The following is a 56937-nucleotide window of genomic DNA, read 5'->3' on the forward strand; positions in this document are numbered from 1 at the left end:
GTCGGCGACAAGCGCTCTCCAATCGTTGATACATGGTGGCAGACGGAGACCGGCGGCATACTGATTACACCGCTGCCTGGCGCAACGGCGCTGAAGCCGGGTTCGGCAACGCGGCCGTTCTTCGGTATACAACCGCAACTGGTCGACAATGAGGGCAATGTGCTTGAAGGTCCCGCTGACGGTAATCTGTGCATCATCGACTCATGGCCAGGCCAGATGCGCACGGTCTATGGCGATCACAAGCGTTTCATCGAGACCTATTTTGCCACCTACAAGGGCAAGTACTTTACCGGTGATGGCTGCCGTCGCGACAAGGACGGCTATTACTGGATCACCGGCCGCGTCGATGACGTGCTCAATGTTTCGGGTCATCGCATGGGTACGGCGGAAGTTGAATCCGCTCTTGTCTCGCACGATACGGTCTCGGAAGCCGCCGTCGTCGGTTACCCGCACGATCTGAAGGGCCAAGGCATTTATTGCTATGTCACACTGATGGCCGGCCTTGAGGGGACTGACGCGCTGCGCAAGGATCTCGTTGCGCATGTGCGCAAGGAAATCGGCCCGTTCGCCTCGCCCGACAAGATACAGTTCTCGCCCGGCCTGCCCAAAACGCGCTCGGGCAAGATCATGCGCCGCATCCTGCGCAAGATAGCCGAGGACGACTTCGGCGCGCTCGGCGATACATCGACGCTTGCCGATCCAGCTGTCGTCGACGATCTGATCGCCAACAGGCAAAACAAGAAAGGCTGATCTTTCCTTCTTTCATAAGCACTACCTGGAAATTCAGCCTGACGAGTTAGCTGGTGTGGTTTTTCGAGAACCGGAGCGGAGTGGACCTTTTTGTCCATGAGCACCGGAACGCAGAAAAACTGCATCAGATGGCCATCAGGGTGGATTTATCGATACAAATCCGCCCGTGTCTGCGGCACGGCAGATAGCCCCCGTTTGCGCTTGGATGCCAGTGTCTGGTTGATCTGCACGGTTCCCCGCTCGAAAGCCAGCGCACAACCGGTCAGATAGAGCAGCCAAAGCCGTGCCTTGGGCGCGCCGACTTCGGCGATCGCTTCGTCAAACCGGGCGTGCAGCCGATCCGCCCACATCCGGCAGGTCTTGCCGTAATGTTCGCGGAGATTCTCGACATCATGCACCTCAAAACCGTGGCCCTCGAGGTTCTCCACTGTCATGCCGAGGTGATCAAGCTCACCGCCCGGGAAAATATACTTCACCAGCGCCAGGTGCTCGGCGCTCTTGCGCCCGAAGGTCTTCTTGTTGCGTTTCATGCGCCGCGTGATCGCATGATGCAGGTAAAGCCCGCCCGGCCGCAGCAGGCGGCGCACGCTAGAATAATAGGTATCGTAGTGCGCTATGCCGACAGCTTCGAACATGCCGATTGACGATATCTTGTCGAACTGACCTTCGAGGTGTTCGTAGGATTTGACGTGGATGGTTATCTTGTCTTCAAGGCCTTCAGCCTTGATCCGCTCTCGCGCGAGCGCAGTCTGCGCGTCGGACAGCGAAACGCCCGTCCCCGTCACGCCATAATGCTTCGCCGCATAGATCAACATCGCGCCCCAGCCGCAACCGATGTCGAGCAGCCGGTCGCCGGGTTGCAACCGCAGCTTGCGGCAGATCAGCTCCAGTTTGTCCGCCTGCGCTTGGTCGATCGTATTGGCCCAATCAGTGAAATAGGCGCAGGTATAGACCATGCGCTCATCGAGAAAGAGCTGATAGAAAGCGTTCGACACATCGTAGTGATGGGTGATGGCTTCCTTGTTGGAGCCGCTGACAAAGGGATTTTTTCCGCCGAGACCGGACCTGCCGGCCTTGCCGCCAGCCAGCAGCAATGAAGGCACATCTTTCAGCAATTGCCATTTCGGCAGGCTGTTCAGCTTCTGCTTGAATTTTCCCTTGGGGCCACGCTCGACCAGATCGAACAGTGTGCCGTTCTTTACATCGATCTGGCCAGAAACCCATAATTCGACGATCGAGCCGATATTGGGTTTCAAGGCAAGCTGGCGCACAACCATGGGATCATTGATAGCAAGGATTGGGCCATCGGTTTGGCCAATTCTGGTGCCATCCCATAATTCGACGGCAAATTGCGGCTCGAGTACATCGATTACCGTGCGGATAACCCGCGCCGCTCTATCTTCAGCTGCCATCCTGTACCCCTAAACGCCTGCTCGACTATCGGCCATCGGCGCTCTGTGAAAAACTCGGCTTGGCTTATGGCGGCAATAGCGGTTTTGCAAGCCGTCTGAAAGGCCCGTCAAATTTTTTCTTGAAACGCGGGCAAAGACACCCCATTCTTGTTTTGTGTTCAACGAATGTAAAGGAGGTGATCCGATGTCTCGTGATTTCGAAAACTGCCACAAGGCGTCTGATGCTTTCCATCGGGGATCGTCTCTCCGTTGAATAAGCGCCTTGGCTGAGTCCAGGGAAGAAGGCCAAACGACAGCTTTGTGCCAGACGGAATTGCGGGGCCACCCTTCGGGGTGGCCCTTTCCGTTTATGCCGCGCGCTTGCCTCTGATTTGAAATCCAATCGCCTTCATGACGGCCACGATCGTTTCGAGGGTGGGATTCCCGTTTTCACTTAAAGAACGATAAAGCTGCTCTCGAGCCAAACCCGTTTCTCGAGCGATCTTGGTCATACCCTTTGCTCTTGCCACTACACCCAATGCCCTCGCAATATATGCTGCGTCCCCGGTTTCGAAGGCATCGGTGAGAAATACTTCTATAGCCTCATCGGTCGTCAAATCCTCGGCAGGATCATAAGGGATCAACTTTTCAACCATTCCATTCCTCCCATTCCGCAGCCAAAAGTTTTGCTGTGCGGATATCCTTTGCCCGCGTGCTTTTGTCACCACCGCAGAGAAGGATAACGATCACGTCTCCTCGCCTCTGAAAATATACGCGATAGCCGGGCCCGGGTTGCACATCACCTGCGTGCCCGAAAGCAAGGCGATCTAACCGCGAAGCGATCAAAGCTCGCGCTCGCTGGTCTTTGAGTTCCGTTCGCCATTTTCGAAATGTCTCTGTTTGCCCAAGCTCGATCATAAATGTATTTTATAAATCACATTTCGTCAATTGAATTCCGAATGGTATATGACGTTCAAAACATGTGACATCAACCCCAGATTGTATAGGGCAGCTCTTTGCTCTTCGCCAAATTGATGATACCAAGATTTTGCCTGAAAACGGTGCATTCTGCCTAATCCCAAGGCAAAATCCCTCTGAAAGTTTAAACAATGTCGGCTGCTATAGTCCAAAACGCGTCAAAGCGTGCATGGCGTGATGAAATCGTTGCGATGCTCTCGCTGAGCTGGCCAATGATTCTCACCAATCTTGCGCAGACGGCCATGACAGCGACCGATGTCATGATGATGGGCTGGGTCGGAGCAAATACGCTGGCGGCCGGTGCGCTCGGCACCAATCTCTATTATGTTCCAATGATTTTCGGCCTCGGCCTGATGACGGCAACCTCGCCGATGATGGCGCGCGAACTCGGACGCAACAAATTCACCGTGCGCGAAATACGCCGCACGGTGCGTCAGGGCCTGTGGATCGCAGTCACCATTTCGGTCCCGATCTGGCTCATATTGTGGAATACCAAAGCGATCCTCATCGCCATGGGGCAGGATCATGCGCTCGCCGCTGAGGCTGGCCATTATGTACGCGCGCTGCAATGGGCGGTATTGCCCTTTTACTGCTATATCGTGGTGCGTTCTTTCATAGCTGCGCTGGAACGCCCCGGCTGGGCGCTTGTCATCGCTCTTTTTGGCGTCGCCTTCAATGCACTGGCGAACTGGCTGCTGATCTTCGGTCATTTCGGCTTTCCGAGGCTCGGCATCGTCGGGTCCGGCATCGCGACATCGCTATCTTCAGCCTTGATGTTTGCCGGCTTCGTCATTGTCATTTCTTTCGACAAGCAGTTCCGGCGCTACCGCCTGTTCGGACGTTTCTGGCGTGCGGACTGGCCACGCTATCGCGAACTATTGCGCCTTGGCCTGCCAATTGCTGCGATCCTCAGCTTCGAAGTAACGATTTTCAATGCCGCTGCCTTCCTGATGGGACTGATAGGGGCTGATTCGCTCGCCGCCCATGCGATCGCCATTCAGATTGCCTCGATTGCCTTTATGGTGCCGATGGGTTTTGGTCAGGCGGCAACGGTACGCGTTGGACGTGCCTACGGCGCGCAGGATCCTGACGGCATCAAGCGCGCCGGCTGGGTTGCGTTCACGGCAGGCACCGGCTTCATGGTTCTCACCGCGCTGCTGATGCTGTTGGCACCGCACGCCTTGATAAGTGCTTTCATCGACGTCAACGATCCAGCCAACGCCAAGGTGATTTCGCTCGCTGTTACATTTCTGGCCTTCGCCGCGCTGTTCCAGATATTCGACGGAGGTCAGGCCGTCGCGAGCGGCATGCTGCGCGGCTTGCACGATACCACCATACCGATGATCTATGCAGCTATCGCCTATTGGGGTGTCGGCCTGCCGCTATCTGTAGGCCTCGGCTTCTGGCTCGGCATGGAAGGCGCAGGCGTATGGCTCGGCCTGTTGTGCGGCCTCGCAACGGCCGCCCTTCTACTGATCAGCCGCTGGCTACGGCGTGAAAAACTCGGCATCGAGGTCATTCGCTAAAGCAATTCCAGTAAAAGTGGGAACCGCTTTTCCGTCCGGAATTCCGTAAAACAAGAAGCTGGAACAACTCCGTGGTTCGAAGAAAACGGAATTGCTCTAAAAATCGATCGCGCGGCCCTTGATCTCCCAATCGCCGAAGCGGGCGGGATCCTTGCCGCCACGCCCACCGACTTCGCGGGGCTGATCGGCGTTTTCCTTATCGGCCCCGCGGCGTGCTTCCGCCTCTTTCAGCGCCCGCTGCGCTGCTGGCGGCAGTTGTTCGAATGTCGGACGCGGCCGGCTGTCATCATTGTCCGCGCGCGGCGTCATTATCGTATGGTCGTCGTTCATAACGCTGGTACCCGTCATTGAAGCTTGCTGTATAAAACACCATCATATAGCGGAAGACGACCAATAAAAGGAATGAACTTGATAGATTTGACCAATGCGGAAGGACTGATGCCATGAATGTGATGCGCACCGGAATGCTGCTTGCCTTTATGACCGCCCTGTTCATGGGCGTCGGTTTTCTCATTGGGGGAACCGGCGGCATGATGATCGCCCTTGTCATAGCCGCGGGCATGAATCTCTTCAGTTACTGGAATTCCGACAAGATGGTGCTGAACATGCACCACGCGGTCGAGGTCGATGAGGCGAACGCACCGGAATATTACGCCATCGTTCGCGATCTGGCCGCAAATGCCAATCTTCCCATGCCGAAGGTCTATCTGATCCAGAACGATCAGCCCAATGCCTTCGCGACGGGGCGCAATCCGCAAAATGCCGCCGTTGCTGCCAGCACCGGCCTGCTGCAGCGCCTTTCACCCCAGGAAGTCGCGGCCGTCATGGCGCATGAACTTGCCCATATTGAACACAGGGATACACTGACGATGACCGTCACGGCCACCCTTGCCGGTGCCATTTCCATGCTCGGCAACTTCGCGATGTTTTTCGGTGGTGGCAGCCGCGAAAACCATAATCCGCTCGGCTTCATCGGCGTGCTCATTGCCATGATCGTCGCGCCATTTGCCGCCATGATCGTGCAGATGGCAATCAGCCGCACCCGTGAATATGCCGCCGACCGGCGCGGTGCGCAGATCTGCGGCAATCCGCTGTGGCTGGCGTCTGCGCTCGACAAGATTGCCCGCGGCGCAAAGCAGATCGTCAACGAGGATGCCGAGCGCAACCCCGCCTCCGCTCCGCTTTTCATCATCAATCCGCTGAGCGGCCAAGGCGCCGACAATCTGTTCTCCACCCATCCGAGCACGGAAAACCGCATCGCCGCGCTGGAAGCGATGGCACAAGAGTTTGGCCAAGCACCCGCCGCCTCCCGGCCCACCCGCGCACCGCAGGCACCAATCGATGACGAACAGTTGGATGACCGGCCGTCCCCGTGGGGCCGCGATGGCGGCGGCCGTAAAGGCCCCTGGGCATGAGCGCGGAGCCCGGTACCAGACGACCAGCCAAACGGCCTCTAGGCAAAAAACCGGCAGATTACATCGATGCGGAAGACCGTCCCGGTCTCGCAGCGCGTCAAGTGGCGACGCGCCTGCTTGGTGCCGTCATCGAGAAGCACACCTCGCTCGACGGCCTGACCGACAACAGCAACGGCCACCCCCAATATATGGCGCTCGACGACCGCGATCGCTCGCTGGTCCGCGCCATCCTCGGCGCCGCATTGCGCAATCGCGGCACCATCGAAGCTGCCATCGGCCAGTTGATCGACCGGCCATTGCCAGAAAATGCCGTTGCCCTGCGCCATCTGCTGCACGTTGCCGCTGCGCAGATCCTTTATCTGGATCTGCCCGACCGTGCCGCCGTCGACCTTGCTGTCACCGCCGCCAATAATGATCCACGCAACCGCCGCTTCGCCTCGATGGTCAATGCCGTCCTTCGCCGGCTGTCGCGCGAAAAGGAAACTTTCAAGGGCGAGGTCCATTCGCACGCCAGCAATGTTCCGGCCTGGTTCGAGAACAGCCTCATTGCCGCTTATGGCAAGGACAAGACCAAGGCCATTCTCGACATTCAGAGCAAGGAACCACCGATCGACCTGACCGTGAAAGGCGATCCGCATATCTGGGCGGAAAAGCTTGGCGGCATCGCATTGCCGACGGGTTCCGTACGTCTCGCGACTGTCGAAGGCCCGTTGACGTCTCTTCCGGGGTTTGCGGAAGGCGAATGGTGGGTTCAGGACACGGCTGCAAGCCTGCCAGCGAAGCTTTTCGGAGACATCGAGGGCAAGCGCGTCGCCGACCTTTGCGCAGCGCCGGGCGGCAAAACTGCACAGCTTGCACTGGCGGGCGCCAATGTCACGGCGCTCGACCTTTCGGCCAACCGGCTGAAGCGCCTGCGCTCAAATCTCGAACGTCTCAAGCTTTCCGCCGAGACGGTCGAAGCCAATCTTTCCGCCTACAAGCCAGCAGAGCTGTTCGATGCGATCCTGCTCGATGCGCCGTGTTCTTCGACGGGCACGGTGCGGCGGCACCCGGACGTTCCGTGGACCAAGACGCCCGAAGACGTAGCGAAGCTGGCCCAGCTTCAGGCGAAACTCCTTGATCATGCCGTCACCATCGTCCGCCCCGGTGGTATTGTGGTCTTTTCCAATTGCTCGCTCGATCCACTCGAAGGCGAGAAAGTGGCCAATGATTTGCTTGCAAAGAACCCGGGCATAGAGCTCGTACCGGTAACCAGGGATGAAATTGGTGGCCTCGCTGAACTCATTACCGCGGAAGGCTTCGTTCGCTCCACGCCGGCCGACCTCGCCCATGAAAATCCCGCGCTTTCCGGCATGGACGGCTTCTTCGCAGCGCGTTTCAAACGGAAATACTAAAGTTTTAACGGTTTCTGCTCCATAGTCGGCGTTTGTCGAGGCGATTCGAAGCAATAATAATATGGTCGCGCTGAGCGAAACACCGCAATTGTGGGGACTGGCAACAGCGCAACTTTGGCGCCGTTTCCGCAGGCGTGTGCGAATGGGCCCCCTCTATCGCTGGCGGTTCACCGGTTTTACGCCGGAACGCGTTCTCATTGCCCCGCAAGATCTTCGCCCGGCAGATCCGCAACTGGCAGAAGAGTTCTACCATGGCCGTTTCGCCCTAGCCGGCAGGGTCGTCGAGACGGGCGGGCGCTCGCCATTCCTGATTGATCCACCCAATGCCGCGTGGCAGGCGGCCCTGCATAATTTTGGCTGGCTACGGCATCTGCGCGCCGCAGGCACGGATCTTGCCACCGCCAACGCGCGGGCGCTGCTCGGCGACTGGATCACCACTCACGGCCGGTCGATTTCAGGACCCGCCTGGCTGCCCGAAGTCACTGCTCAGCGCATTATAGCCTGGCTGCAGCATTCAAGCCTCATCCTCGCCGGCACGGATCTTCGCTCGTACCGCCAGTTCATGCGCTCACTCGCCATGCAGGTGCGTTATTTGCGAACCATGGCCGCCGTTATGGATGATGGTGAGGAAAAGCTGCGCGCGCGCATCGCCCTCGCGCTCGCTGTATTGGCCTTGCCCGTAACGTCCAGCACCAGCCGGTCGGCCCGGCGCAACCTTGAATTCGAACTCGTACGGCAAATCCTGCCGGACGGCGGCCACATCTCGCGCAACCCGCTGACGATCCTTGAACTGCTTGCCGACCTTCTGCCCTTGCGCCAGACCTATGCAAGTGGCCAGGAAGCACCGCCCAAGGCTTTGATCGAAGCCATCGAACGCATGCTGCCCGCGCTACGATTCTTTCGCCATCACGATGGCAGTCTTGCTCTGTTCAACGGCGTCGGCGCGACCATGCCGGAACGGGTAATCGCAGTGCTGCGCCATGACGATATTGGCGGCCTGCCGCTGACCCATGCGCCGCATTCGGGCTATGAACGACTATCCATGGACTCCACAACGATCATCGCCGATACAGGGCTCGCACCGCCTGTGACCGCCTCCCGGGATGCCCATGCCGGCTGCCTTTCCTTCGAGATGTCCTCCGGTCGCAATCGTTATATCGTCAATGCCGGCGTCGATCGCTACGGCCCGCCGGAATTTCGCCCCTTGGCGCGTTCTACCGCCGCCCATTCGACAGCCACAATCAACGACACGTCCTCCTGCCGGTTCAGCTCCACATCGGGACTGGCGACGATGATCGGTACGCCGATTATCGCTGGTCCGACGAAGGTCAACATCGAGCGGATCGAACGCGAAGGCGCAGTCGGATTCGTCGCCAATCACAATGGTTATGTCCGGCCCTTTGGCATCTATCACGAGCGCCAGATTGTCCTTTCGCACAATGGCAGCGTCATCGAGGGCATAGACAGCTTCTTTGCTTCCGGACGCAATCCACTCCGCGACACGGGTGCTGAGGATGTTGTCATCCGTTTCCATCTGCACCCATCCGTCAACGTCACAGTCGATGAGCATGGCCTGATCATCCTGCAAGCGGAGAATGATGACATCTGGATGTTTTCGGCGACTGTCCAGCCCTTCATCGAGGATTCGCTGTTCTTCGCCGGGTTTCGGGGGCCGGTCAAAACCCGCCAGATCACGCTTTCGGTCAATGCCGCGCATCGCCCGGAAGTCGAGTGGCAGTTCACCCGCACGACCCTCGGGGTTTATGGATAACATTCCGCCCGATCACCAATCTGTGTTTCGGCTTTCGGGGCGACATCGGGCCGTTTGGCTTATATAGAGTTGCAACCTTGCGCTCGCTCGGTGAGCGCGCATCTCAATCAACCTTTCATTCGCCAGGAGTCTTCACCATGGAGTATCGTCAACTTGGCCGCTCCGGCCTCAAAGTATCCTCGCTCAGCCTCGGCACGATGACCTTTGGCGGCAAAGGCAATTTCGCCAAGACCGGTGACACTGACCTGGAAGGCGCCAAGCGCCAGATTGGCATGGCTCTCGATGCCGGAATCAATCTTATCGACACAGCGGACATTTATTCGACCGGCGCTTCCGAGGAGATCGTCGGACAGGCGCTCAAGGGCAAGCGCGACAGCATCCTCGTCGCCACCAAGGCGAGGTTCCGGATGGGCGAGGAAATCAACGACGCCGGCCTGTCGCGCTACCATTTGATTCGCGCTGCGGAAGCAAGCCTGAAACGCCTTGGCACCGATCACATCGACCTCTACCAGTTGCATCAGTGGGACGGACTGACGCCGCTCGAAGAAACGCTGGAGGCGCTCGATACGCTCGTGCGCTCCGGCAAGGTGCGCTACGTCGGCGTTTCGAATTTCTCGGGATGGCACCTGATGAAGGCCATGGGCATTGCGGCACTGGAAAAGTTCATCGCCCCTGTCAGCCAGCAGATTCATTACAGCCTCGAGGCGCGGGAAGCTGAATATGAGCTGATCCCTGCGACGCTGGACCAAGGCCTTGGCGTGCTGGTCTGGAGTCCCCTGGCTGGCGGGCTGCTGTCCGGTAAATATCGCCGCAACAAGGCAACGCCCGAAGGTACGCGTCAGCTTGCCAATTGGGGGGAGCCGCCGATCAGGGATGAGGAGCGGCTTTACGACATCATCGAAGTTCTGGCCGGCATTGCCGAAGCGCGCAATATTTCTGCGGCGCAGATTGCGCTTTCCTGGCTGCTCGGGCGCAAGGGCGTGACGTCCATCATCGTCGGTGCCCGTACGGACGCCCAGCTCGCGGACAATCTCAAGGCTGCCGATGTGGTCTTGAGCGCCGAAGAGCGCGCAAGCCTGGATAAGGTCAGCCAGTTGCCGCTTATTTATCCCTACTGGCACCAGGCCCGGACCGCGTCCGACCGGCTTTCTGCCGCCGATCTTTCCCTTATCCAACCTCATCTGAAATAGCGAAAAGCCGGGGGTGGGAGGACCGCCGGCAGCGAGAACCTGATGGCCTATTCCCGAGATACCGTACTACCACAACCGGAAGCTGCCGAGATCGCAGCCGAAATGCCGGGGCTTTCCCCGGCATTGACCTTTTTGTTCGCGTTCGCCTGCGGGGCGATGGTCGGTAATATTTACTATGCGCAAGCGCTTATCGGTCTGATCAGCACCGATCTCGATATGCATGGCGGCATGGCCGGTTTTATCGTTACGGTGACGCAACTCGGCTATGGCGCGGGACTGCTGTTCCTAGTTTCGTTGGCCGATCTGGTCGAAAATCGTCGCCTGGTTCTTCTGACGCTCGCTGGCACCGCACTTGGTCTTGCCGGAGCAGCTCTGTCCGGTTCGGCGATGACCTTTCTCCTGTCCTCCTTCGCCATTGGTTTCTTCGCCTGTGGTGCGCAGGTACTCGTGCCTTTCGCTTCCCATCTGGTTCCCGCCGCCTCACGCGGCCGCACGATTGGCAATGTCATGGCCGGGCTCTTGACCGGCATCATGCTGGCGCGACCGCTGGCCAACCTGGTCGCTTCCGAGTTCGGATGGCGGGCGATCTTCTGGATTTCGGCAGCGGCAATGCTCGCCGTACTTGTACTCCTGCGTGCCGCGCTCCCACAACGCCAGCCGCATGGCAGCATGCGCTATGGCGCCATCCTCAAATCGATGTGGCATCTGCTTGTCACCACACCGGCTCTGCAGCGCCGCGCCTTCTATCAGGGCATCATCTTCGCCAGTTTCAATCTGTTCTGGACCGGCATACCGCTGCTTTTGACCGACATTTTTGGCTACAGCCAACGCCAGATCGCTCTGTTCGCCCTGGCGGGTGCAGCCGGCGCGCTGGCGGCTCCCGTTGCTGGCCGGCTTGCAGACCGTGGCTATACGAGACAGGGTACTGCCACCGCCATGATCACGCTTACAATCTGGTTCCTGATTGCCGGTTGGGCCGGAACCGCCATCTCGATCGCCGCGCTCGTCCTTGCAGCGATCTTCATCGACAGCGCCGTTCAAACCAACCAGATACTTAGCCAGCGCATCATCTTCTCACTCAATGATCAAGCGCGCGGCCGGCTCAATGCGATCTATATGACCATCGTTTTCCTGCTTGGTTCGGCCGGGTCGGCGCTTGCCGCCGCCACCTATTACTATGGCGGCTGGTGGGTTACCTCGTTGGCGGGGGCCGGGCTTGGTCTTCTCGTCCTGCTGGTTTTCGCAACAGAACCACGCTCCCCGTCGTGAATCGCCGCAGCGCGCTCAAAAAAGTAGGATTTCCTGCCTCCCTGTGCTAGGGCCCGTTGAGATTCAGGTCAGGGCGAGGCGAAAATGGTGGTTTCCGAGCACCGGAGCGCAGCGTACATTGTGGTACGTGAGCACCGGAGCGCAGAAAAACGCCATTTGCAGGCCGCCATGGCGTGAATCTTCCAGTCAAAGTTTGAGGACGTACACCCATGGCCGTCGCCGCCAAATCCTTTCCTGCTCCGAACCTTTATCCTGTCAAGCGGGCCCTTCTTTCCGTTTCGGACAAGGCCGGTCTTACCGCGCTCGCCCATGCGCTGCACCGCCACGGTGTTGAAATCCTCTCCACCGGCGGCACCTCGAAGACGATAGCCGCCGAGGGCATTCCGGTCCGCGACGTCGCCGACATTACCGGATTTCCGGAAATCATGGACGGCCGCGTCAAGACCTTGCATCCGAAAGTGCATGGCGGGCTGCTCGCCGTGCGGGACGATCCCGAACATACGGCGGCTATGAAGGCGCATGATATCGGCGCCATCGATCTCGTCGTCATCAACCTCTATCCATTTGAAGAAGTCCGTCATTCCGGCGCCGATTACGCTAATATCGTCGAGAATATCGACATTGGCGGTCCGGCCATGATCCGCGCGGCGGCCAAGAACCACGCCTATGTCGGGGTCGTTACCGAGACCGGCGACTACGACATGGTCATCGCCATGCTCGACAAGCATGAGGGCTCGCTGCCCTATTCGTTCCGCCAGAGCCTCGCCGCCAAGGCCTATGCCCGCACGGCTACCTATGACGCAGCTATTTCCGGCTGGTTCGCCGAAGCCCTGATGACCGAAACGCCATCGCGCCGCGCCATCGGCGGTTATCTGCATTCGGTCATGCGCTACGGGGAAAACCCGCACCAGTCGGCTGGCTTCTACCTCACTGGCGAGAAGCGGCCGGGCGTCGCCACCGCTACCCAACTGCAGGGCAAGCAGCTCTCCTACAACAACATCAACGACACGGACGCCGCCTTCGAACTCGTTGCCGAATTCGACCCGACGCGCACGTCCGCCGTCGCCATCATCAAGCACGCCAATCCTTGCGGCGTCGCCGAAGGTGCGACCTTGAAGGAAGCCTATCTGAAGGCCCTCGCCTGTGACCCGGTTTCGGCATTTGGCGGCATCGTCGCACTTAACAAGACGCTCGACGCCGAAGCCGCGACGGAAATCGTCAAGACCTTCACCGAAGTCATCATCGCGCCCGACGCGACACCGGAAGCGCAGGCAATAGTAGCCGCAAAGAAGAACCTGCGGCTGCTGGTCACCGGCGGCCTGCCCGATCCGCGCGCTGGTGGCATCAGCGCCAAGACGGTTGCCGGCGGAATCCTCGTCCAGTCGCGCGACAGTGGCGTTGTCGATGATCTCGAATTGGAGGTGGTCACAAAGCGCGCTCCAACCGAAGCGGAAATGTCCGATCTCAAGCTTGCCTTCCGCATCGCCAAGCACGTGAAATCCAATGCCATCGTCTACGTCAAGGATGGCGCAGCTGTTGGCATCGGCGCCGGGCAGATGAGCCGGGTCGATAGCGCCCGCATTGCGGCGCGCAAGGCCGAGGATGCCGCCGAAGCAGCAGGAAGTTCGACACCGTTGACCAAGGGCTCCGTCGTCGCCTCCGACGCATTCTTCCCCTTCGCCGATGGCCTGCTATCAGCTGTCGCCGCTGGCGCCACCGCCGTGATCCAGCCGGGCGGGTCGATGCGCGATGACGAAGTGATTGCCGCTGCCGATGAGCACGGCATCGCCATGGTGTTCACCGGCATGCGCCATTTCAGGCACTGATTTTTGCAGCCGGATAAGGCGTTCTCAAAAGAATCGCCAGTCCGGCCAGCAAGAAGAATATGATCATCGCCATGCCGAGGCGCGGCGATCCGCTGAACGCTGTCACAGTTGCGACCAGGAAGGGCGCGAGGAAACTCGTCGCCCGTCCGGACAGCGCGTAGATGCCGAAATAGCGCCCGGCCTCATCGGACGAAATGCTGCGCGCCATGTAGGAACGCGACGAAGCCTGCACCGGTCCAAAGGCAATACCGATGAGAAGTCCGAAGCCGATATAGGCTTTTTCTGCAGGTGTACCGAACAGGCCGCCGCTATCGGCACCCGGCAATTGGACAAGGCCAAACAGCGTATAGCCCGGGCCGGTCGAGACGATGCCGATCGTCGCGATGGTCAGCAACACCAGCGAGATCACCACCACGACCTTCGACCCCAGCATCGTGTCGAGCTTGCTGGCGGCAAGACAGCCAAAAATGGCGACTACGTTGAGTATGATGCCGAAAATCCCTATCTCCGCCGTGGCCCAGCCAAACATCGTCGCCGCGAAGGCGCCGCCCAGCGCAATCAGTGCATTCACGCCGTCCTGATAGATCATCCGGCCGACGAGAAAGCGGAAAAGCCCCGGCCGCTGCCGTACCTCGCTCAAGGTAGACTTGAGTTCCGCAAGTCCGACCCGCACTGCCGGACCGGCTGCCATGCCTCTCGTACCATCCGGCGTGAAAAGGAACATCGGCAGGATGAAGACGAGGTACCACAGCGCCGACAAGGGCGCCGTTGCGCGATCACCCTCGCCCGTCGCCGGATCGAGCCCGAAGATCGGCGCAAGGCCGAGCATGGTCTTGCCGGTCTGCGGCGACGCGGCCATGAATGCCACGACGAAGATCAAGACGATCATGCCGCCGAGATAGCCGAGGCCCCAGGCCACGTTGGATATCCGTCCGATATCCTTTGGCGCTACCAGTCGCGGCATCATCGAATCGTTGAAAACGATGGAAAACTCCGCCGCTACCGACGCCAGCGAAAAGAACACCAGCGGCATGATCAGGCCTGAGCCTGGTGCCGCAAACCACAGCATGATCAGCGAGAGTATCTTGATGACGGCGAAGAAACCGATCCACGGTTTGCGCCGTCCCGTCTGGTCGGCGATCGATCCGAGCACCGGCGAGAGCACTGCGATAACGAGCCCCGAAACGGCAATGCCATAACCCCACGCCGCCTGGCCGACGGCCGGATCGCTCGCCATGCGCGAAACGAAATACGGTCCGAAGATAAACGTCGTGACGACCGTGAAGAATGGCTGCGCCGCCCAGTCGAAGAGCATCCAGCCCCAGATGCCCCTTCTCGATGCAGCCATTACGCTATTCCTTGCCCATCAAGCCCAACTGCCTATGACAGATCGGAAAGCAATCCGGCGGCCACCGCGAGCCGGGAGACGGTCAAATCGCCCGTTTCCACAATATTCGCCATGCGTTGGCGCACCTCGTCGACGCGTGCACCCCGGCTCGCCAACCAGTCCTTAGCCGGCTCGGCCTGTTTGCCATATTTGCTCAGCGCCGCCACGGCGATACCGCGCCGAGCCTGTGAAATCAGGTCGGTGGCACGGGCAAGCGCCAGGCCGTCGTAGTAGTCGGCGATGGAAACGCCTCGCGCCGCATCCTCGATACGCCCGATACGGAATGCTTCGGATATGTCGAAATAGGCTCGTGCTGCGCTGGCAATATCGATATTGGCCTGCTGGGCCACGGCGGCGATGTCCGGAATGATCGGCGCTATCTCCAGCCGCGCCAACTGCGCTGCAAGTGCCGGAGGCGCACCGAGAGCAGCGTTGCTGGCGGCATCTTCGCGGATCAACCCGGTCATCGATGCGGGCAAAAGCTTGTCCAGGCGCGGCTGCAGCGCATCGCGGGCCGTTTTGATCTCCGCGATCGCAGCGCCAAGACCAACGGCGCCTGTGTGGTTACGCAGCACCCAGGCTGTCGTCCAGTTCAGCATCTGGGCCACATTGGCATAGAAACCGTTCTGGGTTTCGCCAGGTATCGCATTATCCAGCGCGTCGATTCCCGCGAACACCTCATCCAGCTCAAAGCCGTCCCGCACTATCACGTAGGCGCGAACGATCTCCGGGCCGGATTGGCCGGTAAGGTCCGCCAGCCGGCTCACGAAAGTCGGCCCGCCGCGATTGATGACATCATTGGCAAGCTGCGTCGCGATGATTTCCCGGCGCAGGCGATGCGTGCGGATTTCGTTGCCGAAGCCCTCCTTCATCTGGCGCGGGAAATAGTCCATCAATTCGCGTTCGAGATAGGGATCGTCCGGCAAATCGCTTGCCAGGAGCTGGTCCAGCAGGACAATCTTCGAATAGGCAAGGAGCACGCCGAGTTCGGCCCGCGTCAATGGAATGCCTTCGACCTGCCGCTCTGCCATCGCCTTGTCGTCGGGCAGCGTCTCCACCTTGCGGTTAAGGAGTTTTTTTGTCTCGAGATCGCTGATGAAGCGTGCCTGATAGGCAAGGTCGGCGAGACCGCGCCGCTGTGCCAGCGATAGCGCCAGTGTCTGCAAATAATTGTTGCGCAGCACCAGATCACCGACTTCCTCGGTCATCGATTCAAGCAGCGTGTTGCGCTTGTCACGTTGCAATTTGCCAGCGCGCATGGCCTGTGCCAGGGCGATCTTGATATTGACTTCGACGTCGGAAGTGTTGACGCCAGCCGAATTGTCGATCGCATCGGAATTGCAGCGCCCGCCGAGCAGGCCGAACTCTATGCGCGCCTTCTGTGTGACGCCAAGGTTGGCGCCTTCGCCGATGACTTTCGCGCGAACATCGCTGCCGGTGATGCGGATGGCGTCATTGGCGCGATCACCCGCTTCCGCGTCGCTCTCCAGCGACGAGCGGACATAGGTGCCGATGCCGCCGAACCACAGGAGATCGACCGGCGCTTTGAGGATCGCTGTCATGATCTCGAACGGCGTTGCCGTGGTCTTGGCAAGGCCGATGGCTCTTGCAGCTTCCTTCGACAGGGTGATCGACTTTTGCGAGCGCGAGAAAACGCCGCCGCCCGCCGAAATCTTGCTCTTGTCGAAATCCTGCCAGCTGGAGCGCGGGAGATTGAACAGTCGCTGGCGTTCCTTCAACGTCGCTTTCACATCCGGCTCCGGATCGATGAAAATATCGCGGTGGTCGAAGGCTGCTATCAGCTTCGTTTGCGGCGACAGCAACATCCCATTGCCGAAGACGTCGCCTGACATATCGCCGACACCAACAACAGTGAACGGCATTTTCTGGATGTCGGTGCCGATCTCGCGGAAATGGCGCTTCACCGCCTCCCATGCGCCCCGCGCGGTAATGCCCATTTTCTTGTGATCGTAGCCCGCGGAACCGCCCGAAGCGAAGGCATCGTCCAGCCAGAAATCATGTGCCTGGCTGATTGCATTGGCTGTGTCGGAAAACGTCGCTGTGCCCTTGTCGGCAGCGACAACGAAATAAGGATCGTCGCCATCGAGGCGGATCACGTTTTGCGGTGGAACAACCGTCTCGCCCTGCAGATTGTCGGTCACCGAAAGCAGCGTCGCGATGAAGGTGATATAGGCAGCTCGTCCCGCCTCGAAGATGGCGATACGATCATTGCCGGACGGGAGGCGTTTTGGGAAGAAACCGCCCTTGGCGCCCACCGGAACAATGACCGCGTTCTTCACCTGCTGCGCCTTCACCAGACCCAGCACTTCCGTGCGGTAGTCCTGCGCGCGGTCCGACCAGCGCAGGCCGCCACGTGCGACCGGACCAAAGCGCAGATGCACGCCCTCGACCTCCGGCCCATAGACGAAGATTTCGCGGTAGGGCCGCGGCTCCGGCAGCTCATCCAGCGATCGTGGATCGAGCTTGAAGGCCAGCGTGACGCGTTCGCTGCCGCCTTCTTCCGGCGCAAAGGCATTGGTGCGCAGGGTCGACTCGATGAGATTGAGGAAACGGCGCAGGATGCGGTCATCATCGAGGCTCGGAACGTCTTGCAGTGCTTCTTCGATATTGGAGCGTAGCCTCGACTGCTTGCGTTCCGATTGCGCGCCGGTTTTCGCGGGGTTGAGCCGCTGATCGAACAGATCGAATATCTGTCTGCCGATCGCCGGATAGCGATTGAGTGTCGCCGCGATGAAATCCTGCGAATAGGGAATGCCCGCCTGCTGAAGATAACGGCCGTAAGCGCGCAGGATGATGATTTGCCGCGCGGTCAACTGCCCGGTGAGGGCAAGCGCGTTGTAGCCGTCATTGTCCGACGCACCATTCCAGATCGAGCGGAAGACGTTCTCGAAAAGAGCGCCATCATCGGCGAGGTCGATCCCCGAATCCGAGGCGCTTGTTAGCTCCATGTCATGCACGAAAAGCGGGCTGCCGTCGGCGGCGGGCAGCTGGAAGGTCTGCTCGCTGATGACGCGAAAGCCCATATTCTCCAGCAAGGGAACACGCTGTGAGAGGGCAACCGCCGAGCCGTAGTGATATATCTTCAACGAAGCGGCCTTGGGCCCGTCGGTGCGATGCCGATAGAAATCGACATAGAGCGGATTGTTGCGGGAAAGACCGGCGATGCGGCTGGCATCGACCAGCGCCTCGTCGGGCGAAAAATTCTCGCGATAGGAATCCGGAAACGCCGCAGCAAGAGCGGTGAATTCCGCAGTTCCACGACGATCTCCGACCTCGGCAACAGCATCCTCCCAGGTGCGGACGATGGAGCGGACCGTTTCTTCCAGCGCCTCACGTTTGACTTTGGGAAATTGGTCCTCGGCATGGCCGATAATAAAATGCACGCGGGCAAGACCGCCCTCGGGAAATGCCGGGTAGTAAGCCGACACATGCCCCTCATACACCCTCGCAAGATGCGAGCCTATTTTCTCGCGCACGATAGAGTCATAGCGCTCGCGCGGCACGAAGACGATGATCGAAGCGAAACGGCCGAAGGGATCGATCCGCGGCAGGACACGCACGCGCGGCCGCTCGCCGAGCGCCAATATGATCTCGGCGTAGCGGGTCAGCGTCTTGACATCGATCTGGAAAAGATCATCACGCGGATAACCCTCGAGCACCTTGATAAGCTGCTTTCCGGAATGATCTTCAAGGTTGAATCCAAGCCGGCGGATCACAGCCTCGGTTTTCGAGCGCAGGTAGGGGATTTTAAGCACAGAACGCGTATAGGCGCCGGACGTGAACAACCCGACGAAACGCAATTCGCCCGAAATCCTGCCCTCCGGGTCGAACGTCTTCACGCCGATGTAATCCATATAGCCGCGGCGGTGCACCAGCGATTTAGTATTGGCCTTGGTGACGATCAGAGGCTCGGGGCCGGTGAGAAAAGCGATGATCTGCGGGGTTGTCGTCACACCCTGGTTGCCGCGCTTCAAGACACGCACATCTGGGTCGCTCAAGATGCCAAGACCGCGCTTGCCGGAGCGCTCCAGCTCACCTTGACTGTCATCGCCTTGATAGTCGTATTCACGCACGCCGAGAAAGGTAAAATTATTGTCACGCAACCATTCCAGAAACTCGACAGCTTCTTCTGCTGCAGCTTTTTTCATCGGCGTTTTGCCGGTCCTGTAGGCTTCGATCGCGTCGCCCAGCCGTGCGACCATGGCTCCGCGATCACTTACGGCTTCGCGCACTTGCTTGAGCACAAGCTCCAGCGCCGCGGTCATGATCTCACGCGATGGCTCATCGAGTGCGGGTACATGAATTTGCATGACGCTGACCCGCGCCACATCTTTGCCCGGCTTGTCTGGACCCGCAGTGCCGAGAACACTGTTCGTGTGTCTGTCGATATCCATGACCGGATGCAACACGAGATAGACCGACGTAACGCGCTCGCTGACTTCGCCAAGCACCGAGTCGAGCAGGAAGGGCATGTTGTCATTGACAAGTGTGATCACTGTCACCGGGCGGCGGTCACGGGAGACGATGTTGCCTTCGCTGACATCTATGACCGGCTGTCCAGACTTGAATTGCGCCAGCGCGTTTTCCGCAAGCTTCGCCGAGGCGGTCAGCGCACCCGCATCGTAGTCGGCAAGGTCTTCTTCCGGCGCCCGCGCAAACAGCAGGTCTTCAAACAATCCTGCTTGTGGCTTCTCTTTTGGGGCTTTCGGTGGTTTTGACTTCGTGGCGACCTTTACGTCCGCTTTATTTTTGGAAGCCATGAAATATTTCCCCCTGGATTATGTATTTGGCGCGATCATAGCCTTTCAAAAGGCTTTTTCGAGCCTAAACTGCACGGTCGCGGTGAAAATCATGTGACACGCAAGAATGTTACAATTCAACCAGATGATCATCCAATTCATTGATGTCGTCAGGGCCAGTCGGGAAATGTTCTTCCAGCAGCTGGCCCGCTTTTCCTATGGCTTTTAGAAAACCATCGGCCAATTCATCTCTGTCCGCATGTTCGGTCAGGATCGCGACAATTCCGTTCCATTCATCCTGGTGGACCTTTGCATTGATGCCCGCATCCGCAACCACCTCTGCGTATCGCTCCGCCAGCGAGACGAAAAGGAGGACACCGGTGCGTTGTGTTGTGAGATGAATATTTCGTGCCAGAAATTGCTGGATCGCGTTGAGATGCGCCCGCTTGTAGCGGATGCGCCGCGGCACAAGCCACATGGTAATGCCTGGCAGGAGCCAGAGGACCACTACTGCGGCAAGAAAAGCGGCGAGTATGGCGAGACCAAAGACCGGCAATGGCAAGGTGAACCAGTACCAGTGCGCCGCCACCGCAACCACGACGGCAGCGAAAAGTATGCCGCAAGCCGCGGTAAATCCGGCCACGTAGAAATAGCTGTCGCTCCGCCGCGCGAGCACCGCATAAATTTCGCCGCTTGTGCGGCTTTCAGCTGCACGTATCGCTTCGGCAATGCGTGCGTGATCGGTTTCATTCATGGACCCTGAACTCATGGCCTACCAACTCCCCGATGCGCCGCCGCCGCCGGACGAACCGCCGCCGCCTGAAAAGCCACCGCCACCGCCACCCGAAGACCAGCCACCCCCACCGGACGACCAACCGCCACCGCCCGAGGACCATCCGCCACCGCCGCCACCTCTCGAGCCAATGTCGAAGATCATGCCCAGCCACTCGTAGCGGCCAGGCGCAATCTTGCGCCCGAAGGATGTAACGACGGCGGGAAGTATGATCCCGCTGAAGAACATGAACAAAAAAATCATGACGAAGATGAGCATCACCCAATCGACGTCGGAGGTAGGCTCCTGAACATTGCGTTTGGCGCGCGCCTCGAGTTCAGCGGCATCACCGGAAAGGACAGCAAGAATGCCATCGACACCTTTCGAGATTCCACCCGAATAATCGCCCGAGCGAAATCCCGGTATGACGGCATTTTCGATGATGAGCTTGGACAGAAGGTCGGTCAGCGTGCCTTCAAGGCCATAACCGACCTCGATGCGCACCTTGCGATCGTTTGGTGCGACGACGAGAAGAACGCCATTGTTTTCCTGTTTTTGACCGAGCGCCCAGGAGCGGTAGAGCCGGTTGGAATAGGGCTCGATCTCCTCCCCATCGAGGCTCGGCACTGTGACTACCACCACCTGATCGGAGGATTTCGCTTCGAACGCTGCCAATTTCTGCGTTATCTGCTCGCGCGTTGCCGCGTCGATGACGTTCGCAGCATCGACGACGCGACCTGTCAAAGCAGGAAGTTCGGCGGCAAATCCGCTGACCGACAGCAGTGCCAGCAGCGCGATAGCCAATAGCAGGCGGTTGAACCCAACCGCAATTTGGCGCAATGCGCTCATGTCTGGAGCCTAGAATTTGACCTGAGGCGTTTGCTTGGCTGAGTCTTCGATTGTGAAGGTCTGGTAAGGTTCATTGCCCGTATACCAGATCCACTTCCAGATCATGGTCGGCATCGTCCGGAGCGAGGTGTTATAGACCCGCACCGACTCGATATAATCCCGGCGCGATACGGCGATGCGGTTTTCCGTGCCTTCGAGCTGCGATTGCAGTGCGAGGAAGTTCTGGTTGGATTTCAGATCCGGATAGTTTTCCACGACAGCCATCAGCCGCGACAATGCTCCGGTCAACTGGGCCTGGTTCTCCTGAAACACCTTCATCGCATTGGGATCGGTGAGGGTTTCCGGCGTTACCTGAATGGAGGTCGCCTTGGCCCGTGCCTCGACTACCGATGTCAGGACGTCCTTTTCCTGTGCGGCATAACCTTTGACGGTCTCGACGAGGTTGGGAATAAGATCGGCCCGTCGCTGATACTGGTTCAACACCTCGCTCCACGCGGCCTTGGCCTTTTCTTCATTGGTCGGAATCGTATTGAAGCCGCAGGCTGAAAGCAGCGGTACGAGAACAAACAGGGCAATGATGGAAAATGCGCGGTGCGGTGCCGGCAGGCAAGTCGAATGTTGCATTGGAATCCTCTCCCCGAGTACAGATTCACCGCTCCAGAACGAAGCACCACAAACCTAGCCATTTTTTTCTGCAAAAGGAACAGCCAAAGCGCTATGCTAAACCATTGAACGCAAACAAGGTGTCTTCATGCCTGAACACGATGGAAAGCATCATTCCGATACAGAATCCAGACGCATTATCGAACGGATTAATCGCGAATCCGCATCCCAAGGCACAACCATTGTCGAACGGACCAAGGACCACTTTTCAGCCGGCGACGCCGATTCGGCCGACCCCATAGAAGTCTGGGGCACACGCATCGGCAGGTTTCTGGGATTGCTTGTCTTGATCGCCATGATTATCTGGGTGATCAGTTCTATAGTCGGCAAGGGTTGAGTCGCGCTCGCTCGCCCGAACTCTCGCATGAGTATTTCCAATGACCGGTTCCATTGCCCCTTCATCCAATGCCGTCATCGTCATTTCCAGCCACGTCGTGCGTGGTTCGGTCGGCAATCGCGCCGCCGTATTCGCGCTTGAGACGCTCGGCCATCCGGTATGGGCGGTGCCAACCGTCATTTTGCCCTGGCATCCCGGTCATGGACCGGCCAAGCGCATCGTGCCGGAACCGCAGCAGTTCGACGACCTGATCGCCGATCTGGAGCGCGCTCCCTGGCTCGGCGAGGTCAGCGGCATCATGACCGGTTACCTCGGCAATGCCGCGCAGGCCGTCAGTGTCGCCCGCCTGGTGGAGACCGTAAAAACGCGCAACAAGGCCGTTCTCTATCTCTGCGATCCAGTTATCGGCGATGAAAAGGGGCTTTACGTTCCGGAGGCGACTGCAAACGCCATCCGCGACGAATTGATGCCGCTCGCAGATATTTCGACGCCTAACCGCTTCGAGCTTGCATGGCTGACCGGCGCGGAACTGCCGGACAACAAGGCGATCATGCAGGCAGCGTTGCATGCAGGGCCGGGTACAATGCTTGTGACCTCGGCGCACCCGATGATTGCTGGCGGCACCGGCAATCTGCTGGTGACGCACTCTCTGGCGCTGCTCGCCGAACACCGCCTCGTCGTCGGCCCGACCAACGGTCTCGGCGACCTTACTTCCGCGCTGTTCCTTGCACGCATGCTTGCGGGTCTTGATCTCGAACAGGTGCTGCAACGCACGACAGCCTCGGTTTTCGAGATAATGGCCCGTTCCGCCAAACGCGGCGCCGATGAATTGATGCTCGAAGCCGACGCGTCCAGCCTTTCGACACCTATGGCGATGACTCAGATGCGGCGGCTGGTTCATCCAAGTAAGGGCATCAGGGCATAGAACGTCAGAGCCCGAGCCAAAGTTCGTCAGGAAGTGGCGAAAGTGGTGGTTATCGGGCACCGAAGCGCAGCGTCATTTTGGGTACGTGAGTATCGGAGCGCAGAAAAACGCCATTCGCAGCCCGTCATGGCGAATTTTGGCTCGGGCTCTTAGACCAATTGATCTTATCGGGGTTCCGGATTAGAGGAAGAGAATGACCTTGCTTCCTGAGAAACTTCTCACCGGCTATCGCAACTTCATGGCGCATCGCTATGCCAACGAGACGATGCGCTACAAGCAGCTTGCGGATCAGGGGCAGACGCCCGAAACACTGGTCATCGCCTGCTGCGACTCCCGCTCCGCGCCCGAGATCATCTTCGACACGGCACCCGGCGAGATTTTCGTGCTGCGCAACGTGGCCAATCTCGTGCCGCCATATGCGCCGGACGGAGAATACCACTCCACCTCCGCGGCCCTCGAATTTGCGGTGCAGAGCCTGAAAGTCAAGAATATCGTCGTCCTCGGTCACGGCAGGTGCGGCGGCATCAAGGCAGCGCTCGACAATGACAGCCAGCCGCTCTCCCCCGGCGACTTCATCGGCAAGTGGATGAGCCTCGTCGGCCCCGCAGCCGAAGCGGTTTCCGCCAATGAGCTGATGACCCCGTTCGAGCGTCAGACTGCGCTGGAGCGCATATCTATCCGCTATTCACTGAAAAACCTGCGCAGCTTTCCTTGTGTCGATATACTTGAAAAGAAAGGTCGCCTCACCTTGCATGGCGCCTGGTTCGACATTTCGACCGGTGAATTGTGGATCATGAACCCTGAAACCGGTGACTTCCTTCGTCCCGACCCCGAAGAGGTCGGCGCAACCGCGCTGGAATAGGGGGAGACAAGAGAATGGCGCGATTGATATTCATGATCGCCGTCATTCTTCTAACAATGCTTCCTGCCATGGCGAACGACGCACACAACGTCATCATCGAGAGCTGGTATTCTGCGCTCGGTACCGCCGACCACGCGGTTTTCGACAGAATTCTGGCCGATGACGCAACGGTCATCCTTGAAGACATCGATACGATCCAGACCAAGGATGAATTTCTGGCCAGCCTTGATGAATGGAAGAGCGCCGTGCGTGGCGCCAGGGTGCGCCATCGTATCGGCGGCGTTGAAGGCGATACAACGACCGTTTTCGTCTGCTATCAATTCCCGGCGAACACCACCTATACGCGCGAGATCTTCAATTTTCGCAGCGGCAGGATCATAGAGAGCGCCCAGAGTTCACTAGGTGAGGCCTGCGAAGGTTTTTGAAGTGGAAAGGCCGGCGCGAGCGCCGGCCAGGAAACATCGTCAACGGCGAACCCGATTATTCACCGTCGATCTTCGCGCCCATATAGGCAATCGCCTGTTGGTAGACACTGGCAGCATTCCAGCCAGCGATGGCGCCGAAATTCGCCTGCCCCGGCTGGTAACCTGCGCCCCGCTGCCAGCCATGTCCGACCAGAAAATTCGCTGTCGATGCGAGGGCATCCGCCTTCGAGCGGACCATGTCGATACGGCCATTGCCGTCGCCATCAGCTCCATAACGCAAGACGTTCAAAGGCAGGAACTGCGTCTGACCGATTTCGCCATGCATGGCGCCGACTGCATTTGGAGCAAGCGTGCCATTGTCGATCAGCTTCAAAGCGGCATTGAGATTGGGGCGAAAATAGTCTGGCCGACGACAGTCATAGGCTAGCGTTGCCACGGCGGAAAGCGTGTGCTGATTGCCCATAAAGCTGCCGAAACCGGTTTCCATGCCCCAGATCGCAATCAAAGGACCAGCCGGGACGCCATAACGCTGTTCGAGGCGGGCGAACAGCGCCGCATTCTGCGCCTTCTGCGCCTTGCCCCGCGCAATGATCGTCTGACCACCGCGCACCTGCATGAACTTGTCGAACGAATATTTGAAGCTCTTCATGTTACGATCAGCGTTGATCGTCTTCGTGGAATATTTGACACTGTCCAGTGCATTGATGCCCCTGCTACCAACACCCTGCGCCTGCGCATCCTGCTTGTAGTCCTGGACCCATGCCTCGAATCCGGCGGAAGTTTTGCCGCATTGCGCGGCAGCTTGCGCCACACCTGCCGTCATAAGAAGCGCTGTCGCTACAGCCGCAAAAAAACTGCGTTTGGCAACGAATGCCATGAAAATCTCCTCAAAGGTTGAATCGTCGTGCTCCTATCTGCCATTTTTCTTTCGTGCTGTCATCTGCAAGAATCGAGCTGTCGCCGGTGAATCGGCGCCTATTCTCAGCGTTTCAGGCTCACTATGGGCTCGCACAAGTGGCAAATCGCATGCGTGACCGGCCAATTCCGCGACCGGCACCAATACAATCTAGGGTTGTTACTGACCCAATTGCCCCACGCGCCCGCCCTTGAACTAATTGATGAGACCTTTTGAGAGAGTTCCGCTGGAGGCCTTTCGCGGTTTCGGCTACGCTTGCACCATATTTATTGTATATACAATAATTATTGACCAAAGCGATTCCATGGATAGATTTGAGTGGGACGAGGAAAGGGCCAAAGCGAACTTGCGCAAGCATGGCGTTGCCTTTGGCGCGGCTGAAAAGTTTGAATTCAACACTGCTTTAGAGCATCTGGACGACAGGCATAATTATGAAGAGGAAAGGATTGTGGCTATAGGGTTTATCGGGCCTCCACTCTTCACTCTTGTTTACACGGAACGGAGCGATAAAATCAGGGTCATCTCTTTGCGAAAATCAAAAACGATTGAGATCAGAAAATATGCGAAATACTATGAATGATCAGCAGCTCTTGGCTCATCGGGCACGGATTAGGGCGGCGCTCGACAGCATCACCCCGCGGAAGATGCCGCAATTTCAAAAGCAGTATTAGACGACCCGGACACCGTCCTCATTACCGAATTGACAAAGCGCCGCCCCGGTCGTCCGGTTGCTGATATGCCAAAAATCCCGGTCTCCATCCGCCTTAGCCCGGATGTGCTGGATCATTATCGCTCAAGCGGGCGTGGCTGGCAGGGCCGCATCGACGAGGCATTGCGCAAGTCCATGCAACTCGAAACCCAAAATGGGCGGCCTGACGTTGCGACACGCCGGAAAAAGCGCGCCTGACCCGGCACGTCTTGACTCCACGCGGCATTTCCTGTTTAAGCCGTCCATCAATCCGCGACGAGTTTTGAAACTCCGAGCAGCCGACCGGGACCCCGCAAGGGTCTAGACGATCCCGGAGGTCAACACCCGACAGCGCGATGCGCCCTCGGGTGTCATTTTGCTTTGAGCTCTTTGCCTTGGCGCGGTTGGTACTTATCTTTTGGGGAACAGGTCTCTGGAAGGATAAGAGTCGGTTTGGAAAGTCGCTGCGGCGAGACATATGGCGTGGTTTTTGGGGTGCCCTTGCGACGAGCGCAGCGTACGTAAACTACGTGAGCACCGGAAGCGCAGAAAATCGCGTCAGATGGCCGCCGCAGTAGAGTTTGCAACAGACTCTGAAGGAAAACTGGATGTTTGAAAGTTTACAGGAACGACTTGGTTCGATTTTGAACGGCCTCACAGGCCGCGGTGCGCTGTCGGATGCCGATGTCGCGGCGGCCTTGCGCGAAGTGCGCCGTGCCCTGATCGAAGCTGACGTCGCGCTCGATGTCGTCCGTTCGTTTACCGACAAGGTTCGTGCCAAGGCAGTCGGCGCCGATATCGTCAAGAGCATCAAGCCCGGCCAGATGGTTGTCAAGATCGTCCATGACGAGCTGGTCGACATGCTCGGCGCCGAGGGCGTCACCATAGACCTGAACGCGCCGACGCCAGTCGTCATCATGATGGTCGGCCTGCAGGGTTCCGGTAAAACCACCACCACCGGCAAGATCGGCAAGCGCTTGACCGAGCGGTCGAGGAAGAAGGTGCTGCTCGCCTCGCTCGATACGCGCCGTCCCGCCGCACAGGAACAGTTGCGCCAGCTCGGCGTGCAGACCGGCGTCGACACGCTGCCGATTATTGCCGGCCAGACACCCGTCGAGATCGCGGCGCGCGCCGTGCAGGCGGCCAAGCTCGGCGGCCATGACGTGGTCATCCTCGATACGGCGGGCCGCACCCATATCGACGAGCCATTGATGATCGAAATGGCCGACATTAAGAAAAAGGCCAACCCGCATGAAATCCTGCTGGTTGCCGATGCGCTGACCGGCCAGGACGCCGTCAATCTTGCGCGCTCTTTCGATGAGCGTGTTGGCATCACCGGCCTCGTTCTTACCCGTATGGATGGCGATGGCCGCGGCGGTGCAGCCCTTTCCATGCGCGCCGTCACCGGCAAGCCGATCAAGCTGATTGCCACCGGCGAAAAGATGGATGCGCTGGAGGAGTTCTATCCGCGGCGTATCGCCGATCGCATTCTTGGCATGGGTGATATCGTTTCGCTGGTCGAAAAGGCAGCTGAAAACATCGATGCGGAAAAAGCCGCGGCGATGGCCAAGAAGATGCAGTCCGGCAAGTTCGATCTCAACGATCTGGCTGATCAGATCGGACAGATGCAGAAGATGGGCGGCATGGGCGGCATCATGGGCATGATGCCCGGCATGGGCAAGATGAAGGACCAGATGGCTGCGGCCGGTCTCGACGATTCGATCTTCAAGCGCCAGCTCGCGATCATTTCGTCAATGACCAAGGCCGAGCGTGGCAATCCCGATCTGCTCAAGCACTCGCGCAAGCAGCGTATCGCCAAGGGTTCCGGCACCAATGCCGCCGACATCAACAAGCTTCTCAAGATGCATCGCCAGATGGCGGACATGATGAAGGCGATGGGCGGCAAGGGCAAAGGCGGCATGATGAAACAGATGATGGGCGGCCTTGGCGCGAAAATGGGTCTTGGTGGCCTTGGCGGCATGGGCGGCATGCCGGACCTGTCCAAAATGGACCCGAAGCAGCTCGAAGCCCTGCAGAAACAGGCGGAAGCCGCTGGTTTCGGCAAGGGTGGCGGCTTGCCTGGTGGGCTTGGTGGTCTTCCGGGCGGGTTGGGTGGCCTCGGCGGCGGCATGCCGCGTCTGCCCGGCCTTGGTGGCGGTCTTCCAGGGCTGCCGAAAAAGAAAGGGTGAATATGTCGTCCTCCTCGCTCCCCAAGGAACTACTTCAATTGCGCGCTTCCATCGACAACATCGATGCAGCGTTGATCCACATGCTCGCCGAACGTTTTCGCTGCACCAAGGCAGTGGGCGTATTGAAGGCGAAGAATGGCCTCGCACCCGCTGACCCGGGCCGTGAAAAACTACAGGTTGAACGTCTGCGCTCACTGGCGCTGGATTCAGATCTGGACCCCGATTTTGCCGAGAAGTTCCTGAACTTCATCGTCAAGGAAGTGATCAGGCATCACGAAACAACAGCCGCCAAGGAAAACGGCGGTTAAACCAACGACTAAGGAGAATACCAATGTCACTGAAAATCCGTCTGGCCCGCGCAGGGTCGAAGAAGCGCCCTTATTACCACGTCGTCATTGCTGACGTGCGTTCGCCGCGCGATGGCCGTTTCATCGAAAACGTCGGTTCGTGGAATCCGATGCTTCCCAAGGATGGCGACCGCGTCAAGCTCGATGCCGACCGCATTAATTACTGGATCGGTCACGGCGCACAGCCAACGGACCGCGTTCTTCGCTTCCTTGATCAGGCCGGTATCGCCAAGCGCGACACCCGCAGCAATCCTGAAAAGGCATTGCCGGGCAAGAAGGCCCAGGAGCGCGTTGCCATGGCCAAGCAGGCTGAAGAAGATGCAAAGGCCAAGGTCATTGCTGATGCGGAAGCTGCTGCCGCCGCCGCTGAAGCTGAAAAGGCTGCCGCTGCTGAAGCTGCTGCCCCTGCCGAAGAAGCTCCGGCTGAAGAAACTGCAAGCTGATCATCAGCTTCTGCTGTTACCGACGAAACGGGTGGCCTTGGCTGCCCGTTTTTGTTTTGAACAAACTTCACAGAACTGCAAAAAAACTGAAACGTTCTCCGCGCAAAGAAGACACAGCCAGCCACTTTGAAATGGTGCATGATCCTCCCCCAGGCCTTTGCGATTTTGGGGTCATGCGTCAGCCAGCCCGGAGAAAACACTATGAGCAGATCGGCTTCGTTCACGCGCCGCAACTTCCTCGCTTCATCGGGAGCCGTTGCACTGACCGCAGCGTCAGGTCTTGCCCTCCCATCCTATTCACGCGCGAATGCGCGACCCGTTTTCACGCATGGCGTTCAGTCGGGCGACGTCGACGCGACAACGGGCATGATCTGGACGCGAACCGACAGGCCAGCGCGTGTCAATATCGAAGTGTCCACCACGGAGAGCTTTGCCAACGCCTATTCGTTACCACCGCTCAATGCCTTCCCGGACAGCGACCTTGCGGTAAAGCAATTGCTTACCGATCTCGTCTCGGATCAGAATATTTTTTACCGCCTGACTGCAGTCGATCTCGGCGACCTCAATGCTGTCTCAGAACCGATTGTAGGCCATTTCAAAACTGCGCCGTCGGCAAAGCGCAATATCCGTTTTGCCTGGTCGGGCGATACGGTGGGCCAAGGCTGGGGTATCGACGAGACCGGCATGAAGACCTACGCGACTATCGCCAGCCACACCCCCGATTTCTTCCTGCACTCGGGCGATACGATCTATGCCGACGGTCCTCTTGTGGAAGAGACGACTTTGAAGGACGGGAGCAAGTGGAAAAACCGCATCATCACCGATGAAAAGCGCAAGGTGGCCGAAACGCTGGACGAATATCGGGGCCAGTGGAAATACAACATGCTTGACGATCACGTCCGGGCCCTGAACGCAATCTGCCCGACTTTTCTCCAGTGGGACGACCACGAGGTGCTCAACAACTGGTCTTCCTCCAAGGATCTGACCGCCGACGATCGCTACACTGAAAAGTCCATCGCGCTTCTGTCGGCCCGGGCGGCGCGTGCTTTTCATGAAATGACCCCGATCCGCTATACGCCTGCTGAACCCGGACGCGTGTATCGCAAGATCGCCTATGGCCCGCTGCTTGACGTCTTCTTTCTCGACTTGCGTTCCTATCGCGGCCCGAATGGTCCGGATATGGAAGATACGATCACGCCGCAATCGTCCATTCTTGGCGCGAACCAGGTGCGCTGGCTGAAGCGTGAATTGCTCAATTCCAAGGCCACATGGAAGGTGATAGCGGCGGACATGCCGCTGGGTCTGGTCGTATGGGATAATGCCAAGGACAAGAAAGGTGCGGAAGCCGTCGCCAATGGCGATAATGGGGCCGCGAAGGGCCGGGAGCTCGAGATCGCCGATCTGCTGCGCTTCATCAAATCCGCCGGTATCCGCAATACCGTCTGGTTCACGGCAGATGTGCATTACACGGCAGCGCACTATTACAATCCGGACAAGGCGCAGTTCCAGGACTTCGAGCCGTTTTGGGAATTCGTTTCAGGCCCCATCCATGCCGGCACCTTCGGTCCCAACGATCTCGACCAGACCTTCGGGCCGGAACTCAAGTTCATCAAGGCGCCAACGCCCGAGCAAGGTCAGAACCTGCCACCATCAGCGGGGCTGCAATTCTTCGGTCTCGTCGATATCGATGCGGCCAGCGAACAGATGACTGTGAAGCTGATGGACCGCGAGGATGCCGAACTCTACAAGGTAACGCTCGATCCCGTCCGTTCGATCTAGGCGCTGACGAGTTTGCATCTGAATTCAGCCTGATGAGGCAGCATCAGATGCCCATCAGGGTGAAGTCAACCCGCCCCAGGCCGCCATGGCAGCATCGGCGGTCTTCTTCAATTGCTCGAGTGTGGCGCCATCACGCGCTGTGATCGACATGCCGTGTTGTACAGTCGCGTAGAATTCCGCCACCTGCTGGATATCGACCGTCTCTGAAAGCTCTCCTTCGCGCACGGCGCGTTCCAGCCGTTGGCGCAACTGTGTCACGTTGTTGAGGCGGCGCTCCTTCAGCAGCGATGACGGCGTGCCGGGACCCTCATCGCCATGCAGCGCGCCCATCACCACCATGCAGCCATGCGGCTGGCTTGGATCAGTATGCGAGATGGCTGTCTGCATGAGAAAATCCGCAACGCCTTCCTTCGCCGTTGCCGCTGTCGGCAGCGAATGTTTGATGCGCTGTCCGATCTTGTTCGTATAAAGTTCAACCGCCTCCCTGAACAAGTCCGCCTTGCTGCCGAATGCGGCGTAGAGACTGGGCGCATTGATGTGCATCGCCTGCGTCAGATCCGCCATGGACGCACTGTCATAGCCCTTCTGCCAGAACACGCGCATGGCGCAATCAAGCGCTGCATCGCGGTCGAATGCACGCGGGCGGCCCTTCGGAGACATCACGAATTTCCTTTCTGTAGTGACCAATACATAAATCACTTGACGCCGCTTCGCAATAGTGACATTGCGATATGTATCGATCATTACAGAAAGGAAATACGATGTCACGTCTCGAAAATAAAGTTGCCTTCATCACCGGCGGAAGCCGCGGCATGGGCGCGGCAATTGCACTGAAATTGGCCGAGAATGGCGCCGATATCGCCATTACCTACACGAGTGCCGCTGCCAAGGCACACGATACCGTCACGGCAATCGAGAAGCTGGGCGGTCGCGCCATCGCGTTTCAGGCTGACAATCTCGATGCAGCCGCCATCGAGGCCGCAGTCAACGAAACCCACGCCAAATTTGGCAGGCTGGATATTCTCGTCAACAATGCCGGCGTCTATTCGATGGATAGCGTCGATGCACTGACGCTGGAGGAGTTCGACCGCGTCATGTCCATCCATGTCCGCGCGAGCTTCGTCGCTGCAAAGGCAGCAGCGGCATTGATGAAAGCCGGCGGGCGTATCATCAACATCGGCAGCAATCTTGCCGAGATCGTGCCGTTCACCGGTCTCATCGCCTATTCAACCAGCAAGGCCGCTCTAGTAGGTCTGACCAAGGCGCTGGCACGTGACCTTGGCCCGAGGGATATCACAGCCAACATCGTCCACCCCGGCTCGACCGATACGGACATGAATCCCGCCAATGGCGATCATGCTGATGGCCAGCGCGCACGTATGGCGATTCCAAAGTTCGGAGAGGCGAGCGATATCGCAGGTCTCGTAACGTTCCTTGCGGGCGACGAAGGCCGCTTTATCACTGGCGCATCGCTCACCATCGATGGCGGCGCCAACGCCTGATCGATATTGCGCAAGGGCAATCCCTCAGATATCGCCCTTGCGCACAAGCTTGCCTTCTTCGGCCTTGTGGAAATATTGCGAGCAGACCAGCCAGCCCTTCAGCGGTCGCAGCAGCACTAGGCTACCAAACAGCGTCAACGGCAGTGTCGTAATCAGATGCACCCAGATCGGCACTTCATACGTCGTCTGCAGCCACAGTGCGAAGACCAGGGCGGGCACCGCGACGATGGTCATGGCAAAGAACGCCGGACCGTCGGCAGGATCGGCAAAGGAATAATCCAGCTCGCAAACCTCGCAGGATGGCGCCAGTTTGAGAAAGCCATTGAACAGATGCCCCTGCTGGCATCGCGGGCAGCGTCCCAGAATTCCGGTTTTCATCGGGTTTTCAGTAGGATGGTAGTGAATATGTGACACGGGACTTCTGCCTTTCCGGTCACAGCGAGCGACCAGATTGAATATAAGCAGGGTGGGCACACAAATGCAGGTGGCAGTTTAGCACAGGCCCCTGTTCACAACAGGCTTCCCTGCGCAGTGATCGGATGGAACACTGGTTGCCTGGCCATGCCGGCGAATATCCGGTGTTCAAGGTCGAGCAGGAAGCGCTTGCGCCGCTGTCCGCCGCCGTAACCGGTCAGCGAGCCATCCGCACCAATGACGCGGTGGCACGGCACGACAATCGCAACCCTGTTTTGCCCATTGGCCGCACCCACGGCGCGGCTTGAACCCGGCTTGCCGATATCCCGTGCTATGCCGCCATATGTGCGTGTTTCGCCATAGGGAATTGCCTGCAGGGTCGACCATATCTGCCGCTGAAATGCCATCCCCGGCAGCACGAGCGGTGTTTCGAACCCGGTGAGCGAGCCGGCAAAATAATCGGCGAGTTCGGCCTCGATCTGCTCAAGCACGGCATTGTGGCCAGGTTCTATGGAATAGCCATAGCGTTTTTCGAGCTCCTTGACCTCCACCGGCAAGGCTGGCCGGTCGTCAAACTCCAGCAAGGACAATCCTTCATCGCCCGCCATCGCAATCATCCGTCCAAGAGGCGTCTGAATGGACTTTCGTACCAAGGTCTTCATCACGTCAATCTCCGGTTCAAGCGTGATTCTAGCACCTCAGAGTACGACGCCCACCCGATTCATGCTTATTTGCCGGCGATGTTCACAACTGTACCGGCCGCATGCAGCGCCTGCATGATGTCGGCAGGCGGTTCCTGGTCGGTCACCAGTTCACCGAACCCGCCAAAACCGCAAACCTGAACCAGGCCACGCTTGCCGAATTTCGCCGCGTCTGTGATCGCAATCGAACGTGTGCCGCGCGACAATACTGTGCGGGCAAATTCCGCCTCCTCCAGATCGTAGTCGGTAAGGCCGCCAATCGCATCCATCGCACCAACGGAAATAACAGAATGGGCGACACTGAAGCGATTGACATACTCGATGGCCGAAACCCCGAAGGCCGCTCCGCTATCCCTGCGCAACTCGCCGCCCGCCATGAAAACCCTGTTGCCATTCACAGTCGCCAACGTTCGGGCGATATCGGATGAATTGGTTACGACCGTCAGGTTCCGGTGCTGTAACAACTCGCGGGCGAGAAAACTCGTGGTCGTACCAGTGTCCAGCATGATGGATTCGCCGTCCTGGATAGTCCGCGCCACCCATTGCGCAATCATGCGCTTGGCTGGGGCGTTTTCACGCATGCGTATCTCGAAGGGCGCTTCGCCCAGATGCTGTGGCAGGCCGATGGCACCGTGGATTTTGACGATTATGCCCTCATCGGTCATGGGCTTTACGTCGCGCCGGATCGTCTCCAGGGATACGCCAAGTTTTTGAGCCAGATCGGCGATCGAAATGGTTCCCTCGTCCTGCAGCAGCCGTTTTATTTCGCCGTGTCGTTTGGAATTCATGCCCGAAACCTTAGCCAAGAGTAAATTGCCCACAGTATTACCACACGATTCCTCCAAATCGGTCAGCAAAGCCACAAATCACCACAAAAACATGTTGACATAGGTGAAATAAAGGTGGAAAGTCACATTATTAGATAAATGCGTGGTTCGACAGGCTCATCATGAGGGGTAGTATCCCTGCAAATAATCAAAAAGCAGGTATGGGGGTGCGAAACAGAAGTCTTTGCCACAGACGGATTCCTGTTCTTGGAGAGCCCACAACCCTCCTTCAACAGACAAACTCCGTCATGGTGAGTCTGTCGAACCACGTATTTGTCAGCCGATGACAGCAACTTCTGCACTCTCTGACGCAATCAAAGAACGTATTGCCGCTCTGCCACTCTGGCAGGGCGATATTCATATTGCTCTTTTGAAGGGCGGCATTAGCAACGAGAGCTATGTCGTCGAGGATGACAATCGCAAATATGTCGTTCGCTTCGGCAAGGACTATCCATTTCACCACGTATTCCGCGACCGCGAGGCAATGACCGCCGAAGCCGCGCATCGCGCCGGTTTTGCCCCGGAACTGTTCCACGCGGGCGACGGCGTCATGGTAACCGCGTTCCTCGGCGCACGCACCTACGCCGCAAGCGATGTTCGCGCCAATATTTCACGTGTGGCGCATATGATCCGGCAATTCCACATGACGATGCCCGAACATATTCTCGGGCCCGGTTTCATGTTCTGGGTCTTCCATGTCATCCGCGATTACGCTCGCACGCTGAAGGCCGGGAACAGCCGCATGGTACCGCACCTTGCCACTTATCTTGCCATCGCGGCGGAAATGGAAGCCGCGCAACGGCCGCTGCCGATCATCTTCAGCCACAACGATCTCTTGCCTGCCAATATACTCGATGATGGCAATCGCCTCTGGCTGATCGATTTCGAATATGCCGGTTTTTCGACCTCGATGTTCGATCTTGCGGGCCTTGCCTCCAATGCGGGATTAAGCGAAGACGAATCCGAAGTCCTGCTTGCCGCCTATTTTCAAGGACCACCCGATTTCGAACTCAAGCGCGCCCATGCCGCCATGCAATGCGCTTCGTTGTTGCGCGAAGCCATGTGGAGCATGGTTTCCGAGCTTTACCTCGACGCACCCGGCGTCGACTACGTCGCTTACACTACCGAAAACCTGCAGCGCCTTGATCAGGCCCTTGATTATTATCGGACTGAATATGGAAAATGATTCTGACCTGCAGCTATTTGACTCTTTTGATTGGCAAACCCAATTGTGCGTGGTTCGACGGGGCTCACCATGAGGGAGGTAGGTTGATTGCAGGGAGCCAAGCAAGGAACTCTCGGCGACCATTGTTGCCATGCACCCACCGCCCTCATGGTGAGCCTCCTGACCTGTCGAAGGGCGAACCACGCACGATGGATATGCAACTGTGATCTCTAAAAGCGGTACATCATTATGACCCTCCCCTCCCATGCCCAGATCGTCGTCATTGGCGGCGGGATTATCGGCTGCTCGACGGCCTATCATCTTGCCAAGGATCACAAGGCCGACGTGGTATTGCTGGAAATGGGGCAACTGACCTCTGGCTCCACCTGGCACGCGGCTGGGCTGGTCGGGCAATTGCGTTCCTCCGCGTCGATTACCCGCGTGCTCAAATATTCCGTCGATCTCTACAAACGTCTCGATGAGGAAACCGGCCTTGCGACGGGCTGGAAAATGACCGGCTGTCTGCGCCTGGCCACCAATCAGGATCGCTGGACCGAGTTCCGCCGCCTCGCAACCACTGCGGGAAGTTTCGGCATGGAAATGCACCTCCTCTCCCCGCAGGAGGTCAAGGCCATGTTCCCGTTGATGCGTGTCGATGATCTCGTTGGCGCGAGCTGGTTGCCGACCGACGGCCAGGCCAGCCCTTCCGACATCACGCAATCGCTGGCGCGCGGCGCCCGCATGCATGGCGCGAAACTCATCGAGAACGTGCGCGTCACCGGCTTCGAGATGGCCAATACAGGTACGGGAACCGACCGGATCGTCAAGGTCAAGACCGATCAGGGCGACATTGCCTGCGAAAAAGTCGTCAATTGCGCCGGCCAATGGGCGCGGCAGGTCGGTGAGATGGCTGGCATCAATGTACCGCTGCAGCCGGTCAAGCATCAATATATCATCACCGAAAAGATCGACGGGCTTTCATCCAATGCGCCGACAATCCGCGATCCGGACCGCCGCACCTATTTCAAGGAAGAAGTCGGTGGCCTCGTCATGGGCGGTTATGAACCCAATCCGCAAAGCTGGATGACCGGCGATGTGCCGAACGACTGGCAGTTCCGCCTGTTCGATGATGATTTCGATCATTTCGAGCAGCATATGCTCGCTGCGATCGAACGTATCCCCGCGCTTGAAACCGTTGGCGTCAAGCAGATGATCAACGGCCCGGAGAGCTTCACGCCCGACGGCAATTTCATCCTCGGCGTCGCACCGGAGTGTTCCAACATGTTCGTCGGAGCCGGCTTCAATGCGTTCGGTATCGCCTCCGGCGGCGGCGCGGGCTGGGTGCTGGCACAATGGGCCATCGATGGCGAAGCGCCGCTCGACCTCTGGACCGTCGATATCAGGCGCTTCTCCAATCTCCATCGCAACCGCGATTGGGTCCGCGACCGCACGCTGGAAGCCTATGGCAAACACTACACGGTCGGTTTTCCGCACGAGGAATATGTGTCCGGACGCCCCGCAATCGTCTCGCCGCTCTATCAGCGCTTACAGAAGCATCGCGCCGTGTTCGGCTCCAAGCTCGGCTGGGAGCGACCCAACTGGTTTGCGCCCGAAGGGACGCCTGCGGAAGACGTCTATTCCATGGGCCGGCAGAACTGGTTCGATGCCGTCGGAGCAGAACATCGGCACGTGCGCGACAAGGTCGGCATTTTCGACCAGTCGTCCTTTGCCAAGTTCGAATTGACCGGCAAGGATGCCGCGAAGGCGCTCGATACGATCTGCGCCAATGATGTGTCGAAACCTTCGGGCCGCCTGACCTATACCCAGCTCCTGAACACGCGCGGCGGCATCGAGTGCGACCTGACCGTTGCGCGGCTCTCCGATGACAGGTTCTACATCGTCACCGGCACCGGCTTTCGCACCCATGATTTCGCCTGGATCCGGGATCACATCGGCAAAGACCTGGATGCGAAACTCACCGACGTATCCGAGAACTTCGGCACCCTGTCGCTGATGGGGCCGAAGGCCCGCGACGTGCTGGCTGGGCTCACCAACGCCGACGTCAGCAACAACACCTTCCCTTTTGGCCATGTTCGCGAGATCGAGATCGCTGGAATAACCGTTCGCGCCCTGCGCATCACCTATGTCGGCGAACTCGGCTGGGAGTTGCATGTACCGATTGCTGCAACCGGCGAGGTCTTTGATGTCCTGATGCTGGCCGGCAAAGAATTCGGCATACGGCCGGTCGGCTACCGGGCACTCGAATCCTTGCGTCTGGAGAAGGGCTACCGCGCCTGGGGCTCCGACATCACCCCGAATGATTCACCTTTCGAGGCCGGGCTCGGCTGGGCGGTGAAACTGCGCAAGGACACCGAATTCGTCGGACGGCAGGCGAGCGAGGCCATCCATGCCGCTCCGCTCAAAAAACGCCTCGCAACGTTCACAGTCACGAACAAGGACGTCGTACTCCTCGGTCGCGAGACCATCCTGCGCAATGGCGAGCCGGTCGGCTATCTCACCAGCGGCGGCTATGGCTACACGGTCGATAGCCCGATCGGTCTCGGCTATGTGCGCGACGCCGATGGCATCACCGATGCTTTCCTTACCGATGGCAAATATGAGCTCATCGTCGCCAACGAACGTTACGCCGCCAAAGTTCATCTGGAGCCACTATATGATCCGGAAAATGCACGGGTGAGGGGCTGAGCCTTCCCGGAATCTACTTCTTAAACGGTAAGCTCGCAGCCGCATGCGTTTTGCTGCAAGAAGCATCTAATCTTATGCAAGAATCGGCAAAACCCACACAACAATCATCGATTCCGGCGCATGTTTATCAATCGGAGCGCGAAGTTTAGTTGCACGAAGTTGTGTTTTTTGCAGCAAATCAAAAGACTTGACTTTGGCCTTCGACAGGACCAAATGCACATCGTGCGGACCTGTGTCCACAAGTCTGTATATCTTCAACCGGAGTTAAATCTCTCATGCCCAACGACGACAGTAGTAGTCGATTGTTTGCGCCGTCAACGGCGATCGTGGCCTGATCTGAGATCAGCTCGCCTCGATCCCCTGTGACGGCGGATCGACAGAAAGGCGAGCTAAATGAACGATCTTCGCTTTCCCACAGGTGCGGACAATGCCGAGCTGGCACCCGTGCTGACCCTCGCAGAACAGCTTGCAACCATGCATGCTGCGGATGCGATCGAGCTTCTCAATGAGCTCGAACTATCTGAATCGATTGAGATTCTTGCCGACATGCCGCACGAGCACGCGGTCCTGATCCTGGATCAGCCGGAGTTGCATGACGCGGCCAGTATCATAAAGGGATTGCCGGCCGAGACCGCACGGCAACTCCTTGACGCAATGTCCATCGACCGTGTCACCGACATCTTTCATGAGTTCGATACGGAGACCCGGGCCCGACTTGTTGTCGGCCTCGGGCCCGAAACGACGGCCGCATTGCGCAAGCTCCTGCGCTATCCGCCGCATACAGCGGGCAGCCTGATGACGACCGAATTCGTCAGCGTACCGTCCACCTGGACCGCCGCGCAAACGCTGCAGCACATTCGCGAAGTGGAGCGGTCGAGGGAGACCATCTATGCCATCTATGTTACTGATCCCGCAACAAAAAATCTATTGCGGGTCGTAACCCTGCGGCGCCTGATCACCAGCGAACCGGACGCTTCGATCATGAGTGTTGGCCGCGATGTCGCCCCCGTGACGGTTGCCCCGTTGACCGATCAGGAAGACGTGGCGCGGCTCTTTCGCAAGCACGATCTGCTCGCCGTCCCGGTGGTAAATGACAGCGACCAGATCATCGGTATCGTCACCGTCGATGATGTGATCGACGCTATGACCCAGGAGATGACCGAGGATACGCTGAAGTTCGGCGGCATGGAGGCTCCGAACAAGCCCTACATGCAAATCGGTTTCGTTCAGATGCTGCGCAAACGCGCCGGTTGGCTCGGTGTGCTGTTCTTGAGCGAAATGCTGACCGCCAGCGCCATGCAGCATTTCGAAGGGGAATTGGAGAAAGCGGTCGTTTTGACCCTTTTTATACCCCTTATCATGAGTTCCGGCGGCAATTCCGGCTCCCAAGCCACGTCCTTGCTCATCCGCGCCCTGGCCTTGCAGGAATTGCGGTTGAAGGATTGGTGGCGCGTTGCGTTGCGCGAAATCCCTACAGGCCTCGTGCTAGGCTCGTTCCTCGGGCTGATCGGCGTGGTCCGGATTACGACGTGGCAAATGTTGGGTCTCTACGATTATGGCCAGCACTGGCCGCTCGTCGCCGCAACCGTCGGCACAGCGCTGGTCGGAATTGTGACATTCGGCTCGCTGGCCGGGTCGATGCTGCCATTCGCCATGCAGAAGCTCGGCTTCGATCCTGCGAGCGCCTCGGCGCCGTTCGTGGCAACGCTTGTTGATGTAACCGGATTGGTGATTTACTTCAGTATCGCACTGATAATCCTGTCCGGAACCTTGCTCTAAAACTATTGGTCTGCATGGCTGCCATGCAGACCAATACGCTTTGCCCCCCTTTCGCATTTGCGAAAAAACATGTATGGAGCGCGCAAATGTAAAGCGGCGCAGCTCAGATGGCGTCCACAATCCTCCAAAAGAGAACCTTATGAAACTGCGCAACATCGCGATCATCGCACACGTTGACCATGGCAAAACCACGCTCGTTGACGAACTATTGAAACAGTCCGGCAACTTCCGCGAGAACCAGCGTCTCGGTGAAAGAATGATGGATTCCAACGACATAGAACGCGAGCGCGGGATCACCATTCTCGCCAAAGCGACCTCGGTCATCTGGAAAGATACACGTATCAATATTGTCGATACCCCAGGCCACGCTGATTTCGGCGGCGAAGTCGAGCGCATCCTGTCGATGGTGGATGGCGCCATCGTTCTCGTCGACGCAGCCGAAGGTCCTATGCCGCAGACGAAGTTCGTCGTTGGCAAGGCTCTGAAGGTTGGTCTTCGTCCAATCGTAGCGATTAACAAGATCGATCGTCCTGACGCCCGCCACGAAGAAGTCGTGAACGAAGTTTTCGATCTCTTTGCCGCGCTTGATGCTACGGACGAACAGCTTGATTTTCCAATCCTTTATGGCTCCGGCCGTAACGGATGGATGGCGACGAGCCCGGAAGGCCCGAAGGATCAGGGCCTGGCAGCGCTGTTTGACATGGTCCTCGATCACGTCCCTGCGCCCACCGTCGGTGAAGGTCCGTTCAAGATGATCGGCACCATCCTCGAAGCCGATCCGTTTCTCGGTCGCATCATCACCGGCCGCATCCATTCGGGTACCGTCAAGTCGAACCAGCAGGTTAAAGTGTTGCATGGCGATGGCACCCAGCTTGAAACCGGTCGTATCTCCAAGATACTTGCATTCCGTGGACTCGAGCGTCAGCCCATTGACGAAGCCCATGCGGGTGATATCGTCGCCATTGCCGGCTTGCAGAAGGGCACAGTTGCCGACACATTCTGCGCTCCCGACGTGACCGAGCCTTTGCACGCACAGCCGATCGATCCGCCGACTGTTACCATGTCCTTCATTGTCAACGACAGTCCGTTGGCCGGCACTGAAGGCGACAAGGTTACGAGTCGCGTCATTCGCGACCGCCTGCTCAAGGAGGCTGAGGGCAACGTCGCGCTGAAGGTCGAGGAATCCGACGACAAGGATTCGTTCTTCGTTTCAGGTCGCGGCGAATTGCAGCTCGCAGTTCTCATTGAAAACATGCGCCGCGAGGGTTTTGAACTAAGTATATCGCGCCCTCGCGTCGTTTTGAAAAGAGATGACTCGGGCACTTTGCTTGAGCCCATCGAAGAAGTGCTGATTGACGTCGACGAGGAATATTCGGGCACCGTTGTCCAGAAGATGTCCGAACGTAAGGCTGAGATGGTCGAGCTTCGTCCATCCGGCGGCAATCGCGTCCGCATGGTATTCCATGCGCCCACACGTGGTCTCATCGGCTACCAGTCGGAGCTTTTGACCGATACGCGCGGCACCGCGATCATGAACCGCCTGTTCCGCGCCTACGAGCCTTTCAAGGGTGAAATCGCCGGCCGTACCAATGGCGTTCTGATCTCCAACGATCAGGGAGAGTCCGTGGCCTTCGCCATGTGGAACCTTGAAGATCGCGGAGCAATGATTATCGAAGCCGGCGTCAAGGTTTATGCTGGAATGATCATCGGCATTCATTCGCGCGACAATGATCTTGAAGTGAACATCCTCAAAGGCAAAAAGCTGACCAACATTCGTGCTGCCGGCAAGGATGAAGCTGTCAAGCTGACGCCACCGATCCGCATGACACTGGAACGCGCTCTTGCCTGGATTCAGGACGACGAACTGATGGAAGTAACTCCGAAGTCAATCCGTCTGCGCAAGCTTTACCTCGATCCAAACGAGCGCAAACGTTTCGAAAAGAGCAGCAAAACCGCGGGCGCAGCCTAAATCTAACTGGTACTCACGAGACGAAAGCGGCGATCTTCGCCGCTTTTTTTGTTTTCGTGCACACCCAAATCGCTTTTTTGGATATTGCGAACTCGCGCGTTGCGGGTCTATGGTTAAAGCACCATGAACACCCATGTGATCGAGATAAGACGGGCGCATATGGCCGATGCGGTGGCGATTTCAGCCATCCATCTGGCTGCTTGGAAAGGCGCCTATTCGGGCATTATACCCCACCGTGCTCTCAACAATATGCTGGAGCGTCGCGGCGCCAATTGGTGGGCAAAGGCAATCCAGCGCTCGACACAGATCCTTGTGGCCGATGTTGGCGGCATCGTTGCCGGTTATGCGACGCTTGGGCCAAACCGCGCCCGCCAGTTGCAGCAACAGGGCGAAATTTACGAACTCTACGTCAGGCCGGAATACCAAGGCTTCGGTCTGGGTACCCGCCTCTTGGGCGCCGCTCGCCGCAGTCTCGGCGATCAAGGCCTGAAGGGTCTGGTGATCTGGGCGCTCGAGGACAATGATCTTGCAATTTCGTTCTACCAGAGCTCCGGTGGCCGCGATGTCGCCGAGGGTGTCGAGTGCTTCGATGGCAAGACCCTCAAGAAGGTCGCTTTTGTCTGGAATTGATGCCGATCTGTGCCAGATCCTTTCTTCGCTGCGCAAATGCGGAGAGTTGTGTTTTGCCATTCGCGCTCAATAAGCCTATCAATCGTTTTCCTTACGTCAGGGGCGACGGCATTGTTGCGCCGCGGTATAAAAATCAGTACAGGACTTCCATACTTCATAAGGACTCTGAAAATATGCGCATCGATGCCATTGCTGTCGGCAACAATCCACCTGAAGATGTCAACGTTATCATAGAGGTCCCGGTCGGCGGTCAACCGATCAAATACGAGCTCGATAAGGATTCGGGCGCGTTGTTCGTCGATCGCTTCCTGCACACGCCCATGACTTATCCGGGCAATTACGGTTTCGTGCCACATACGTTGTCAGATGATGGCGACCCCATCGATGTATTGATCTGCAACACGCGCGCACTGATGCCCACGAGTGTGATCAATGTTCGTCCGATCGGTGTCCTCGTTATGGAAGACAATAAGGGACAGGACGAAAAAATCATTGCCGTTCCTTCGCCTCACCTGACGCTACGGTACGAGAAGGTGCACAACTACACCGATCTTCCCGAGATCACGCTCAAACAGATCCAGCATTTCTTCGAACACTACAAAGACCTGGAACCTGGCAAATGGGTGAAGATAGGGGATTGGGGCGATGAAGATGCTGCCCGCCAGCTCATCACCGAAGCAATCGAACGCCATAACGCCAAGAAGGCCTGATCGCTCAATATTCGGGCGGTTCGAGAACGGCAAGCTTCAAAGCCAGCTCATCAGGATCGCCCGAAATTCTCACCCGCTTCAACCGCGAAGTTGCTCCGGCGGCAACCGTCACATCTCGCGCCGAAAGATCCAGCTGCTTCGCCAGTAGCTTTACCAGTGCTGCATTCGCCTTTCCGTCTTCAGGAACCGCCCGCACCCGTGCTTTGAGATGGGAGCGCCCATCATCTGTCTCTTCCACACCTTCAACCGCGTCCTTAGCCGATTTCGGCGTCAGCCGCACAAAAAGAGTGATCCCGTCACGCTCCTTGCGGAAATGCTGCGGTTTTTTGATCAAACCAGAATCGGTGCGATCGTCGTCCAGAGAAACTGGCGAATGAAGAAGATGATCAACAAAAGTACGATCGGAGAAATATCGATACCGCCGAGGTCAGGCAGAAAGCGGCGAATAGGCCGCAATGCAGGTTCGGTGACGCGGTACAGGAAGTCGCCTATCGAGGCAACGAACCGGTTGCTCGAATTGATGACGTTGAAGGCATAGAGCCATGAGAAGATCGCGCTGGCAATGAGAATCCAGGTGTAAATATCGAGAGCCAGATCGATAGTGCGGATGAGGGCAAGCATACAGGTCTCCTAAGATTTCCACGACATGTAGCGACTGGCTGGCTCGCGAGCAAGAGGTGGCGATGGACCTAGATGCAGACGGCTCAGTCCAGATATTGTTGTGACAGTATTCGTGCCAGACTATTCACGACATCGACTGCGCCTAAGGTATTACGACCTGTTGATCTTTAACGATATTGTTGAATCTAAAAAACCGGAATAAATTTGCGTCGTGATTCGGGCTATCCCGGCCCGCTTTTCATCCTAGGGGGTTTCCATGCTCAATAAACTGTCGGCCGAGTTCTTCGGCACATTCTGGCTTGTCCTCGGCGGTTGCGGCAGTGCCGTTATTGCCGCTGCATTTCCTGATGTCGGTATTGGTTTGCTTGGTGTTGCCTTTGCGTTCGGTCTTACAGTTCTAACCATGGCCTACGCGGTCGGCGGAATTTCCGGCGGCCATTTCAATCCCGCTGTTTCGCTCGGCCTTGCCGTTGCGGGACGCTTCGACTTCAAGGATCTCATTCCCTACTGGATCGCACAGATTGTCGGTGCCCTCGTCGCAGCTGCCGTCCTTTACCTGATTGCATCCGGCAAGGCGGACTTCACCGCCGGTGGATTCGCTTCCAACGGTTATGGTGACCTTTCGCCCGGCAAGTATGGCTTGGTCGCCGCACTTGTCACAGAAATCGTGTTCACTGCCTTCTTCATCATGATCATTCTTGGTGCGACCTCAGCTTCCATTCCGGCTGGCTTTGCACCAATCCCCATTGGCCTCGGCCTCACGCTGATCCATCTGGTTTCGATTCCGGTGACAAATACCTCCGTCAATCCGGCTCGTTCCACCGGCGTCGCCCTTTTCGCGGAGACCGCCGCGCTTGGCCAGCTCTGGCTGTTCTGGGTCGCCCCGCTCATCGGCGCGGTACTCGGCGCAATCATCTGGAAATCCTTGCTCAGCAAAGATTCAGACGCTTCAGTTACTGCAGCTGTAAACCCTGCTTGAACCGAAATGGGCGAAATGGGCCGGTTCGGGCCGGCCCATTTGCTTTCCCTGTCGTATAATATTTCTGATTTTCCTTATCCCCATTCTCCCTAAACTGGTCTAGAAGAAAGCTCCCGATTCCGGAGCCCTTTCAACGAAATGACCATCTCCGAAACGAATGCAGCGCATGATCGTTACGCCGCGTTTCGCCATTCGTCCTTTACCCGCTATTGGCTTGCCCGCTTTTTTGGCTCATTTGCCATCCAGATCATTAGCGTCTCCGTCGGCTGGCAGATCTATGATCTGACGCGCGATCCCTTCGATCTAGGCATCGTTGGACTTGTACAATTTGCGCCATCGCTGCTGCTCGTGCTCATTACCGGTGCAGCTTCCGACCGGTTCGGGCGACGATTGATTATGGGGCTTTCGTTGTGCGTCGAGGTAATCTGCGCGGCTCTGCTGCTGCTGTTGACGATAACCCACCTGTTTACGCCGGCATTGGTGTTCATCATCCTCGCGGGATTTGGTGTTGGCAGAGCCTTCCTCGGACCTGCTTCCTCATCGCTGGTCGTTAATCTTGTGCCGGCGGAGACGTTTTCCAACGCTGTGTCCTGGAACTCCTCGGCTTGGCAAATTGCAACGATCGTCGGACCGGTCGCCGGGGGCCTGCTCTATGGTCTTTCTCCTGTCGCAGCCTACGGCATCGCCTCCGCGATGCTTGTCATCGCGACCCTGAGCACTTTCTCCATCGCCAAACCCGCCCAGCATACCCTGCACGAAACAAGATCGCTGCAAACTCTACTGGCCGGCTTCCACTACATCTGGAAGGAGAAGGTGGTCCTTGGCGCGATTTCGCTTGATCTGTTTGCTGTGCTGCTCGGTGGAGCCGTGGCGCTTCTGCCGGTTTATGCGCGCGATATCTTGCAGCTCGGCCCGTGGGGCCTGGGCATGCTGAGGGCGGCACCAGGTATAGGTGCCATTGTGACGGCGGTCTGGTTGACCGGGCATCCCATTCGCGATCATGCTGGAATGATCATGTTTGCCTTTGTCGCGCTCTTCGGATTGCTTACGGTCATGTTTGGCATTTCCGACATTGCATGGTTGTCGATCGTAGTGCTTGCTTTGATGGGTGCGGCTGACATGATCAGCGTCTATATCCGCGAGACACTGTTGCAATTGTGGACACCGGATCATGTGCGAGGCAGGGTCAATGCCGTCAACATGGTTTTTGTCGGCGCATCCAATGAATTGGGCGAATTCCGTGCTGGCGTCATGGCTTCGCTGATCGGTACCGTGCCCGCCGTTGTCTTCGGTGGCCTCGGAACAGTGGCCGTTGCCGGCCTTTGGGCCTATTGGTTCCCGCAATTGCGCAAAGCACGGAATTTGCAGGGCAGGACTTGAAAACTCAGGCTGTTACCGGAATGCCGAAAATTGTTGCTAGGAAGCGGTGCAACCAGGCCCTGAGCACTGCATCATAGATCATCCGGCCGTCCAGATGGTCGCGGCCCTGCTGCGCGCCGCAGAGGGTAAACCGTTCCGCGCCACGTACAACCCAACGATGCATCATGGCTCGTGTCAGTTCCGCATGGAACTGGACGCCCCAGGCATTCTTGCCATACCGGAACGCCTGATTGGGGTAGGAGCTGCCCGTCGCCAGTAAGGTTGCAGTCTGCGGCAATTCAAAACCTTCGCGATGGAAATGATAAACCATCGACGGCCAGTCCATCAGAGCGCGCCCGGCTTCCGTCGGTTCGAGCGGATACCAGCCGATTTCGACAAGGCCATCCGGGTGGGGCCCAACACGACCGCCCAAATGATTGGCAAGCATTTGCGCGCCCAGGCAAATGCCGAGAAAGGGCTTGTCTTCTGCGAGTGGTATAGCCAGCCAATCGGTTTCTGCACGTACAAAGTCTTCCGAATCATTGGCACTCATCGGGCCGCCAAAAATGACGGCTCCTGCATGGTCTTCCAGCGTTTCGGGCAATGTATCTCCGAGCGGTGGGCGGCGAATGTCGAGAGCAAACCCGGCTTCAAGCAGCAAATGGCCGACCCGGCCGGGACTGGAACGCTCCTGGTGCAGCACCGTCAGGATCTTGGGACGATGCGACTGTCCGCTTTCCATCCAACCAGTTTGGTACATTCGCTCGGCCTATTCCTCTTGTACCGTCTGTTTTGCGCGAACCGCCGCCTGTCGTTTCATGGTCACCCGGTCGCGTGTCGATACGCCGATCAGTTCCGCGACACGCCAGACGACATTATCTTCCAGCTCATGCGCGCTACCATCGGCAAAAACGACATCCCACATCAGCTCAATGAATCTGATGCGCGCCTCTTCGTCAAGATTGCGCTTGATGATACTGGTGAAACTGTAGAGGTCGACTGCCTCCTGATCGGCCTGCTCACCCTCGTCAAGCAAGTGCTTCAGCGCCTCGCCCTTCAGGCCATAGGCCTCGGAAATCAACTGTGAGACGCGTTTGCGTTCCACCTTGCCGCGGTCACCGTCTGCATCCATCACATGGAACAGCAAGGCGGCTGCCGCAAGACGCGGATCTTTTTTTGAAAAATGCTCCTTGCTGTTGTCGCCCGACGGCAAGGATTTGAAAAACGTCACGAGACTATCGAGCATAAAGGGAAATCTTTCGCGTCTATCTGGATGGTACTGATCCACCCATATAGCTGTTCATACGCCTAAACCACTGTACATCTTGCCGCAAAGACGACAGTGGCCATCACGTTTCGATGATTAGAAAAGCCGGAACTTCTTGTTTCGCTCTGCGCCATCTCTAGGCCGCACGCCCGGGTCATCCGGGACAGGAAAGACAAATTCCTCATCTTCGTCCTTGGATTTCACTGGTTTCTCCGGAAATGCAGGCAGAACGGCAGCTATTCTTTCCGGATTTCCCGTTTCTGTCGGCTTTGAGGCCTGCCGTTCCCTCGAGTCTATCGGTGGCCCAAGTTGTACGATTTCAGCATCGACCACATCCGTTTGGCCGCGATCTTCCTTGGAAACGGGCTTTTCTGCTTCCAGAACGACCGGCCTGGCAGGTGTGAGCGGCTTCACTTCTTCGCGGGGTCGCACTGGTTCCGTTGCCAACGCCCTGTCGAAATCATCGCCGGAATCGATGACCGGACCAAGCTGTTCAACAGGAACCTTCCATTCGAAGGCGTCCAGCCTGCCAGTCACCGGAGATGCCGGCGCCCAGCGTTCCGAAACGTAGCCATCGGCTGTCCAGGCGGGATCCCGCGGCGCCTTGACAGCTCGCGACAGCCACTGCCGGACGCGGCCTTGATCGCCGGTTTGCGCTTCTTCGATATCGGCAAGCAGAAGATATGCACTCTCGCGTGGCGCACTGCGGAGCACAGCTTCCGCTGCCTCCCTCGCCTCCTTTAATTCGCCTGCCGCCAGCGCGGCTTGGGCGATCGCCAAGCTAGACTCAGGGTGATGCGGATAGAGCGACGCCAGATGACGGGCACGTTTGAGCCTGTCGATAACCGAATCTCCAAGCCGCGCGTGCACATAGGTTTCAGCAACTTCCGGATGAGGTTGCTTCTTCCAGCTAAATTCCAAAATTTTGGATCCTTTACGCAAGTCGCCTTGGCTGAATAACGTTTTCGCGGCAATGATCGCAGCTGGTATGAGATCGGGAGCCATTTTATTCGCCTCGATGGCAGTCGATTTGGCGCTAGCCGGATCAGTTTCGAAGGTTTCTATTGCCTTCGCCGTCAAGAGCACTGCGCGCTCGCGCTTGGCCTTCTCCTTGTCGAGCTGTTTGGCTGCTCTCTGCTTTTCGAGCAGCAAGAGCGCTCCATCCCAATCACCATGGGTGGTTTTCTGACCAAGAGCCGCCGAAGCTGCCCATTCGACATTCGGAGCCAGCAAAGCGGCTTCCTCAGCGTAATGCCTCGAAGCATCGCGTGCGCCAAGGCGCTGCGCTTCGAGATAAAGCCCCCGCAACCCGAGGAGTTTCGTTTCTGGATCTTCGAGCATGGCTTCGAATTTGGCCCGCGCATCCTCGGGGCGCCCTTCGAGCATGGCGGACTGGGCATCAAGCAGTTTGATCAGCGGCTCCTGATCAACGTTCAGCAGCTTTTCTGCCTGTTTGATCATTCTGCGTGCAGTCTCGCCATCACCGGCACCTGCCGCGATCAGTCCAGTCGACAGCGACTGGTAGCCCCGATCGCGTTTACGCGCACGGAAGTGGCGGCGCAGCGTGTAAGGCGATGTGACGAGGCTTTTGACAACCCACCAGGTCAACATGACCGCGGCGACAATCGCGACGATCGCAGAAGCCGCCACCATAAGCGTGACCTTGTACTGCATGCCGCCAAGGGTAACGACGAGATCGCCAGGCCGATCTGCAAGCCAAGCGAAACCGACACCGAGCAGGAGAACGACAAGGAGGAAGAACAGGATACGAATCATGATCTTGCTCCTAATTTGCCGCTGCTGGTGACTTGATGCCGGTCAAGGCATCGGACAAGGCCTTCGACACGACGTCCCCGGCCTTTTGCCGGGCCTTCATCGCATTGGCGAAATCCATGGAAACAGCCTTGGCATTCTCCGGCAGTTTCTCCCATTCGGCAATGGCGGCACCAAGGTCGCCTGCATTCAAATGCGCTTCGATCCGTGCCGTGATTGCATCGACGCCCTCACCCTCCACCATCCCGACCGGACGCGCCTGCACCAAGCTGCTCGCGCTTGCCCACAAGCGATCGACCACCCCGGCATTGGGATCCACTGTGTGGGCACTTGCGATGATTTTGGGAGCGACGTCAGCGAATTGGCTGACCAACATATTGAGCGGCGGAATGCCCTTCGCAGCAAACCCACGGAGGCTCTCGACCTCTCCGGCTTGTGGGGCAACCGCCACGTATGTATCCAGTTCGGCCGCGAATGGCTCGCCCCGATCGATGGCGGCTTTCATGCCCGTTGCCGCCATGGCAAGTGCCATATTGGCCTGCGCCGAGGGATCGTTGACTTTCGCCTCCAGAGCATTCAACCGCTCCGTTGCGCCCGCAGCGGCCCCACCAGCTTGCTCCGCCTGCTGCTGACTGTTACTCAGCCGGGTCTCCAGAGCAGCAAGACGCGCATCAATACCACTCGTATCGACCGCTGCGCCGGAGCCAGCATTTTTCTGAATATCCGCAATACTTTGCTTGATTGCGACAAGCTCCGCGGAAAGACCAGAGACCTGGCTTGCAGCCTGTTTGGCGTTCTCCACGGCGCCATTAAGCGCCACCTGCCCACCTTCATCCAGCGTCTGGGCCGCTGGTCGCGCATTTCGTAATTCAGCTATCTGTTGCTCGAGCGCTGAAGTATCCGCCTTTGGCGAGGGCAGGACACCTGCCCATTGCAGGGCCGCGGCGCCGGCGAGGGCTACAACCCCACCAATGACTCCTGACACAATACGGCCCAGCTGGTCATTTTGTTGTGATCCGGACGACGATGTTGATCGTGATAATTTGGATTGAGGCGAGGATTCCGTTCGCCCAAATGACTGCCCTGCCTCTGTAAAGCCCGAACTCGGCGGCCCATCTGCGCGTGGCTTTTCCTTTGACTTCTCCGCTACATTTGCCTTCGCGTCAGTGGCTGGGTCGAAGCCGACTGGTTCAGGCTGGGGTACGTCGGCCTTGGATGCAGCTTTGTCGACCGCCAATGGCGCCAGCTCGATTGTCACGGGTTTGCGGGCAGACTTCGAATGACGCGGAACAGATGATTTGGCCATGGACAGACTTTTCCTGAACATAAGACTTCTCGTAAACCCGAAGTTAGCAAGGAAGTTCCGGCAGCGAAACTACACGCATTCATTGCGACGAGCGGGAAGCGTCCTCCGCCTGCTGCAGAAGGTCGAAGAGAGCGTCCTCAATGGGGCTGTTTGCCACATGGATTAAAGCTTGGTCCACTCCTGTCAGAGCATTTGCCACACGAGGAGACAGACAGAAAATCGATGTGTTATCAAAATGATGAGCAATTTTTCCCTGGCCTCTCAGACGCAAGAACTCTTCAGCGCCCCAGCGAGAATACAGGAGGCAATAATCTATCTCGCCCTTGCTGAAAAATTCTAGCAAAAACTCAGTCGTATAACTGACTAAAACAGTATCGTAGGCCATTACGGGCTCGAATTGCATGCCCCATGTACGGAGAGCATGCTCAAAATCCGGCGTGCGAACGCGCCCTGTCACATAAAGAATGCGGGCGCCGGCACATAACTCCTCGCCTATGGTTTGAGCAAGCGACGCACCATCTCTGTCCCCCGTTGTCACCGTTTCGAACCCGCGGGCGCGCGCCGCAGCTGCGGTCGCTTCTCCTACAACGAAACAGGGCAGCGCGAGGAAGGGTTGCAACACTTGGTCCGGTGCCTGCCGAAATGCATTCGCACTTGTCACCGCAACAGCGTCGAATTTTCCTCTGGGCGTTGTTACCGGAAGCGGAACAATCTTGGTCAGGGGCAGAACCAAAGGCAGGAAGCCATGGCCAAGCAAACGATCGGCAGTTTTGGTCGCGCCCGGCTGAGGCCGTGTGACCAAAACGGTTTTCATCAGAACCAATCCGTGAAGAAATGTGGTCCGGCGAGTTTGCGCACCCGCAGTGCCGCATCCTGGCCGATTTCGACAGCGTCGGAGAGTGCACCGTCACCTGTGACCTCATGCACCTCGCTGCCATCTGGCAAGAGTATCATGCCATGGAATTGAAGCCTCCCTCCCGATACGGTTGCCAGCCCGGCGATTGGTGTACGGCAGGAACCATCGAGCGAACCGAGGAACGCACGTTCGCATGCCAGCGCCGTTGAGGTCGGCAAGTGGTTGAGCGGCGCCAATAGCGCATCGACGCGATCATCCCCAATGCGGCTCTCTACCGTTATTGCGCCCTGTCCAGGAGCTGGTGGAAAGGCTTTTGCATCCATAAGCTCTGTAGCAACATGACCGAGGCCGAGACGTTTCAAACCAGCATAAGCGAGGAATGTTGCATCCACCTCGCCGTCCGCGAGCTTGCGCAGCCGCGTCTCGACATTCCCACGAAAATTTATCACCTTGATATCCGGGCGTGCACGATGGATTAGCGCCTGCCGTCGCAGGGACGCAGAACCGATCACGGCGCCTTTCGGCAAATCCAGGAATGTCTTTACCTCGCGGCCAATAAAAGCGTCACGAGGATCTTCGCGTTCGAGGAAGACCGACAGATGCAGCCCTTGTGGCAGAAAGGTCGGCATATCCTTTGATGAATGCACGGCAATATCGAGGCGCCCGTCGGCAAGCTGTTCCTCGATTTCGAGCGTGAACAGGCCTTTTCCGCCAACTTCAGCCAACGGTCGATCCTGTATCCGGTCGCCGCTGGTGGAAATGGTCACGATTTCTATGTTTTCTTCGCGAAGTCCGTGGGCCTTTATCAGAAGGTCACGCGTCTCATGGGCTTGTGCGAGCGCCAGTGCACTCCCACGTGTACCAATCTTGAGCGTTTTTGTTTGCATTGGCGGCTGTCCGTGTTACGCGAATTCAAGTTGAGCGTTCTACTAACGACCTTTTGGCAGGTCGACAATGCGGCGAAGGATATCAGGTTTACCGATGCGGGTACTAGGTATTGAGACAAGCTGTGACGAAACGGCGGCGGCGGTAGTCGAGCGCGACGACCAAGGCTACGGGCACATCCTTTCGAACGTTGTCCTGAGCCAGATCGACGAACACGCGCCCTATGGCGGCGTGGTGCCGGAAATTGCTGCGCGCGCCCATGTCGAAGTACTCGATCGGTTGATTGGCCAGGCATTGCACGAAGCGCAGATCACCCTCGAGGATGTCGATGCCGTGGCTGCAACCGCGGGTCCGGGCTTGATCGGCGGATTGATTGTCGGTTTGATGACCGGAAAGGCGATCGCGATGGCCAGTCAAAAGCCGTTTTACGCCATCAATCATCTCGAGGGCCATGCACTGACCCCGCGCCTGACCAATCGTATTGATTTTCCTTATTTGCTGCTGCTCGTCTCCGGCGGCCACACGCAGATGGTTCTGGTCAAAGGTCTGGGCGATTATGAGCGGCTTGGCACGACCATAGACGATGCCCTCGGTGAAGCATTCGACAAGACCGCCAAACTACTCGGTCTGCCCTATCCGGGAGGGCCTGAAGTGGAGAAAGCGGCTCTGCTCGGCGATCCCAGCCGATTCACCCTACCGCGTCCGCTGAAAGGCGAGGAGAGACTGGATTTCTCCTTTTCAGGTTTGAAAACAGCGGTGCGGCAACTGGCGACAACGTTGGAGCCATTGTCACAAACCGACGTCAATGATATTTGCGCCGCCTTTCAGACCGCCGTCGCCGACACACTTGACGACCGGGTTTCACGCTCGCTGCAACGGTTTCGCGCGAGTTTCCCGGACGTCAGGAAGCCGGCATTGGTTGTTGCCGGTGGTGTTGCTGCAAACGAGGTTCTGCGCGACGGACTTCAGCGCCTGTGCTCGGATAATGGCTTCCGCTTCATCGCGCCACCCATGGCCCTTTGCACGGACAATGCCGCAATGATTGCGTGGGCAGGTGCCGAACGGGCTGGCCTCACAACTGCCGATTCGCTCGATATAGCCCCCCGCTCGCGCTGGCCTCTGGACATGCATTCAACGCCTTTGATCGGCGCAGGTAGGCGCGGAGCCAAGGCATGAGCCGCAAACCTTCGATTGCCGTAATTGGCGGAGGCGCGTGGGGTAGTGCACTGGGTACAATGGCCGCTCGTAACGGCAATGCGGTTCGGCTATACGCACGCAGCGCCACAACCGTCGATTCCATCAACAAATACCATCGTAACGAGACCTATCTGCCCGGAATTGATCTGGATCCAGCACTCACGGCAAGCACCGATGCTCGGGAGGTTCTGGCTGGGGTTGACTTGATTCTTTGCGTCATTCCGGCGCAAGCGCTTGCCCGTGCTCTAAAGGAACTAAAAAACCTTATTCCGGTCACCGCGCCGTTGGTGATTTGCGCCAAGGGCATAGAGCGCCACAGTGGTAAGCTGATGTCCGAGCTGGTCGCCAGGATTATGCCCGATCAGACCCTTGGCGCCCTTTCGGGCCCAAGTTTTGCAACCGATGTGGCAAGGGGATTGCCGACCGCGGTAACAGTGGCGGCACGTAGACAGGCGCTTGCCGACCGCATTGCCCTGATGCTGTCCGGACCAACTTTCCGCTGTTATTCGACCGATGATCTGGTCGGTGTAGAAATCGGCGGCGCACTCAAGAATGTGCTCGCCATTGCCGCGGGGGCAGCCATAGGCCGCGGTTTTGGCGCCAGTGCCCAAGCGGCACTTGTCACCCGCGGTTTTGTCGAATTGCGGCGGATCGGCGAGGCTATGGGCGCAAGGCCGGAGACGATCATGGGGCTTTCGGGGCTTGGTGATCTCATGCTGACCTGCTCTACACCGCAATCGCGTAATTATTCATACGGGCTTGCGCTCGGGCGAGGGGAAGACTTGGCTGGCCGACCGCTGGCCGAAGGCGTGGCCACCGCTGCCATCGCCGCGGAACTTGCCGCCCGCAACAATATCGAAGCGCCGATCATTGCGACTGTAGCGCAAATACTTGACCGCCACATCACCATCGATGAGGCCATGGAGGCGCTACTCGCGCGGCCGCTAAAGAACGAGAGTTAAACCGGGAGACAATGAATGCTCTATGCCCTTCTGTGCAACGACAAGCCTGATCATCTGCAACTGCGCCTCGACACACGCGCCTCTCATCTCGATTATTTGAGCAGCCTAAGTGATCGCCTGAAATTTGCCGGGCCATTCCTTGGTGACGACGCCAAGCCAAACGGCAGCCTGGTGGTCGTCGAGGCGCCTGACCTTGATGCAGCAAAGGAGATTGCAGCGGATGACCCCTATGCCAAGGCTGGGCTTTTCGCCTCGGTCGACATCCGCCCATGGAACTGGGCAATCAAGAATCCTGACAACAAATAGGTGCTATCATGGCATTTTGGCTATTCAAATCAGAACCTGATTCATGGTCGTGGGACAACCAGAAAGCCGCCGGTAACAAAGGCACAGAGTGGACCGGCGTACGCAACTATCAGGCACGCAACAATATGCGTGCCATGAAGATCGGTGATAAAGGTTTCTTCTACCATTCCAATGAAGGGCTGGACGTCGTCGGTATCGTCGAGGTTTGTGCCCTTGCGCATCATGATTCGAGCACCGAGGATCCCCGCTGGGAATGCGTTGATATCCGCGCGGTCAAGGATGTGCCAAATTCTGTAACCTTGAAAGATGTCAAGGCCAATCCGAAACTGGAAAAGATGGCGCTGGTTACGTCCATGCGGTTATCGGTGCAGCCAGTGCAACCGGACGAATGGAAAGAGGTTTGCCGCATGGGCGGACTGGTTCCAGCACCGGAATGATTTTAGAGCGCCGGGCGATAAATAGGACGCGTTCTGCCGGAGGGAATTCGTGGTCAAGGTCGAGGGGTTTGGCGAGACCGATGCCTTTCCATCGGACGAAGCTGAACCCCGATGGATTTGACCCGAATTCACCCGGCCCTTGGGGTTTCCGGCTGGCGGCCAACCACTTTGTCAGGTGGCGTCGTCCGATGGATAAACATCGGCCTCGCCACCTTCCGCGTGGATTGTCTCGCCATCCGGGAAACAGAACTGCATCCTATTTATCGTCCGGCGCTCTATCCCGTGGTTGAGCCTGCTTTCGATCCTGAAAGCGATCGCTATCGCCGGTTCGTTCTGGCGAATACCCTTCTCCAATCGCCCCTGCACGTGCCGGAGATCAAGCTCTATCTCGCCGATGAAGCGCATGACCTCTGGCACCGTACAGAAGACGAACTGACAACAATCGGCCTGCCGCCACCTTTCTGGGCGTTTGCCTGGGCAGGCGGGCAAGGGGTGGCGCGCTACGTGCTCGACCACGCAGCAACGGTTGCAAACGCCGTTGTCCTCGATTTCGCCTCGGGTTCCGGTCTGGTCGGTATTGCTGCTGCTCAGGCGGGAGCAAAGCATGTAATCTGCTGCGATATCGACCCGTTTGCCCGCCCCGCCATCGCTCTTAACGCCGATGCAAATTTTGCAACAGTCGAGATTCGAATCGACGACTTGATTGGCAGCGACGACGGTTGGGATATCGTTCTGGCCGGCGACGTCTTTTATGACAAGCCGCTAGCCGACAGACTCATACCTTGGTTCACCGCCCTGGCTGCCCGCGGTGCGGACATTATCGTTGGCGATCCCGGCCGCTCCTATTTTCCCAACAACCTGCTGGATTCATTGGCAGTTTACTCGGTACCGGTGACAAGAATTCTCGAAGACGCCGAAGTCAAGCAAACAACGGTTTGGCGCTTCAAACGCTAGCGCAGCACCCGGATGACCGTCTGGTCTGAAAGATGAGGCAAGAGCCGGTTCATATCGGCTCGACTCAAGGCAATGCAGCCTTCTGTCGGTGTATAGCCCGGTCTTGCCAGATGAAAGAAGATCGCACTTCCCTTGCAACGATGTCGCGGTCTGATGTTCCAGTCCATGACGATGCAAATGTCGTACAGATCATCCTTGCGCCACATGGTTTCGTGGCTGGCACCATAGGGAATGCGCACCTTCCGGTTGTAGTTGCGGTCGTCACTGACCTCGCACCAGCCATCGTCGCGGCGGAGCACCTTGAGCAACAGGGTCCGCGTACCCCTCACTTTCTTGTCAGGACGCTTGAAGCCGTAGAGCAATCGCATACGAGTGAGCGGCGTTCCACCGTCGCCTTCGCGCTTGAAGGCCGTGATTCCGCCTTTACCCAGCGCACAGCGCAGGATCATATTGCCCGCAATCAACTGCCCTTGGCTCGGATGGCCGGGTCGTGGACGAACATCGATCAATTTCAAGGACCTGCGACTCACCTTGCCTCATAAAAAGCATTTTTATGTCAGACTGATGCGCCGCATAACCAATATCAAGTCAATCCCCTTTCTTTCCTGTACTATTCGACTTAAATTCCAATGACTTCTTTCCATCTGCGGGAGATCCGATGACAGCGCGTACCATTCTTATCGTCGATGACGATGCAGACTTGCGAGCCATCCTGGTTGAACAACTGAGCCTCTATGAAGAATTCCAGATCATCGAGGAAGATAATGCGACCAAAGCCGT

56 protein-coding genes (1 of these 56 only partly in view) are annotated in these 56937 nt (G+C 57.8%); 33 read left to right on the forward strand and 23 right to left on the reverse strand.

What is annotated here, in order from left to right; translation table 11 throughout:
- On the forward strand, positions 1-750 hold a 750-nt coding region (locus C7476_RS08735; RefSeq protein ID WP_147274637.1), incomplete at its 5' end, for an AMP-binding enzyme.
- A gap of 146 nt (positions 751-896) precedes the next feature.
- Here C7476_RS08735 and C7476_RS08740 read toward each other — a convergent pair.
- The 3 genes from C7476_RS08740 to C7476_RS08750 form a co-directional block, all read right to left on the reverse strand.
- Positions 897-2162 carry an SAM-dependent methyltransferase gene (locus C7476_RS08740; protein ID WP_114429515.1) on the reverse strand — a complete coding sequence of 422 codons (1266 nt, stop codon included), beginning with the start codon at positions 2160-2162 and terminating at the stop codon, positions 897-899.
- Positions 2163-2509: 347 nt separating this feature from the next.
- Positions 2510-2797: an addiction module antidote protein gene (locus C7476_RS08745; RefSeq protein WP_114429517.1), complete on the reverse strand. Its 288-nt coding sequence runs from the start codon at positions 2795-2797 to the stop codon at positions 2510-2512.
- A complete protein-coding gene (locus tag C7476_RS08750) occupies positions 2790-3059 on the reverse strand; it encodes a type II toxin-antitoxin system RelE/ParE family toxin (RefSeq protein WP_114429519.1) in 270 nt (89 codons plus the stop codon). Before C7476_RS08750 ends, C7476_RS08745 begins: the two co-directional genes overlap by 8 nt.
- Before the next feature lie 191 nt (positions 3060-3250).
- On the opposite strand from C7476_RS08750, the gene C7476_RS08755 reads away from it, so the two are divergent.
- On the forward strand, positions 3251-4645 hold the full coding sequence (locus C7476_RS08755) for an MATE family efflux transporter (RefSeq protein WP_245426240.1): 1395 nt from the start codon (positions 3251-3253) through the stop codon (positions 4643-4645).
- A 96-nt stretch (positions 4646-4741) separates the two neighbouring features.
- Here C7476_RS08755 and C7476_RS08760 read toward each other — a convergent pair whose 3' ends face one another.
- Positions 4742-4954: a DUF1674 domain-containing protein gene (locus C7476_RS08760; protein WP_114429884.1), complete on the reverse strand. Its 213-nt coding sequence runs from the start codon at positions 4952-4954 to the stop codon at positions 4742-4744.
- A gap of 134 nt (positions 4955-5088) precedes the next feature.
- Between C7476_RS08760 and htpX the strand changes: the two genes are divergently transcribed.
- The 6 genes from htpX to purH all read left to right on the forward strand — a co-directional run bounded on the left by htpX (position 5089) and on the right by purH (position 13510).
- Positions 5089-6060 (forward strand): zinc metalloprotease HtpX, encoded by a 972-nt coding sequence (htpX, locus tag C7476_RS08765; RefSeq protein WP_114429520.1) that lies wholly within the window; start codon positions 5089-5091, stop codon positions 6058-6060.
- A complete protein-coding gene (locus C7476_RS08770) occupies positions 6057-7454 on the forward strand; it encodes an RsmB/NOP family class I SAM-dependent RNA methyltransferase (RefSeq protein WP_114429522.1) in 1398 nt (465 codons plus the stop codon). The genes htpX and C7476_RS08770 overlap by 4 nt, the downstream gene beginning before the upstream one ends.
- Positions 7455-7515: 61 nt before the next feature.
- Positions 7516-9225: a heparinase II/III family protein gene (locus C7476_RS08775; RefSeq protein WP_114429524.1), complete on the forward strand. Its 1710-nt coding sequence runs from the start codon at positions 7516-7518 to the stop codon at positions 9223-9225.
- A 137-nt stretch (positions 9226-9362) separates the two neighbouring features.
- Entirely contained in the window at positions 9363-10415 is a 1053-nt protein-coding gene (locus C7476_RS08780) for an aldo/keto reductase (protein WP_114429526.1), read from the forward strand.
- 42 nt (positions 10416-10457) lie between these two features.
- Positions 10458-11684 (forward strand): MFS transporter, encoded by a 1227-nt coding sequence (locus C7476_RS08785; protein ID WP_114429527.1) that lies wholly within the window; start codon positions 10458-10460, stop codon positions 11682-11684.
- Positions 11685-11893: 209 nt separating this feature from the next.
- Positions 11894-13510, forward strand: a complete 1617-nt coding sequence (gene purH, locus C7476_RS08790) for a bifunctional phosphoribosylaminoimidazolecarboxamide formyltransferase/IMP cyclohydrolase (RefSeq protein WP_114429528.1) — start codon at positions 11894-11896, stop codon at positions 13508-13510.
- Here purH and C7476_RS08795 read toward each other — a convergent pair.
- The 5 genes from C7476_RS08795 to C7476_RS08815 form a co-directional block, all read right to left on the reverse strand.
- Positions 13500-14858: an MFS transporter gene (locus tag C7476_RS08795; protein ID WP_114429529.1), complete on the reverse strand. Its 1359-nt coding sequence runs from the start codon at positions 14856-14858 to the stop codon at positions 13500-13502. The genes purH and C7476_RS08795 overlap by 11 nt on opposite strands.
- Positions 14859-14890: 32 nt before the next feature.
- Positions 14891-19678 carry an NAD-glutamate dehydrogenase gene (locus C7476_RS08800; RefSeq protein ID WP_114429530.1) on the reverse strand — a complete coding sequence of 1596 codons (4788 nt, stop codon included), beginning with the start codon at positions 19676-19678 and terminating at the stop codon, positions 14891-14893.
- Positions 19679-19787: 109 nt separating this feature from the next.
- Positions 19788-20426, reverse strand: a complete 639-nt coding sequence (locus C7476_RS08805) for a TPM domain-containing protein (RefSeq protein ID WP_114429531.1) — start codon at positions 20424-20426, stop codon at positions 19788-19790.
- Between the two features lie 3 nt (positions 20427-20429).
- The gene (locus tag C7476_RS08810; protein ID WP_425373965.1) at positions 20430-21233 is read right to left on the reverse strand and encodes a TPM domain-containing protein; all 804 of its coding nucleotides are present in this window, start codon (positions 21231-21233) and stop codon (positions 20430-20432) included.
- Between the two features lie 54 nt (positions 21234-21287).
- On the reverse strand, positions 21288-21902 hold the full coding sequence (locus tag C7476_RS08815) for a LemA family protein (protein WP_114429533.1): 615 nt from the start codon (positions 21900-21902) through the stop codon (positions 21288-21290).
- Between the two features lie 127 nt (positions 21903-22029).
- Here C7476_RS08815 and C7476_RS08820 point away from each other — a divergent pair, with 127 nt between their 5' ends.
- From C7476_RS08820 to C7476_RS08835, 4 genes are all read left to right on the forward strand, one after another.
- Positions 22030-22278, forward strand: a complete 249-nt coding sequence (locus C7476_RS08820; protein ID WP_114429535.1) for a hypothetical protein — start codon at positions 22030-22032, stop codon at positions 22276-22278.
- Positions 22279-22318: 40 nt separating this feature from the next.
- Entirely contained in the window at positions 22319-23203 is an 885-nt protein-coding gene (gene pdxY, locus C7476_RS08825; RefSeq protein ID WP_114429537.1) for a pyridoxal kinase PdxY, read from the forward strand.
- Positions 23204-23396: 193 nt separating this feature from the next.
- The gene (locus C7476_RS08830; protein WP_114429539.1) at positions 23397-24065 is read left to right on the forward strand and encodes a carbonic anhydrase; all 669 of its coding nucleotides are present in this window, start codon (positions 23397-23399) and stop codon (positions 24063-24065) included.
- A gap of 14 nt (positions 24066-24079) precedes the next feature.
- Positions 24080-24490, forward strand: coding sequence for a nuclear transport factor 2-like protein (locus tag C7476_RS08835; protein ID WP_114429541.1), 411 nt, complete (start codon positions 24080-24082; stop codon positions 24488-24490).
- A 55-nt stretch (positions 24491-24545) separates the two neighbouring features.
- Here C7476_RS08835 and C7476_RS08840 read toward each other — a convergent pair whose 3' ends face one another.
- The gene (locus C7476_RS08840) at positions 24546-25367 is read right to left on the reverse strand and encodes a lytic murein transglycosylase (RefSeq protein WP_114429543.1); all 822 of its coding nucleotides are present in this window, start codon (positions 25365-25367) and stop codon (positions 24546-24548) included.
- Positions 25368-25608: 241 nt separating this feature from the next.
- On the opposite strand from C7476_RS08840, the gene C7476_RS08845 reads away from it, so the two are divergent.
- The 6 genes from C7476_RS08845 to C7476_RS08870 all read left to right on the forward strand — a co-directional run bounded on the left by C7476_RS08845 (position 25609) and on the right by C7476_RS08870 (position 30852).
- Complete coding sequence (locus C7476_RS08845; RefSeq protein ID WP_245426242.1) at positions 25609-25986, forward strand: BrnT family toxin; 378 nt, start codon at positions 25609-25611, stop codon at positions 25984-25986.
- 72 nt (positions 25987-26058) lie between these two features.
- A complete protein-coding gene (locus C7476_RS08850; RefSeq protein ID WP_114429545.1) occupies positions 26059-26313 on the forward strand; it encodes a BrnA antitoxin family protein in 255 nt (84 codons plus the stop codon).
- A 389-nt stretch (positions 26314-26702) separates the two neighbouring features.
- Entirely contained in the window at positions 26703-28283 is a 1581-nt protein-coding gene (gene ffh, locus C7476_RS08855; protein WP_114429547.1) for a signal recognition particle protein, read from the forward strand.
- A gap of 2 nt (positions 28284-28285) precedes the next feature.
- Positions 28286-28591 (forward strand): chorismate mutase, encoded by a 306-nt coding sequence (locus C7476_RS08860; protein ID WP_114429549.1) that lies wholly within the window; start codon positions 28286-28288, stop codon positions 28589-28591.
- Positions 28592-28614: 23 nt separating this feature from the next.
- Positions 28615-29073 carry a 30S ribosomal protein S16 gene (gene rpsP, locus C7476_RS08865; protein WP_114429551.1) on the forward strand — a complete coding sequence of 153 codons (459 nt, stop codon included), beginning with the start codon at positions 28615-28617 and terminating at the stop codon, positions 29071-29073.
- Positions 29074-29274: 201 nt separating this feature from the next.
- Positions 29275-30852: an alkaline phosphatase D family protein gene (locus tag C7476_RS08870; protein WP_114429553.1), complete on the forward strand. Its 1578-nt coding sequence runs from the start codon at positions 29275-29277 to the stop codon at positions 30850-30852.
- 54 nt (positions 30853-30906) lie between these two features.
- Here C7476_RS08870 and C7476_RS08875 read toward each other — a convergent pair whose 3' ends face one another.
- Positions 30907-31512 carry a TetR/AcrR family transcriptional regulator gene (locus C7476_RS08875; protein ID WP_114429554.1) on the reverse strand — a complete coding sequence of 202 codons (606 nt, stop codon included), beginning with the start codon at positions 31510-31512 and terminating at the stop codon, positions 30907-30909.
- 101 nt (positions 31513-31613) lie between these two features.
- Here C7476_RS08875 and C7476_RS08880 point away from each other — a divergent pair, with 101 nt between their 5' ends.
- Positions 31614-32354 (forward strand): SDR family oxidoreductase, encoded by a 741-nt coding sequence (locus C7476_RS08880; RefSeq protein WP_114429556.1) that lies wholly within the window; start codon positions 31614-31616, stop codon positions 32352-32354.
- Between the two features lie 24 nt (positions 32355-32378).
- Here the strand turns inward: C7476_RS08880 and C7476_RS08885 are convergent, their stop codons facing one another.
- The 3 genes from C7476_RS08885 to C7476_RS08895 form a co-directional block, all read right to left on the reverse strand.
- Positions 32379-32732, reverse strand: coding sequence for a DUF983 domain-containing protein (locus C7476_RS08885; protein ID WP_114429558.1), 354 nt, complete (start codon positions 32730-32732; stop codon positions 32379-32381).
- Positions 32733-32863: 131 nt separating this feature from the next.
- Positions 32864-33430 (reverse strand): methylated-DNA--[protein]-cysteine S-methyltransferase, encoded by a 567-nt coding sequence (locus C7476_RS29090; RefSeq protein ID WP_114429560.1) that lies wholly within the window; start codon positions 33428-33430, stop codon positions 32864-32866.
- Positions 33431-33495: 65 nt separating this feature from the next.
- Positions 33496-34257, reverse strand: a complete 762-nt coding sequence (locus C7476_RS08895) for a DeoR/GlpR family DNA-binding transcription regulator (protein WP_114429562.1) — start codon at positions 34255-34257, stop codon at positions 33496-33498.
- Positions 34258-34579: 322 nt separating this feature from the next.
- Between C7476_RS08895 and C7476_RS08900 the strand changes: the two genes are divergently transcribed.
- The 6 genes from C7476_RS08900 (at position 34580) to ppa (ending at position 43255) form a co-directional block, all read left to right on the forward strand.
- A complete protein-coding gene (locus tag C7476_RS08900; protein ID WP_114429564.1) occupies positions 34580-35482 on the forward strand; it encodes a choline/ethanolamine kinase family protein in 903 nt (300 codons plus the stop codon).
- A 228-nt stretch (positions 35483-35710) separates the two neighbouring features.
- Complete coding sequence (locus C7476_RS08905) at positions 35711-38167, forward strand: GcvT family protein (protein WP_114429566.1); 2457 nt, start codon at positions 35711-35713, stop codon at positions 38165-38167.
- 393 nt (positions 38168-38560) lie between these two features.
- Complete coding sequence (gene mgtE, locus C7476_RS08910) at positions 38561-39946, forward strand: magnesium transporter (RefSeq protein ID WP_114429568.1); 1386 nt, start codon at positions 38561-38563, stop codon at positions 39944-39946.
- 139 nt (positions 39947-40085) lie between these two features.
- Entirely contained in the window at positions 40086-41915 is a 1830-nt protein-coding gene (typA, locus tag C7476_RS08915) for a translational GTPase TypA (RefSeq protein ID WP_114429886.1), read from the forward strand.
- A gap of 123 nt (positions 41916-42038) precedes the next feature.
- Positions 42039-42545 carry a GNAT family N-acetyltransferase gene (locus C7476_RS08920; RefSeq protein ID WP_114429569.1) on the forward strand — a complete coding sequence of 169 codons (507 nt, stop codon included), beginning with the start codon at positions 42039-42041 and terminating at the stop codon, positions 42543-42545.
- Positions 42546-42718: 173 nt separating this feature from the next.
- A complete protein-coding gene (gene ppa, locus C7476_RS08925; RefSeq protein ID WP_114429571.1) occupies positions 42719-43255 on the forward strand; it encodes an inorganic diphosphatase in 537 nt (178 codons plus the stop codon).
- 4 nt (positions 43256-43259) lie between these two features.
- Here the strand turns inward: ppa and C7476_RS08930 are convergent, their stop codons facing one another.
- Together C7476_RS08930 and C7476_RS08935 are read right to left on the reverse strand one after the other, a co-directional pair.
- Positions 43260-43589, reverse strand: coding sequence for a DUF167 family protein (locus C7476_RS08930; protein WP_245426246.1), 330 nt, complete (start codon positions 43587-43589; stop codon positions 43260-43262).
- Positions 43586-43876, reverse strand: a complete 291-nt coding sequence (locus C7476_RS08935) for a YggT family protein (protein ID WP_112525134.1) — start codon at positions 43874-43876, stop codon at positions 43586-43588. The genes C7476_RS08930 and C7476_RS08935 overlap by 4 nt, the downstream gene beginning before the upstream one ends.
- Positions 43877-44132: 256 nt before the next feature.
- Here C7476_RS08935 and aqpZ point away from each other — a divergent pair, with 256 nt between their 5' ends.
- Both aqpZ and C7476_RS08945 read left to right on the forward strand, forming a co-directional pair.
- A complete protein-coding gene (gene aqpZ / locus C7476_RS08940; protein WP_114429573.1) occupies positions 44133-44855 on the forward strand; it encodes an aquaporin Z in 723 nt (240 codons plus the stop codon).
- A 138-nt stretch (positions 44856-44993) separates the two neighbouring features.
- Positions 44994-46235, forward strand: coding sequence for an MFS transporter (locus C7476_RS08945; protein WP_114429575.1), 1242 nt, complete (start codon positions 44994-44996; stop codon positions 46233-46235).
- A 4-nt stretch (positions 46236-46239) separates the two neighbouring features.
- Here C7476_RS08945 and C7476_RS08950 read toward each other — a convergent pair whose 3' ends face one another.
- The 6 genes from C7476_RS08950 to hemC form a co-directional block, all read right to left on the reverse strand.
- Positions 46240-46974 carry a glutamine amidotransferase gene (locus tag C7476_RS08950; protein WP_114429577.1) on the reverse strand — a complete coding sequence of 245 codons (735 nt, stop codon included), beginning with the start codon at positions 46972-46974 and terminating at the stop codon, positions 46240-46242.
- Positions 46975-46983: 9 nt separating this feature from the next.
- A complete protein-coding gene (locus C7476_RS08955; protein WP_114429578.1) occupies positions 46984-47460 on the reverse strand; it encodes a tellurite resistance TerB family protein in 477 nt (158 codons plus the stop codon).
- A gap of 117 nt (positions 47461-47577) precedes the next feature.
- A complete protein-coding gene (locus C7476_RS08960; RefSeq protein ID WP_114429580.1) occupies positions 47578-49257 on the reverse strand; it encodes a heme biosynthesis protein HemY in 1680 nt (559 codons plus the stop codon).
- A 10-nt stretch (positions 49258-49267) separates the two neighbouring features.
- Entirely contained in the window at positions 49268-50560 is a 1293-nt protein-coding gene (locus C7476_RS08965; protein ID WP_181872392.1) for a COG4223 family protein, read from the reverse strand.
- A 79-nt stretch (positions 50561-50639) separates the two neighbouring features.
- A complete protein-coding gene (locus tag C7476_RS08970) occupies positions 50640-51374 on the reverse strand; it encodes a uroporphyrinogen-III synthase (protein ID WP_114429584.1) in 735 nt (244 codons plus the stop codon).
- The gene (gene hemC / locus C7476_RS08975) at positions 51374-52303 is read right to left on the reverse strand and encodes a hydroxymethylbilane synthase (RefSeq protein ID WP_114429586.1); all 930 of its coding nucleotides are present in this window, start codon (positions 52301-52303) and stop codon (positions 51374-51376) included. The genes C7476_RS08970 and hemC overlap by 1 nt, the downstream gene beginning before the upstream one ends.
- Before the next feature lie 94 nt (positions 52304-52397).
- Between hemC and tsaD the strand changes: the two genes are divergently transcribed.
- From tsaD to C7476_RS09000, 5 genes are all read left to right on the forward strand, one after another.
- Positions 52398-53477, forward strand: coding sequence for a tRNA (adenosine(37)-N6)-threonylcarbamoyltransferase complex transferase subunit TsaD (gene tsaD, locus C7476_RS08980; protein ID WP_114429588.1), 1080 nt, complete (start codon positions 52398-52400; stop codon positions 53475-53477).
- Positions 53474-54460, forward strand: coding sequence for an NAD(P)H-dependent glycerol-3-phosphate dehydrogenase (locus tag C7476_RS08985; RefSeq protein WP_114429590.1), 987 nt, complete (start codon positions 53474-53476; stop codon positions 54458-54460). Before tsaD ends, C7476_RS08985 begins: the two co-directional genes overlap by 4 nt.
- Before the next feature lie 15 nt (positions 54461-54475).
- Entirely contained in the window at positions 54476-54766 is a 291-nt protein-coding gene (locus C7476_RS08990) for a YciI-like protein (RefSeq protein WP_114429591.1), read from the forward strand.
- Between the two features lie 8 nt (positions 54767-54774).
- Positions 54775-55203 carry an EVE domain-containing protein gene (locus tag C7476_RS08995; protein WP_114429592.1) on the forward strand — a complete coding sequence of 143 codons (429 nt, stop codon included), beginning with the start codon at positions 54775-54777 and terminating at the stop codon, positions 55201-55203.
- A gap of 282 nt (positions 55204-55485) precedes the next feature.
- Entirely contained in the window at positions 55486-56157 is a 672-nt protein-coding gene (locus C7476_RS09000) for a class I SAM-dependent methyltransferase (protein WP_245426257.1), read from the forward strand.
- On the opposite strand, the gene C7476_RS09005 is transcribed toward C7476_RS09000, so the two are convergent.
- Entirely contained in the window at positions 56154-56606 is a 453-nt protein-coding gene (locus C7476_RS09005; protein ID WP_245426259.1) for a L,D-transpeptidase family protein, read from the reverse strand. The two genes, C7476_RS09000 and C7476_RS09005, sit on opposite strands and share 4 nt — an antisense overlap.
- A 209-nt stretch (positions 56607-56815) precedes the next feature.
- Between C7476_RS09005 and C7476_RS09010 the strand changes: the two genes are divergently transcribed.
- Positions 56816-56937 carry the beginning of a response regulator transcription factor gene (locus C7476_RS09010; RefSeq protein WP_112525106.1) on the forward strand. 562 nt of this gene lie beyond the right edge of the window, so 122 of the gene's 684 nt are visible here — the first part of the coding sequence; its start codon is at positions 56816-56818; the stop codon falls past the right edge of the window.

It is taken from the genome of Phyllobacterium bourgognense (genome assembly GCF_003337575.1).
GTDB classification, from domain to species: domain Bacteria; phylum Pseudomonadota; class Alphaproteobacteria; order Rhizobiales; family Rhizobiaceae; genus Phyllobacterium; species Phyllobacterium bourgognense.

Coding starts and splice junctions, on each gene's coding strand:
- C7476_RS08820 (WP_114429535.1), top strand. CDS start 22,030: ATGCCTGAACACGATGGAAAGCATCATTCCGATACAGAATCCAGACGC.
- C7476_RS08815 (WP_114429533.1), bottom strand. CDS start 21,902: ATGCAACATTCGACTTGCCTGCCGGCACCGCACCGCGCATTTTCCATC.
- C7476_RS08775 (WP_114429524.1), top strand. CDS start 7,516: ATGGTCGCGCTGAGCGAAACACCGCAATTGTGGGGACTGGCAACAGCG.
- C7476_RS08960 (WP_114429580.1), bottom strand. CDS start 49,257: ATGATTCGTATCCTGTTCTTCCTCCTTGTCGTTCTCCTGCTCGGTGTC.
- C7476_RS08770 (WP_114429522.1), top strand. CDS start 6,057: ATGAGCGCGGAGCCCGGTACCAGACGACCAGCCAAACGGCCTCTAGGC.
- C7476_RS08955 (WP_114429578.1), bottom strand. CDS start 47,460: ATGCTCGATAGTCTCGTGACGTTTTTCAAATCCTTGCCGTCGGGCGAC.
- aqpZ (WP_114429573.1), top strand. CDS start 44,133: ATGCTCAATAAACTGTCGGCCGAGTTCTTCGGCACATTCTGGCTTGTC.
- C7476_RS08950 (WP_114429577.1), bottom strand. CDS start 46,974: ATGTACCAAACTGGTTGGATGGAAAGCGGACAGTCGCATCGTCCCAAG.
- mgtE (WP_114429568.1), top strand. CDS start 38,561: ATGAACGATCTTCGCTTTCCCACAGGTGCGGACAATGCCGAGCTGGCA.
- htpX (WP_114429520.1), top strand. CDS start 5,089: ATGAATGTGATGCGCACCGGAATGCTGCTTGCCTTTATGACCGCCCTG.
- C7476_RS08830 (WP_114429539.1), top strand. CDS start 23,397: ATGACCTTGCTTCCTGAGAAACTTCTCACCGGCTATCGCAACTTCATG.
- C7476_RS08840 (WP_114429543.1), bottom strand. CDS start 25,367: ATGGCATTCGTTGCCAAACGCAGTTTTTTTGCGGCTGTAGCGACAGCG.
- C7476_RS08985 (WP_114429590.1), top strand. CDS start 53,474: ATGAGCCGCAAACCTTCGATTGCCGTAATTGGCGGAGGCGCGTGGGGT.
- ppa (WP_114429571.1), top strand. CDS start 42,719: ATGCGCATCGATGCCATTGCTGTCGGCAACAATCCACCTGAAGATGTC.
- C7476_RS08905 (WP_114429566.1), top strand. CDS start 35,711: ATGACCCTCCCCTCCCATGCCCAGATCGTCGTCATTGGCGGCGGGATT.
- C7476_RS08990 (WP_114429591.1), top strand. CDS start 54,476: ATGCTCTATGCCCTTCTGTGCAACGACAAGCCTGATCATCTGCAACTG.
- C7476_RS08895 (WP_114429562.1), bottom strand. CDS start 34,257: ATGAATTCCAAACGACACGGCGAAATAAAACGGCTGCTGCAGGACGAG.
- C7476_RS08945 (WP_114429575.1), top strand. CDS start 44,994: ATGACCATCTCCGAAACGAATGCAGCGCATGATCGTTACGCCGCGTTT.
- tsaD (WP_114429588.1), top strand. CDS start 52,398: ATGCGGGTACTAGGTATTGAGACAAGCTGTGACGAAACGGCGGCGGCG.
- C7476_RS08760 (WP_114429884.1), bottom strand. CDS start 4,954: ATGACGCCGCGCGCGGACAATGATGACAGCCGGCCGCGTCCGACATTC.
- hemC (WP_114429586.1), bottom strand. CDS start 52,303: ATGCAAACAAAAACGCTCAAGATTGGTACACGTGGGAGTGCACTGGCG.
- C7476_RS08880 (WP_114429556.1), top strand. CDS start 31,614: ATGTCACGTCTCGAAAATAAAGTTGCCTTCATCACCGGCGGAAGCCGC.
- C7476_RS09005 (WP_245426259.1), bottom strand. CDS start 56,606: ATGATCCTGCGCTGTGCGCTGGGTAAAGGCGGAATCACGGCCTTCAAG.
- C7476_RS08835 (WP_114429541.1), top strand. CDS start 24,080: ATGGCGCGATTGATATTCATGATCGCCGTCATTCTTCTAACAATGCTT.
- C7476_RS08795 (WP_114429529.1), bottom strand. CDS start 14,858: ATGGCTGCATCGAGAAGGGGCATCTGGGGCTGGATGCTCTTCGACTGG.
- C7476_RS08920 (WP_114429569.1), top strand. CDS start 42,039: ATGAACACCCATGTGATCGAGATAAGACGGGCGCATATGGCCGATGCG.
- C7476_RS08785 (WP_114429527.1), top strand. CDS start 10,458: ATGGCCTATTCCCGAGATACCGTACTACCACAACCGGAAGCTGCCGAG.
- C7476_RS08935 (WP_112525134.1), bottom strand. CDS start 43,876: ATGCTTGCCCTCATCCGCACTATCGATCTGGCTCTCGATATTTACACC.
- rpsP (WP_114429551.1), top strand. CDS start 28,615: ATGTCACTGAAAATCCGTCTGGCCCGCGCAGGGTCGAAGAAGCGCCCT.
- typA (WP_114429886.1), top strand. CDS start 40,086: ATGAAACTGCGCAACATCGCGATCATCGCACACGTTGACCATGGCAAA.
- C7476_RS08870 (WP_114429553.1), top strand. CDS start 29,275: ATGAGCAGATCGGCTTCGTTCACGCGCCGCAACTTCCTCGCTTCATCG.
- C7476_RS08845 (WP_245426242.1), top strand. CDS start 25,609: ATGAGACCTTTTGAGAGAGTTCCGCTGGAGGCCTTTCGCGGTTTCGGC.
- C7476_RS08885 (WP_114429558.1), bottom strand. CDS start 32,732: ATGAAAACCGGAATTCTGGGACGCTGCCCGCGATGCCAGCAGGGGCAT.
- purH (WP_114429528.1), top strand. CDS start 11,894: ATGGCCGTCGCCGCCAAATCCTTTCCTGCTCCGAACCTTTATCCTGTC.
- C7476_RS08780 (WP_114429526.1), top strand. CDS start 9,363: ATGGAGTATCGTCAACTTGGCCGCTCCGGCCTCAAAGTATCCTCGCTC.
- C7476_RS08805 (WP_114429531.1), bottom strand. CDS start 20,426: ATGAGTTCAGGGTCCATGAATGAAACCGATCACGCACGCATTGCCGAA.
- C7476_RS29090 (WP_114429560.1), bottom strand. CDS start 33,430: ATGAAGACCTTGGTACGAAAGTCCATTCAGACGCCTCTTGGACGGATG.
- pdxY (WP_114429537.1), top strand. CDS start 22,319: ATGACCGGTTCCATTGCCCCTTCATCCAATGCCGTCATCGTCATTTCC.
- C7476_RS08750 (WP_114429519.1), bottom strand. CDS start 3,059: ATGATCGAGCTTGGGCAAACAGAGACATTTCGAAAATGGCGAACGGAA.
- C7476_RS08965 (WP_181872392.1), bottom strand. CDS start 50,560: ATGGCCAAATCATCTGTTCCGCGTCATTCGAAGTCTGCCCGCAAACCC.
- C7476_RS08740 (WP_114429515.1), bottom strand. CDS start 2,162: ATGGCAGCTGAAGATAGAGCGGCGCGGGTTATCCGCACGGTAATCGAT.
- C7476_RS08995 (WP_114429592.1), top strand. CDS start 54,775: ATGGCATTTTGGCTATTCAAATCAGAACCTGATTCATGGTCGTGGGAC.
- C7476_RS08900 (WP_114429564.1), top strand. CDS start 34,580: ATGACAGCAACTTCTGCACTCTCTGACGCAATCAAAGAACGTATTGCC.
- C7476_RS08755 (WP_245426240.1), top strand. CDS start 3,251: ATGTCGGCTGCTATAGTCCAAAACGCGTCAAAGCGTGCATGGCGTGAT.
- C7476_RS08860 (WP_114429549.1), top strand. CDS start 28,286: ATGTCGTCCTCCTCGCTCCCCAAGGAACTACTTCAATTGCGCGCTTCC.
- C7476_RS08800 (WP_114429530.1), bottom strand. CDS start 19,678: ATGGCTTCCAAAAATAAAGCGGACGTAAAGGTCGCCACGAAGTCAAAA.
- ffh (WP_114429547.1), top strand. CDS start 26,703: ATGTTTGAAAGTTTACAGGAACGACTTGGTTCGATTTTGAACGGCCTC.
- C7476_RS08875 (WP_114429554.1), bottom strand. CDS start 31,512: ATGTCTCCGAAGGGCCGCCCGCGTGCATTCGACCGCGATGCAGCGCTT.
- C7476_RS08970 (WP_114429584.1), bottom strand. CDS start 51,374: ATGAAAACCGTTTTGGTCACACGGCCTCAGCCGGGCGCGACCAAAACT.
- C7476_RS08745 (WP_114429517.1), bottom strand. CDS start 2,797: ATGGTTGAAAAGTTGATCCCTTATGATCCTGCCGAGGATTTGACGACC.